Raw genomic sequence first — 56,321 nt, forward strand, 5'->3', positions numbered from 1 at the left:
CGGCCGGGCACCGGCGGGTCGCCGGGCAGGTGTTGAACGCGCTCGGCGTGGGCTGTGACGAGGAGTGGCTGATGGTTCCGCCGCACCCGGCGCCTTCGCCGTGGCTCGCCGCCCGCGCGGCCGACCTGCGCTGGGCCGGGCAGTACCTGGCCCCGTGGATCAAGCGGCGGCTCACCGGCCGGTCGTCCGGTGACACGGTGACCGCGAAGCGTCCGCTGCTCGGGCCGATCGTCGACTGAAACGTGCGCACGGCCTGACCTCGCTCACTGTCTGGAGCATCGACCGGGACGGCGCCCAGTCGGATGCGGCATCCTTCATCTTCTTCGTCGGCAACCTACCGCCGAGCAGTTGAGAGCTTCCCCGGTCCGGGCCACCCGACGGTGGCCCGGACCGGGCGGGCGCTCACCGACCCGGACGGGTGGTAAGCCGGTCCCGTTACGGCGGATGCCGGCGGCGATCCGGCGTACCTTGGGGATCATGTCTGTGCCGAACGATCCTGATCCCCGCCTCCAGTCGTACGCCGACCCGCAGCGGCTGGTAACCACCAACTGGTTGGCCGAGCACCTGGGCGACGAGGGCCTCGTCGTGGTCGAGTCCGACGAGGACGTCCTGCTCTACGAATCCGGTCACATCCCCGGCGCCGTGAAGGTCGACTGGCACCTCGACCTCAACGACCAGGTAACCCGGGACTACCTCGACGCGACGGCCTTCGCCGAGATGTGCGCCGCGAAGGGCATCGGCCGGGGCGACACGGTGGTCTTCTACGGCGACAACTTCAACTGGTGGGCCGCGTACGCCCTCTGGGTCTTCTCGCTCTTCGGTCACGCCGACGTGCGGCTGCTCGATGGCGGCCGGCAGAAGTGGATCGCCGAGGGGCGCGAGCTGACCCGAGACAAGCTGGCCCGACCACGCGCCGACTACCCGGTGCCGCTGCGGGACGACGCGCCGCTGCGCGCGTTCCGCGAGCAGGTGATGGCGCACATCGCCGTGGGCCGACCGCTGGTCGACGTGCGGTCTCCGGGCGAGTACACCGGCGAGATGCTGCACATGCCGGACTACCCGCAGGAGGGCGCGCTGCGCGGCGGGCACATCCCGGGCGCGGTCAGCAAGCCGTGGAAGTCCGCCGCGAACGAGGACGGGACGTTCAAGTCCGCCGACGAGCTGAAGGCGATCTACGCCGACCAGCTCGGGCTCAGCCCGGACGACGACGTGATCGCGTACTGCCGGATCGGTGAGCGGTCCAGCCACACCTGGTTCGTACTGCGGCACCTGCTGGGCTACCCGCAGGTGCGCAACTACGACGGTTCGTGGACGGAGTGGGGCAACCTGGTCCGGGCGCCCGTGGTCAAGGGCGACCAGCCCGGCGGCATCGCCGCCTGAGGGGCGGGCTCGGCCGGCTGAGCACTCGACGAGCCTCAGCCGGCCAGCGTCAGCACGCCCCGCAGGTCGGCGATGATTCCGGTGATCGCGCCGGTCTCCGGGTCCCAGCGGGCCAGGGCGGCCGGTTCCAGGCGGAGCAGCACCGCGCCCCTGTTGTCCCAGCCCAGCACCGGGCAGCAGCCCTTGGCGCGGTCCCGCCCGAGGTCGAGCAGGTGAGTCACCGAGCCGGTGCGGGAGTCCAGCACGGCCACCCCCTCCGCGCCGTGGATCTCGTTGTTGACGATCCACGCGGCGCTGGCCAACCGGCCGCTGTGCAGCCAGCCCCGGCCGTGGAACTCGTTCACCTGGTACGGCTTGGGCAGCTCGTCCACGGTGATCCGCTGCTCGGAGCGGACCGCGCCGTCGACGGCGGCCCGGCTGCGCAGCGTCAGTCCGCCCTGCTCGCCGGCCATCTCGATCAGCGGTGCCCCGCGACCGGCCTCCGGGTCGGGCGTGACCACGGTCCAGGCCGAGCGCCAGCACGAGCAGTGCGGCCACCGCGAAGGTGACGGCGTCGAGGGCGAACGGCAGGGCCGGGGCGGTGGCGAACAGGATGCCGGTTGCCGGAGCGCCGAGGAAGCCACCCGCCACCGCCGAACCCGCCTGGAGGCGGCCGTTCGCCCGGGGCAGCGCGGCCGACGGCACCAGCGCCGGGAGCAGCGCGAACGACGCGGAGTCGAAGAGGGTGCCCAGCGTGGCGAGTAGGAACGCCGCCACCAGCAGCAGCACGATGGCGGCCCGGTCGACGGCCACCGCCACGGCCAGCGCCGCCACCACCGCAGCGCGTAGCCCGTCGACGCGGGCCATCGTCCGACGGCGGTCCCAGCGGTCCGCGTACACGCCGCCGAGCAGGCCGAAGAGCAGCGGCGGCACCTGCGCGACCACGGTGACACCGGCGATGACCCGGGGGTCACGGGTCAGTGTCGCCGCCAGCAGCGCCAGCGCCGGCGTCCGCAGCGCATCCCCGAAGCGGGACGCTACGGCGGCGGACCAGAGCAGCCGGAAGTCCCGGACCAGAGCGGAAGAGGTCATGCCGCCGACCGTGCCGGTTCGACCGGGGCGAGGGTCAAGCCGCCGGGCGAAAGGAGGACGCGGACCATCGTGATCTTGGGTACGGTGAGCGCCGGCATCGGGACCGGGGAGAGCACAGGCGTGGACCACACTTTCCAGGTCGACCTGCGTGGCGTGGTCGACCTGCTCAGCCATCACCTCTACGGCAGCCCTCGGGTCTATGTCCGTGAGCTGCTCCAGAACGCCGTGGACGCGATCACCGCCCGGCGTACGACCGAGCCGGACGCGCCGGCGCTGGTCCGCATCGAGCCGCCGGAGATCACCGGCGACGGCACCCTCCGGGTGCACGACACCGGCGTCGGCCTGACCGAGGCGCAGGTGCACGAGCTGTTGGCCACCATCGGCCGCAGCTCCAAACGCGACGAGCTGGGCTTCTCCCGGCACGAGTTCCTCGGCCAGTTCGGCATCGGCCTGCTCTCCTGCTTCCTGGTCGCCGACGAGATCCAGGTGCTCACCCGCCACGGCGACAACCCCACGGTCCGGTGGACCGGGTACGCCGACGGCCGGTACGCGGTGACCGTGGCGCCACCGGAGGCCGCCCGCGCCGAGGTGGGCACGACGGTGACGTTGGTGCCCCGCCGCGACGCCGACCAGTGGTTCAGCACCCCGACCGTCGTCGACCTGGCGCGGCTCTTCGGCTCGCTGCTGCCGGTCACCGTCCGGGTCGGCGACGTGGTCACCACCGTCGGCGAGCCGCCCTGGCCGACGACGGCGGGAGCGCCGGTCGACCGGGCGGCGTTGATCGCGTACGCCCGCGAGACGCTCGGCGTGGACCCGTTCGACGTGCTGCCGCTGAACGTTCCCGAGGCCGGGCTGACCGGTGTCGCGGTCATCCTGCCCACCCCGGTGAACCCGGCGGCCCGCGCCGGGCACCGCGTGTACCTCAAGCGGATGCTGCTCACCGAGAACGCCGACGGCCTGCTGCCGGACTGGGCGTTCTTCGCGCACTGCGTCGTCGACGCGACCGAGCTGCGCCCGACGGCCAGCCGCGAGGCCCTCTACGAGGACACCCTCCTCAACGCGACCCGGGAGGCGCTCGGCGACCAGGTACGCGGCTGGCTGGTCCGTCTGGCGCGGCACGACCCGCACCGGCTGGCCGAGTTCCTCCAGGTGCACCACCTCGGCGTGAAGGCGCTGGCGCTGCACGACGACGACATGCTCCGGCTGGTTGACAGGTGGTGGCCGATGGACACCAACGTCGGCACGCTCACGCTCACGCTCGCCGAGTTCCGGGAACGCTACGGGGTGCTCCGCTACGCGGCCAGCCTCGACGAGTTCCGTCAGCTCGCCGCAGTGGCCGCCGCGCAGGATCTGGCGGTGGTCAACGCCGGTTACACGTACGACACCGAGCTGATCGAGCGGCTGCCGGCGGTGGAGCGCTCGGTGCTGATCGAACGACTCGAGCCGAGTGACCTCACCACCCGGTTCGAGGCCCTCGACCCCTCCGTGGAACTGGCCCTGCGTCCGTTCCTCACCGCAGCGCAGCGGGCCGTCGAGCGTTCCGGCTGCGAGGTGGTCATCCGGGCGTACGACCCGGTCTCGCTGCCCGCGCTCTACCTGGTCAGCCGGTCGGCGGCGTTCAACGACCAGCTCGCCGCCAGCCGCGACCGGGCCGACGAGCTGTGGGGCGGGGTGCTCGACGCGCTCGCCGCCACCGCCCCACCGGACCGCCCGCAACTGGTGCTCAACCACCGCAACCCGCTGGTACGGCGGGTCACGATGCTGGGCGACCCGGAGCTGGTCGGGCTCGCCGTCGAGGCGCTGTACGGGCAGGCGCTGCTGCTCGGGCACCATCCGATCCGCGCGGCCGACGCCGCGCTGTTGAACGATTCCTTCCTCGGCCTACTCGGCCGGGCCGTGCCGGGACGGGAGCAGCCATGAGCGACGAGGACCTGTGGCGGGTGCTGCGCGGCATCGCCGACATGCCCCACGGGGCGGGGCAGATCGCCGCGCTGGAGCAGCTCCTGCGCCGGGTGGACGCCGCCGACGACCGGCACCTCGCCTTTGTCACCCGCATGCAGGCGACGACCGGGTACGTCTACGGGGGCGAGCCGGCGAAGTCGTTCGTGACGTTCTCCTGGTGCCTGTCCGAGTTCGACCGTGACCCGCAGCCCTACCACCAGCGCCACCTGCACCAGTTGCTGTGGCACTTCAAGTACATGGTCTCGGGTCTGCTGAAGTTCCCCGAGGTGCCACTGGACCGCACCTACGCCGTGCTTGACGACATGGAGCGGCGTTACCGGGCCGGTGGACACAGCCTGCAGACCGTCTACAAGCACCGGTTTCGGGTCGCCGACCACGTGGGTGACGCCGAGGCCGCCGCGCACTGGTACCGGCTGTGGCAGACGACGCCCCGCGACGACCTGTCCGACTGCGCCGGTTGTGACCCGACGAGCCAGGTGGGTTATCTCGCCGACACCGGACGGGACGCCGAGGCGGTGGCCCTCGCCGAGCCGGTGCTCGCCGGCCGGTTGACCTGCACCGAGCAGCCGCAGGCGATCCTCACGGCGCTCCTTCTGCCGTACCTGCGTACCGGCCGGGGTGAGTCGGCGCGTGACGCGCATCGGGAGGCGTACCGCAAGCTGCGCGGCAGCCTCGCCGACCTGTGGGACATCGGCGACCACATCGAGTTCTGCACGCTGACCGGTAACGAGGCGCGGGCGGTGGAGCTGGTCGAGCGGCACCTGGACTGGCTGGACCGGCCGCCGTCGCCGGCCGCGGCCATGCACTTCGCGGCGACCGCGGCCGCCGCGCTGCTCCGGGCCGGCGCGGCGACCGTGTACCGCCGAGCCGCCGAGGGCCGGCCGGCTGCCGAGGTGTCGGTGCCGGCGCTGGCCGAGGAGTTGGCCGGGACGGCGACCGAGCTGGCGGCCCGCTTCGACGCCCGCAACGGGACCACCCACCAGTCGGAGTGGATGGCGCGTCGGCTCGCCGTACGGCCCGGCGGCGAGCACCTGCCGCTCTCCGCGAGCGTCCGTCGTCGTCCGGTCCGACCGGGCGGGAACGCACCGACCGGCGTGGCGGGGCCCGTGTCCGAGCGGCCTGGCCGAGCGCCGGTCGAGGCGTCCACCGTGCCCCTGCCCGCCGATGCCGACGAGCTGCTGGCCCTCGCCGAGGAGAGCTGGGGCCGGCACGACCGGGTGACGTTCCAGGCGGCGCTGGCCGCGTACGACGACGGGTTCGGCACCGCCGACCTGCCGTCGCGTACGGTCGCGCACCGGCTGGCGCTGCGTGCCGCCGAGCGGGGCGACGAGGACGACATCGAGGGTGCGGTCGAGCTGAACCGGGCGGCGTTGGACCTGTACCGCGCGGCGGGTGAGGAGCTGCCCGCCCAGGTGGTCGCGGGGCGACTCGGCGTGCTGCTGACCCGCGTCGATGAGTACGCCGAGGAAGGGCTCGCGCTGGTCCGGGAGGCCGCCGAGGCGCTGGATCGGCTCGGCGACGTCCGGCAGCGTGCCGCCGGGCACGACCGGCTGGCGCTGGCGCTGCTGCACCGGCAACGGTGGGCGGACGCCCTCGCGGCCCTGGACCGGGTGCCTGCCGATGCGGGTGGTGATGAGCACCTGGCGGCCCGGGTCGCGCTGCACCGGGCACATCTGCTGGAGCAGTCCGACCGCGTCGACGAGGCCCGTGCCGCCGCCGAGGAGGCGCGCCGGATCGCCCGTGATCTGGGCGTCGGCGAGCTGGTCGTGGCAGCCTGCCTGACCTGCGCGAGGACTGTCGACGGTCCGGCGGAGGCGGTGGCCGCCTGCGACGAGGCGTTGCAAGTCGTGCCGGCGGACGCGGAGCTGCCCGTACGGGTCGCCCGCGCGCGGGTGCTGCTCTCCGCCGGCCGGGCCGCCGACGCGGTGGACGACTTCGTCGAGGCGGTGACGCTCTGTGTCGAGCGTGGCGCCGAGGGGGACGCGTTCCTGCGCTGGGAGCTGGCGAACGCGTACCGGGTGGTGGGTCGGCTCGCGGAGGCGGCCGAGGTCGCCGAGGAGGCCGTGCTCGGCCTGGACCGGCTGGGCGCCCAGGGGGAGGCCGACCGCTGCCGGCACCTGCTGGCCGGCGTCTACGCCGGGCTTGGCGAGATCGATCCGGCGCTGGCCCTGCTGGAGCAGCTGTCCGTCAACCTGGACGGTCCGGACAACCTGCCGTACCGGGCCCAGGTGCTGGAGGAGGCCGGCGGCATCCTGTATGACGCCGACCGGGACGCCGTGGCCGCCGAGCGGTTCGCCGCCGCTGCCACCGCGTACCGGCTCGCCGATCTGCCGCTGGACGAGCTGCGCGCCCGCCGCCGGGAGGCGTACGCCTGGTTCTGGTCCGACAACCTGACGGAGGCGGTGCACGCCGTCGAACTGGCGGACGGGCTGGCGGCGGTGTTGGCCGGGCAGCCGGAACCGGAGCCGTCGGTGACGTACGAGCTGGCGATGATGGCCGAGACGGGCGCGCGGGTGCTGACCGGGGAGGGGCGGCTCGACGAGGCGCTGGAACGACTCGCCGGGGTGCCCGACCGGTTGCGGTCGATCGAGGCGTTCGGTGAGGCGGCCCAGGTGGAGGTCCTCGTCGGTGAGCTGCTGCTCCGACTGGACCGGCCGGCCGAGGCGGAGCCGCTGCTGCGTCGCGTACTCGGTGGGTTGCCGGCCGGATCACGGCCGGTCCGCCAGACCGCGTGGTTGCTGGCCCGTGCCCTGGATCTGCTCGACCGGCCCGCCGAGGCCGCTGCTCTCCGACAGGAGCACGACCTCGACCCGGACGACTGACCGCTGCGCCGACCGGACCGCCCGGTAACCGTCGCCCCACCGTTCTCAGCTCGCGGTCTACGCTTGCTTGGTGACGGTGGAGCAGCAGGCGCGGGGTGCGGCGGGTACGGGCCGGCGTCGGTCCCGCAAGGACGAGATCCTGGAGATCGCGGTCGGTCTGTTCGCCGCCCGTGGCTATCACGGTGTGTCGATGGACGATATCGGCGCGGCGGCAGGGGTGACCGGTCCGGCGCTCTATCACCACTTCGCCGGCAAGGAGGCGATGCTGGCTGCCGCGCTGATCCCGGTCAGCGAGGGGCTGCTGGCCGGCGGCCGGGAGCGCGCCGCCGGGCATCCGGACGACCCGCGCGCCGTGCTGGAGTCGCTGATCGACTTCCACGTCGAGTTCGCGCTGGCCAACCCAGCGGTGATCGCGCTGCACCTGCACGAGCTGGACCGCCTGCCGGAGGAGCCGCGCCGACGGATCCGCCGCCTGCAGCGGATGTACGTCGAGGAGTGGGTGACGGTGCTGACCGCGCTGCACCCGGGCATGCCCGACGGTGAGGCGCGGGTGTTGGCGCACGCCGCGTTCGGCCTGATGAACTCGACCCCGTTCCTCGGCGGCGAGGTGGATCGGCGCCGACGTGCCGAGCTGCTGCGCGGAGCGACCCTGGCCGCACTGCTCGCCTGATCCGACTCGTCAGAAGTGCGCCGGTCATGATTCCCTGACATCGTCCCAACATCCGGACGCCGGGAGGAAACATGATCGAGTCACTGCTGGTCGCCAATCGGGGCGAGATCGCCCGCCGGGTCATCCGGACCGCCAAGCGGCTCGGCATCCGCGCGATCGCGGTGTACTCGGAGGCGGACGCCGACCTGCCGTTCGTCGTCGAGGCGGACGAGGCCGTTCTCATCGGCCCGCCCAACCCGGCGCAGAGTTACCGCAACGTCGAGGCGATCCTGGCCGCCGCGAAGTCGACCGGCGCGCAGGCCATCCACCCCGGTTACGGCTTCCTGTCGGAGAACGCCGAGTTCGCGCGTACCGTCGCGGCGAGCGGGTTGATCTGGGTCGGACCCGGCGCGGATGCGATCACCGCGATGGGCGACAAGATCAATGCCCGGAACCTGATGGCGGCGGCCGGCGTGCCGGTCGCGCCCGGCACCACCGATCCGGCCGCCGACCTGGACGCGGCCGTGACGGCCGCCGCCGAGATCGGCTACCCGGTGATGGTCAAGGCCGCCGCCGGTGGCGGCGGCATGGGCATGGGCGTGGCCGCCGACGAGGCCGCGCTGCGCACCGAGTACGACAAGGTGCGCGCCTTCGCGGAGCGGATGTTCGGTGACGGCTCGGTGCTGATCGAGCGGTACTTCCCCCGGGTACGCCACGTCGAGGTGCAGATCCTCGGCCTGGCCGACGGCCGGGTGGTGGCGCTCGGCGAGCGGGAGTGCTCGGTGCAGCGACGCAACCAGAAGCTGGTCGAGGAGTCTCCGTCGCCGGCCGTATCGCCGGAGCTGCGGGCGCGCCTCCTGGCGGCGGCGGTCCGGGCCGGCGAGGCAGTGGGCTACCGCAACGCGGGCACTGTCGAGTGCCTGCTCGATCCCTCGACGAGCGAGTTCTTCTTCCTGGAGATGAACACGCGCCTTCAGGTGGAGCATCCGGTGACCGAGTACGTCTACGGGATCGACCTGGTCGAGGAGCAGTTGCGGGTGGCGTCCGGGCTGGCCCCGACGTTCGACCCGGACGCGCTCGCGCCGAGCGGGCACGCCATCGAGCTGCGGATCAACGCCGAGGACCCGAAGCGGTTCCTGCCCGGCCCCGGCGTGATCAGGACGTGGGTGGAGCCGACCGGCGAGGACGTGCGGATTGATTCCGGCTACGCCGCCGGCAACACGGTGACCCCGTTCTATGACAGTCTGCTGGCCAAGCTGATCGTCGGTGGCGCAACCCGCGGCGAGGCGATCGAACGGGCCCGGGCGGCGGTGATCGCTTTCCAGATCGAGGGCCCCAAGAACAACCTTCCTTTCTTCATCGACCTCCTGAAGAATGCGGAGTTCCTTTCGGGCGCCTACGACACCGGCATCGTCTCCCGCATGCGCTGATCGAGTTCACGAACGAGCGGTCCTCGGCTGGCCAGGGGGTTGGCAGTTGAGAATCTCTTGGGCCAGCTCGAGGAATGCGGAGGACCTGTCCTTGTGGTCTTTTGAGAGGTCCCGAATCGCGTCGACCCAATGCTGCTTATCAGCATTGTGCAGTCGGCCGGAGTGATTCCGCACGTAATGCACAGCAGCCGACAGTCCATCGGTGAACATGAGGTCTACCGCACGCAGTGCGGTGGCTGCTCCGGTAGCCTCATCATCACCGAAGGAGTCCTTGATGAGCCCTTCACGCAGATCAGCATCTATCATCCGACCCTGCTCGCCTATTAACAGGCGGGTGCGTCTCGTCGCGTCGGCGTCGTCCAGTTCCTGGAAGTCGAGGACGAATTCGGCCTTCCCCTGCTTGCCGAGCTCGCCCAACAGCGGCGTGAACTTACGGAACCACAGATCGTTGTCCACCTGCTTGGTGATCTCCGCCAGCTCGTTGACGGCCGACTCGCTGGTGAGCTGTTTCCCAAATTCGGCGAGCGCCTCGAGCTTCGCGGCTTTGTTCGACGCGAGGAGTAGTCCACCGACCGCCCAGCTGGGCGTTTTCTCTGCCGGCTTGACAGATTTGGCTGCGCTTGTGAGAAACCATGCAGCGAAGGTGGTCGCCAGGTCCGTGTTGGTGCCGTCGCCCCCAGTCAGTCGCCAGAAGGGGTCGAGGTTCAGACTTGCCAGACCGTCGCTTGTTTTGGCTGGGCTGACAGCGAGGTGCAGGATGCTGAAGCCGTACGCCGCCGAGACTGCTTGCAGCGCCGGAGAAATCTTTGCGTCGGTCACCACAACTGGTTGCTGCTGCTTGAGGGCGAAAAGCTGCGCCAGATGGCGAACGTCACGTACGTGTCTGGCGGCAGCCTCGGCACCGCGCCTGTAGGCACCTACGAAAATGACCGGACCGGCGAATTCTTGGGACGCCTCGCGAATATTCGCTTCGGTTCCCCCCGGCGGTGCGTGGCCGACCCAATAGACACGATCCGACCGGCGGCTACGTGGCGGCAGCAACGCGTCTTCTAGCATCCCGTCGGGCAGTAGCCTCTCTAGCGTGGCCATCTGGGTAGGATGCTCGTACCGGAAATGGGCGACGTTCGGCCAGTACTGCTTCAAGGCGATCGATCCGTCTGACGGAAGAATGAACCTAGATTCCGGCTGGGAGGATGCAATGACTCGACTGAACGAATCCACGACAACCACTGAGTGTCCGGCTGGTATTTCGTTAAAGTCCTCATGTTGACCGCACAGAAGGAAGCGTTCTCCATCAACGAGTCGCTGAGCCGTAGTGGTGGGGAGAATGACGAAGGTGCGGCCCCATACGGGCGAGGTGAGTTCACTCAGTATGGCCGAGGTCACCATGCGTTCGTGGGGTCGACTGTCTGCCAGCTTGCGGTTGGTGTCGGCCGGGTGCTCGGCGAGCAGATGCAGCAGCGACTCCCCTGACCCGTTCGGCTGCGCTGCCGCAGGCAACAGATATCCGGCGAGGATTCTCTGCCGGCTGGATAGGGTGGCTATCGAAGCTGACTGAAGCGCGATTCGGTCAATCCGCTCGAACATTTCGCTCAACCTGTTGTTGCCCGCATGCGTCCGCCCGAGAAGCTCCCGCAGCCGGCCCAGTCTCCCATCAATGACGGCGAGTGATTTCCGCCACCCCTGGTGCTCGAAGCCCAGGGTGAGGGCTCCAAGTCGCCGGGAGATCGCCCTCAGGAGCTCTTGGCCGACCGGCTCGAGATTGTCGCGCCACACGGGTTGGTTCAACGCCTCGACGAGGTGCGCAAGGTCATTCGCAAGATTGATCCAGGGGGCCCGTTCGGCCGGCCCGGTGCCGTGCGGTAAGCCCTCGCCGCGCTCGTACTCCTCTCGAGCTTTCCGAGTGTCGCGCAGCTGATTGATGAGCTCCAGTCGAAGCGCATTCATCTGCTCGTGCGACAGGGCAGAGTCAAGAAGGTTCCGGATCTCGTAGACCGCAGTGTCCTTCAACCGCCCGTCGTTGTTGTAGAGCTCCTTGAAACTTTCGTTACTCCCTCCGCTATTGATGCCGAGGGCTGCGCATTGGTCGATTGGCTTCGCTGGTCGTGCGAGCAGTGCATTGTCGAGATAGTCGCCGATTGAAACGATCGTATCTGTTTCGAGCTGGCAATCGAGGAGGCTTCCGGATCGGAGTTCCGGCGTCCAGCTATCGGGCGGATATTTTTCCCTCAAATTGAAGCCGCGATGCTTGGCCCATTGTTCCTTGATCGTCGTGGCGGCGTATTCAAGGTACCCGCGCACTGGTGCCGGCAGGGCTGCGCGGACGGCGGTCAACGGGTTTCGTAGTGCGATCGCCAACCTGTTCTTCGCTAGACCCTGAACGTCAGGAAAACGCCTGTTGACGTGGAAGGAAACGGCGGAGGCATGTGTGTAGACGTGGGTCATGAAATCCCAGAGCTCTGCGACGCCAGGTTCGTGCCGATAGCGTTCGACGTCTGCGGGCTTCACATCGAGGTAATGGGCAGCGATTAGGCGGCCGAATGCGATGCCCTCGCGAAGTATGCGGTGAGCCGAAGGCAAATAGGTGCGGCCCTCCTTGAGAAGCCATTGCGCCAGATCGACCCCGTCACCAAGCGGTACGTCCACAGTCCACTGAATGTAATCCCCTGTGTTTGGGCGGGCGATGAGGACTCGGGCGCGCTGAAAATCCTCCCCAATTTCCCATCCGGCCTCTGGTGGATAGATCTTCTCGATGGCCGTGCTTTCCTCGATCGACCCTCTCCGCCACAGTGACACCCGACCAAGCCGCTCGGCCACAGCTTTGAGTTCCTGGCTTATTGGGTTCCAGTCGGGGCGGCCCACGTCGCCGTCGGGGTAGACCACCGTCGGAATGGTAACATCCTCGATGATCCAGAAACGGTGCCGCTTTGCGTCCTGGGGAATGTCGCGCTTCGTGTGCAAGTATCCATCGATGCTTTCGAAATAGCTCCGTTTATCAAGCTTCGTGAACATGAGAATTCGTCCGTCGGCTCTCGCGCGCCAAGTCGCGACTAATTTATTACCGTCGGTAGGGCTCGCCGGCACCACGATCGCCTCACGTTCGGCCTCGATGCCGAGGCCTGCCGCCACGCCGTCGAGAACGCCGGGGGCGACCCACTCGGCTTCGGCTGGTGCGGGAATGTGTGCAGTCAGGGGCAGGAGGAATTGTTCCCCGGGGTGGGCTGGGATTCGGGCCAGGCCGCCCTGTTGTCCGTCGAGGAAGACCACTCCGTGCTCGTCGTGCAGCACATTGAAGGCGTGGGACGTAGCCCCGAGGGATTCGAGCGCCGGGTCACGGACAAGCAGTATTGCTCGTGATCCGAGTGGCGCGGCCTGCATTGCCGCACGGGCAGCCTGCACGTCGGTCCGGTACACCGGTGGTATTGCGTCGTCCGGTAGCCCCAACTGTTGCCGCTGGTAGTTGACTAGGTGCGCCTCGTACTCCACGTCTGCGGCCCCTGCCGCCCAATCGATGTCCGAGTTCCCGGCGTTCATGTCGGACACGATCGCGGTGAGCACGCAGTTGGTGCTCGAGTGATCCGGATTGACATGCGCCAGCCACGAGTAGGCCCTGCGTGCTTCCTCGTCGTTGTCGAATCGGGACGGAATCACGGCAGAAGAGTTGGCCTCGGATCGGGGGAACTGTGTGATCCGTCGGTCTGGTCCGGCCACCGACGACGCCTCAGCCGGGACATGTCGAGGGAAGAGCGTGTCCACCAGGTGCGTGGTCGGCCACACGAGCACGGCCTCAGTCTCGCCGTAGGCCTCAAATGGCCGAACTCGCGACGCGTCCAGGTCGAGCGACTCCGGAGGCGTAACGAGGACGGGCAGGCGGAGCTGGTCAGCGCGTTCCGCCATGGCGGCTAGATCGGGCTCGAGCCCCAACGGCACATACACCATCGCTGCGATCACAGATGGCGGCTGGCTACGTAGCAAGTCGGCAACCAGACTGGAACCTATCGCTGCCGGATCGATATAGACCAAATGGCTTCCCGGAATAGACGGCGCATCAAGCACCGCGTCCGGCACAGGAACTCCGGCGACGGTGATCCACCACCCCGACTTCACCCATGTCGTCGCCTGTTCGGCGCAGCCCGTGACAGCAGTATCTATCAACCTGTGCCTCCTCATCGAGCCGTCGGTCGTTCAGATGGCCTTTGGTGGGCGTAGCATCGAAACGGCCGCAACCACCCGAGCGGTAACGGTTAATGAAGCAAATTTCAGGTCGAGCGGTGGACTATTCTACGGAAGTTCCCGGGGGCACTGTTTGTCTGGCTGGCGCAGGTTCTGGGGCAGCGCCCAGCCGACGTCACGAACCCCGACGCCGCGTCTTCCCTGGTGGACACAAGTCTTTTGATCAACTTCTCTGTTCGCCGAGGGTGGCATCCTGGGAGGACCCCCAGTACTGCTCTCGTCACAGTGAGGTGACCATTTGGCCGGCTTGCCGGATTCCGTCTTGATTCGCGAGGTTGGGCCGCGCGACGGGTTGCAGAACGAGGAGCCGATTCCCGCCGACGCCAAGGTGCGGCTGCTCGACGCGCTCTCGGCCACCGGCGTCCGCCGGATCGAGGCGGTGTCGTTCGTGCACCCGAAGGCGATTCCGCAGATGGCCGACGCCGACGAGGTGTGGCGGCGGGCCACGAAGGCCGACGGGGTGCGGTACTCGGCGCTGGTGCCGAACACCCGGGGCGCGCAGCGGGCCCTGGCCGCCGGGTTCACCGAGATCGAGGTGGTGGTGTCGGCCAGCGACACGCACAACCGCCGGAACGTCAACCGCCCGACCGACGAGTCGTTGGACGACATCGCCGAGCTGATCGACCTCCTGCACGGGGCCTCCGCGCGGGTCGAGGTGATCGTGGCGACCAGCTTCGGGTGCCCGTACGAGGGGGACGTCGACCCGGTGCGGGTCGCCGGCATCGTCGACCGCGTGGTCAGCGACGGCGCGGACCGGGTGGCGTTCGGCGACACGACCGGCATGGCCACTCCGCGCCGGGTCCGTGAGCTGCTGACCGCGGTACGCGACCGCAACGCGCACGTGCCGGTGCTGCTGCACTTCCACAACACCCGGGGTACGGCGCTGGCCAACCTGCTGACCGCGCTGGAGCTGGGGGTGACCGAGTTCGACGCCAGCGTCGGTGGTCTGGGCGGCTGCCCGTACGCGCCGGGAGCCAGCGGCAACCTGGCCACCGAGGAGGCGGTGCACATGCTGCACGACATGGGTATCGACACCGGTATCGACCTGGCCGCCCTGATCGAGGCGGCCGAACTGGCCGAGGAGTTGCTCGGCAAGACGCTGCCCTCCGGCGTGCTGCGGGCGGGCCCGCGCACGCGGCTGACGCCGATGCCGAGCTGAGGACGCGACGAAGGGGCCGGCGAACTCGCCGGCCCCTTCCACGTGCCAGGTCGGTCAGCTCACCGGGGTGAGCACGCTCGGCCAGCTGTCACGGAAGATGTCCGCGCTGCGGCTGGCGCTGCGCTCGGTGGCGCTGAGGGTGCCGGCGAAGAGGCTGCTCACCCGGCTCGCCTCGGCGCTGCTCGGGTACGGGTTCAATGTTTCGTTTGAAGGAGCGTCGGTCGGTCGTGGGTCGTCGGAGGGTGCGCGAATGCGATAGCCTAACGATCGTTCAGGTCAGCACGGGCGAGGGAGTCGGCGTGACGCTCGACGGTGAGGCGCTGGAGCAACTGCGCAAGCGGGCCCGGTCCGGCGGCGCGGACAAATACCACACGGCCAACGAGGCCAAGGGCAAGCTCTTCGCCCGCGAACGTGTCGCGCTGCTGGTCGACGAGGGTTCCTTCGTCGAGGACGGCCTCTACGCCAACGCGCTCGCCGAAGGTCTGCCCGCCGACGGCGTGGTCACCGGCACCGCCACCATCGACGGCAGGCAGGTCTGCCTGATGGCCAACGACTCCACCGTGAAGGCCGGCAGTTGGGGCGCCCGTACCGTCGAGAAGATCATCCGGATCATCGAGCGGGCCTACGGCGCCGGCGTGCCGATGGTCTACCTGGTCGACTCGGCCGGCGCCCGGATCACCGACCAGGTCGACCTCTTCCCCGGCCGCCGTGGCGCCGGCAAGATCTTCTGGAACCAGGTCCGCGCCTCCGGCTCGATCCCGCAGGTCTGCGCGCTGTTCGGCCCGAGCGCCGCCGGTGGGGCGTACATCCCGGCGTTCTGCGACGTGGTCGCCCTGGTCGACGGCAACGCCAGCATGTATCTCGGCTCCGACCGGATGGTCGAGATGGTCACCGGCGAGAAGACCACCCTGGAGGCGATGGGCGGGGCCAAGGTGCACACCGCCGAGTCCGGTGTCGGGCACTTCCTCTGCAAGACCGAGGCCGACGCGCTCGACGTGGTGACGACCTACCTGTCGTACCTGCCGGCGAACTGGACCCAGACGCCGCCGGCCGCGCCGGCGGTCGCCGCGCCCGCCAAGGCCGACCTGGCCGCGCTCGTGCCGGCCAGCGAGCGGCAGGCGTTCGACATGCGACGGTACGTCAAGGGCCTACTCGACGAGGATTCCTTCTTCGAGATCCAGGCGCTGTGGGCCAAGGAGCTGACGATCGGCTTCGGTCGCCTCGACGGCCAGGTCGTCGGCGTGGTCGGCAACAACTCGATGTTCAAGGGCGGCGTGCTCTTCGTCGACTCGGCCGACAAGGCCACCCGGTTCGTGCAGCTCTGCGACGCGTTCAACGTGCCGCTGCTCTTCCTCAGCGACGTCCCCGGCTTCATGGTGGGCAGCGCGGTCGAGAAGCAGGGCATCATCCGGCACGGCGCCAAGATGATCACCGCGATCTCCGAGGCGACCGTGCCGAAGATCTGCGTGGTCGTCCGCAAGGCGTACGGCGCGGGCCTGTACGCGATGGCCGGCCCCGGTTTCGAGCCCGACGCGACGATCGCGCTGCCCACCGCGAAGATCGCCGTAATGGGCGCCGAGGCCGCGGTGAACGCCGTCTACGCCAACAAGATCGCGGCGATCGAGGACGCGGACGAGCGGGCCGCCTTCGTGGCCGCCAAGCGGGCCGAGTACGAGCAGGACATCGACGTCGTCCGGCTCGCCAGCGAGCTGGTGGTGGACGCCATCGTCGAGCCCCACGACCTGCGTACAGAGCTGGTCCGCCGGTTCGCGGCGGCGCGTACGAAGGATCGGCACTTCTCCCGACGCCGGCACGGCATCAACCCGGTCTGACCCGCACAGCCACCCGTCTCGGCGTCACGAGCGCCCGGCGGACCGTCCCCACCAGGAGGATGAGATGGACTTCCGGCTCACCGACGAACAAGCGGCGCTGCGGGAGAGCGTGCGGGACTTCGCCCGCGAGGTGGTCGCCCCGGTCATCGCCGAGCACTACGAGCAGCACACCTTCCCGTACGAGGTGATCCGGCAGATGGGCAAGATGGGCCTGTTCGGCCTGCCCTTCGCCGAGGAGCACGGCGGGATGGGCGGCGACTACTTCGCGCTGTGCCTGGCGCTGGAGGAGTTGGCACGGGTCGACTCCAGCGTCGCGATCACGCTGGAGGCGGCCGTCTCCTTGGGCGCGATGCCGATCTACCGCTTCGGCACCGACGAGCAGAAAGCGACCTGGCTGCCCCGGCTGCTCAGTGGCGAGGCGCTTGCCGGCTTCGGTCTCACCGAGCCGGGCGCCGGCTCGGACGCCGGCGGCACGCAGACGCGCGCCGTGCTGGACTGCGACGAGTGGGTGATCAACGGTTCGAAGGCGTTCATCACCAACTCGGGGACCGACATCACGGCCATGGTGACCGTCACCGCGGTGACCGGCACCAACCCGGACGGCTCGAAGGAGCTGTCGACGATCATCGTGCCGACCGGCACGCCCGGATTCACGGTGGCCCCCGGTTACTCCAAGGTCGGGTGGACCGCCTCGGATACCCACGAGCTGACCTTCGACGACTGTCGGGTGCCAGCGGCCAACCTGCTCGGTACGCGCGGTCGAGGGTTCGCCCAGTTCCTACGGATCCTCGACGAGGGCCGGATCGCCATCGCCGCGCTGGCCGTCGGCCTCGCCCAGGGTTGCGTCGACGAGTCCATCAAGTACGCGAAGGAGCGGCACGCCTTCGGTCGACCGGTCGGCGACAACCAGGCCATCCAGTTCAAGATCGCGGACATGGAGCTGAAGGCGCACACCGCCCGGCTGGCCTACTACGACGCGGCCGCCCGGATGCTGGCCGGCGAGCCGTTCAAGCGGCAGGCCGCCATCGCGAAGCTGCACGCCAGCACCATCGCGGTGGACAACGCCCGCGAGGCCACCCAGATCCACGGCGGCTACGGCTTCATGAACGAGTACCCGGTCGCCCGGTTCTGGCGGGACTCCAAGATTCTGGAGATCGGTGAGGGCACCAGCGAGGTGCAGCGCATGATCATTGCCCGCGATCTGGGTCTCTGACCCCACCGGAGCACACGAGTCCCCGGCAATCCTGGAGCGGTCACTGTCGACCATCCGGGCGGCCTTCCTGGCCACGGCCCGCGGCGCCATCGGCGGTGAGGTGTCCGGTCCGCAAGGTCAGTTCTGCCGGTCTTTCTGCCAGTGTGGCCCGAACGCTTCCCTTGGGGGCCGACGGTCAGGTCGGGTCGCAGTCGTCGGTCATCTCCTGCTCGGTGCTGCCGGCGGTGGCACCAGGATGGACTGCGTCCCGCACTCGTCGCAGGCCGTCGAGCAGCGCCGCCAGCGCCTCGGGTTCGAGTTGGCCGGTGAACCACTGCTCGATGATCCGTAGATGTCCGGGCAGCGTCTCGTCGAGCCGCTGCATTCCGGACGCGGTGACCACCGCGTACGAGCTGCGACGGTCGTTGGGGCATGCTCGGCGGGTGAGCAGCCCGTCGCGTTCCATCCGGTCCACCACGCGGGTCACCCCGCTCGTGGACAGGGAGGTCTGTGCGGCGAGGTCGGTCATCCGCAGTTGGTTGCCCGGCGAGCGGGTCAGTCGGGTAATCACCTCGAACTCGACCTGAGAGAGGCCGTGCTCCTCGAGTTGGGCGGCGAACCGGGCCGAGAGCCCGGCGTGGGCCTCGTACAGAAGGCCAACCGCGGTGATCCGGGGGTCATCGAACACGTTGGTCACTCGTCAATGCTACCAGTGCTTGACACGGGGAATGTTGTTGCGCTTATATTTGCTTAAGCAGCCGTTGGGCTACTAAACAATCTTCTGGAGGACCAGTCATGACCAGCAGCATCGACGCGGTTACCCGCGACTGGGACGGTCTCACCATCCCGGCAGCCGGCACCTACGTGCTGGACGCGGCGCACAAGCGGGTCGGCTTCGTCGCCCGGCACATGATGGTTAGCAAGGTCCGCGGTGAGTTCAACGAGGCGACCGCCACCATCACGATCGCCGAGGACCCGCTTCACTCCTCGGTCGTCGCGACCATCCAGGCTGCCAGCATCGACACCACCCAGGGCGACCGGGACGCGCACCTGCGCAGCCCCGAGTTCCTGGACGCGGAGAAGCACCCGACCCTGGAGTTCCGCAGCACTGGCGTCAAGTCCCGCAGCGGCAACGAGTTCGTGCTCAACGGTGAGCTGACCATCAAGGACGTCACCCGTCCGGTCGAGCTGAAGGTCGAGTTCGAGGGCGTGGGTCGCAGCCCGTTCGGCCAGGACATCTTCGGCTTCGCCGCGAGCACCGAGATCGACCGCGAGGAGTTCGGCCTGACCTGGAACGTCGCCCTGGAGACGGGTGGCGTGCTCGTCGGCAAGAAGATCAAGATCGAGATCGAGGGCGAGGGCGTCCGCCAGGCCTGATCCCACGGATCGCCGGTACGCCGGGCCCGCGCCGTACGTCGGCGCGGGCCCGGCGTCGTCCGTGTCGAGCACGTGTGAATTGTCACGACTTGTTCTTGCCGACGTGGGATCCCGCACGGTGACGACGGGGTAGAGATGGCGCCACGAGCGCATCCGCTCCCGCCGGCGCCGGATCACCATCGCCGGCCTCTGGCTCTGGCCAGGTGAGCGCTCGTACCGTTGATGGTTCACAATGCGCTTTCCGGGACGGCAGGATCCCGACCGCGCCGGTTGTCGGGAGGACATACATGGGCAGGGACGTCTCGCAGGGCGCCTTCACCCGGGAGGACCGCGTCCGCTACCGGCAGAAGGTCCGGCGGTGCCTCGACGTCTTCGCCCTGATGCTCGACGACTTCGGTTTCGACGCCGACCGGCCAATGACCGGCCTCGAGATCGAGCTGAACCTGGTCGACTCGGCGGCCGAGCCGGCGATGCGCAACGAGGAGATTCTCGCCGAGATCGCCGATCCGCTGTTCCAGACCGAGTTGGGGCAGTTCAACCTGGAGCTGAACGCGGAGCCCCGGCTGATCGAGGGCGCCGGGTTCGCCGACTACGAACACGACCTGCGCAGCAGCCTCTCCCGGGCCGACGAGCGCGCCGCCAAGTCCGACGCGAAGATCGTCCTGGTCGGCATCCTGCCCACTCTCACCGAGGGGCACCTGGTCGAGGACAACCTCTCCACCAACGAGCGCTACCGGGTGCTCAACGACCAGATCGTCGGCGCCCGTGGCGAGGCTATCGAGCTCGACATCCGTGGAGTCGAGCAGTTGCGGACGCACACCGACTCGATCGCCCCCGAGGCGGCCTGTACGAGTCTCCAGCTCCACCTCCAGGTCGCGCCGGACAGCTTCGCCGGCTACTGGAACGCGTCGCAGGCCATCGCCGGAGTGCAGGTGGCGGTCGGGGCGAACTCGCCCTTCCTCTACGGTCGCCAACTCTGGGCCGAGACCCGGATCGCCCTGTTCAAGCAGGCCACCGACACTCGCCCGGAAGAGCTCAAGGCCCAGGGCGTACGTCCCCGGGTCTGGTTCGGCGAGCGCTGGATCACCTCGATCTTCGATCTCTTCGAGGAGAACGTCCGGTACTTCCCGCCGCTGCTGCCGATCTGCGAGGACGAGGACCCGGTGGAGGTGTTGCACGCCGGCGGAGTGCCCCAGCTGAGCGAGCTGCGGCTGCACAACGGCACGGTCTACCGCTGGAACCGCCCGGTCTACGACATCATGAACGGCCGTCCGCACCTTCGGGTGGAGAATCGCGTGCTGCCCGCTGGCCCGACCGTCGTGGACATGCTGGCCAACGCGGCCTTCTACTTCGGACTGGTCCGTGGTCTGGTCGAGGCCGACCGACCGATCTGGAGCCAGCTCACCTTCTCCTCGGCCGAGGAGAACTTCCACTCGGCGGCCCGGCGGGGTCTGGACGCCGTGCTGCACTGGCCCCGGATCGGTGACGTGTCGGTCCCCAAGCTCGTGCTGGACCAGTTACTGCCCGTCGCAGCGACCGGACTGGACGGCTTCGGTGTCGCAGCGGCGCAGCGGGACCGGCTCCTCGGCATCATCGAGCAGCGCTGCCGTACCGGCCGCAACGGTTCCGTCTGGCAGACCGAGGCGGTCTGGTCGGCCGAGCGACACCGGGGCATGGACCGCCCGGCAGCCCTGCACCACATGGTCAAGCGCTACGCGGAACTCCAACGCACCAACGAACCAGTCCACACCTGGCCCGTCGACTAACCCAACCCCACCCCCGGGCCTCTCACCCTGTCGATCATGAAGTTGTTGCCACCCGCTTCGGCGTGTCGTGAATAACTTCATGATCATCGGATTGGGGTGGGTGTGGGGCTAGGTGCTGGGGCGGCGGGGTGGGCGTGCTCGGTGGGGGGTTGCTGTGTCGGTTGGGGCTGCTGCGTCCGGGGCGGGGCGTGGGGCGGGGACGCGGGGTTCGGTGGTGGTCGCGTGGTCCGGCTGACTGTCCGGCGTGGTCGGTGCCGCGGCGGTCCTGCTGCGGCGGGCTGCCGTACCGGTCGCGGCGTCGCTCACCGAGCGGGCTCGGCGTCCCGGCCGGGTACCGTCCGCCTCACCCTCCCGCGTGGGCGTCGGGCGCGAGGTCGGGTCGAGCCCCGCGGCCGGGGCGGAATCCGCCGAAGAGGTCGACGCCGGTTCAGGTGAGCCGGCCGCAGGAGCCGACGCCGGTCTGCGGTGTCCGGTCGACATGGTCGACGTCGGTTCCGGTTGGTCGACCGTCGTGGCCGACGCCAGTTCGGGCTCGCCGGCCGGGGCGGTCGGTCCTCGGTCGGCGGCACGTCGGCGGCCGGCCCGTTCGGCGAGCCGGGCGACCAGTATCGAGCCGCCGACGCCGGCGATCACCGCGTACGGGGCGATGAGCTGGGTCGAGAACTGTGCGGGCCCCGGGGTCGCCCAACGCGGCACGGTGGTCAGGTAGGCGAGTGCGACGAGCAGCGGGCCGGCCGCGCCGGAGGCCGCAGCGCCGACCCGATGCCCGCCAGACCGCGCGGCGCCCCGGGCGGTGAGGGCACCGATCAGGAGCGCGGGTACGAGCGCCAGCAGCGCGCCGGGCCAGTAGATCTGGCCCCCGATCCAGTACCGCGCGTGGTCCGGGTCGAGCTGCCACGTGCCGAGTTGGGCGCCGGTCAGCCCGCGCCCGACGCGTACCCCGTCGACGACCGAGACCACCGCGAGCAGCCACAGCCAGGCGGCCGTCGCGGTGATGTTCAACGCGACGGTACGGGAGCGCAGCGCCCAGAGCGCGACGAGAACGCCGATCAGGATTCCCAGCGCCGCGTGCAGGGCCGCGACGCCCTGCGGCGCCCCGGTGTCGGCACCCACGGCGACCCGAGCCGGTACGGCGACCAGCAGTACGGTGACCAGGCCGCCGAGCCCGGCGCCGAGCGCCAGGGACAGCCTGCGGAACAGGCCGCCGCGCTCGTCAGGCAGCGGTGCCGGCCGATCGACGGCCACGACCTGCCGTTCATGCGCCGCGTCGGCGCCCTCGGTCCGCGTCGGCCGCTCGGGCGCCGTCGGCGGCGGCAGGTCAGCCTCGGCCGCGGTGACGGTGGTCGGTGCGGCGTCGGTCGTCGGCGGGTCGGTCGGTACGGCACGCTGGTGCAGTTTCTGCGCACAGACCGCACCCAGCACTGTCGAGCTGGCGGCGAGCCAGGCGGCCCAGGCGAGGCCGTCGGCCCAGGCCGTGCCGTTGGCCCCGGCCCCGGTGGGCGTCCAGGTGATGACGCCGAGCCCGTAGCCGAAGCCCAGTTGCGCGGCGCCCGCGCCGGCAGCGACCCCGACCGCCGTCACGATCGATACTCCCCAGCCCCGTCTGGCCATGCCGGGCAGCGTAACGTCCCGTCGTCGGTGCGGCGAGTCGTAGTGACCCGCCGGTATGGACCGTCGGCACAACGTGATGGGCGGCGAACGGTACGGTCGCCGGTGATGAGGCGGTGGACGGTATGACGGACGCGAACACGGGTCGGCAGGAATCCGGCGGCGGTGGGAACCGAGCCGGTGTGCTGCTCGGTGGCGGACTGGTCGCGGTGCTCCTGGCCGTGGTCGGCGCCACCGGTGGGTGGCTGCTGGCCGGCGAGGACGACGAATCTCCGGCGAACCCACAGGCGGTCGCCACGGCGACCGGTACGCCGACCGACGAGGCCACCTCGTCTCGGCCGAGCACCGGTCGGACCACACCGTCCGCTCCCCGGACGACCGCCTCCACGACGAAGGGCGCCGGGCTGACCGTACCTCCGGTGATCGGGACCGACTTCGTGCAGGCGCGCGAAATGCTGCGCAAGCAGCGGTTGGGTTGGCGTCTGGTTTTCGGTGCCGGCATCGGGCGCACGGTGGAGAGCACCTCGCCGCCGGTGGGCGCCACGGTGACCCGGGGCGCCACGGTTCAGCTACAGATCGCCGGTCCGGCGCCCGCCGCCGAGGTGCCGGACGTGGTCGGCGACGCCTGCGCCAAGGCAGCCGACGAGCTGGTAGAGGAGGGGCTCTACCCGCGTTACCGCAGTGGGCGCAGCGGCAAGGTCAGTCAGCAGGAACCGGCCGAGGACGGCCCGGCCCGCTGGAACGACGAGGTCAGCATCTGGTGCGGGGCGGCGGCCCCGCCGAGCCAGCCGGGGGCCAAGCCCACCCCCTGACCGACCCGACCTACCCCCGACCCGCCGGCAGCAGGCGGTTCGCGCCACCGATACCGGCCGATGTCGACGTGGGCGGTTAGGTTGACGGTCGAGGGCCAGGGCGTCCGCCCGGTTCGGGAAAGGACGTGCCATGAGCGACGACCGCCAGGAGCCGCCCGCCGGAACACCCGACGACGACCGGACCCGCCCTCTGCCGCCAGCCAGCGGCGGCCGCCCGCAGCAGCCGGAACCCACCGCGTCGCCGGACGAGACGATGCCGATCGACCGGGCGGCGTCGGGTGGTGGCGTGTCGCCGGGTGACCGGACGGCCCGGATGCCGGTGGAGCGATCGATGCCGCCGTCGTGGTCCGGGCGGGCCGAGGTACGGGCACCTCGCCCGGCCGAACCGTCAACGGACTGGTACGTGGAGGAGCAGGGCGGCCGGCGGTGGTGGTTGCCGATTCTCTGGGGCGTACTCGCGTTGTTGCTCGCCGCCCTGCTCGGCGCGGCCCTGTGGGTGGTGCTGAGCGCGCGGGAGGACGACCCCGACGGCCCGGCCACGCCGTCCGCCCCGACGGCCAGCGCCACCGCGCCGCCGAGCAGCAGCGCCCCGACGTCGGCGGCACCCAGCAGCGCGACGCCGAGCAGCCCGGCGGCCACCACCGAGGAGGCGCAGATACCGGTGCCGCCGCTGATCGGGCTCCCGCAGTCGACCGCCGAGCGGCTGCTGGAACGGCTGGGCCTGAGCTACCGCGTGGTGTACCGCCCGTCCGAACTGCCGCCGGGGACAGTGGTGAGGACCGATCCGGCTGCCGGCACCCTCGTGCGGACCGACGAGGAGGTGCAGGTGGTGATCTCGCAGGCCCGGCCCTCGCCGGAGGCCAGCCAGACCGGCCAGACCAGCCTGAGCCCGACGGCGACGACCACCCCGTGACCGACGCTCACCACATGCGGCGGCGGGTGCCGACAAGGCCGAGGCCGGCGAGCGAGATGGTGAGGCCGAAGATCCCGGACCAGAAGAGCGAGCGGCGTACGTCGGTGGCGGCGTGCCCGGTCGGCGTCGCGTCGGCGAGGTCCTGGCGGCCGTCGGCCTGACCGCCAGCACCGGTACCGGCGGCCGGGGCGGTCGCCTCGACGTACCCCTCGGGGGCGTCGGCGCCGATCCAGCCGTACTCGTCGGTTGGCGGGGAGGAGCCGACCACGGTGATCTCCGGCGCCGGCACCGGGACGGCCAGCCGGGTGGAGGACGACGCCGGATCGCGGACCAGGACCACGATGGTGGTCACGGCTCCGAGGAGGGCGAGCAGTCCGAGGGTGTAGGTGATACTCCAGCGGTGGTGCCGCCGCACGGCGGGCTGATTGACCATGACCATCCCAGGCTCAGGGTCCTGGACGTGCGGGTGGAACGGTGCCGGGGTGGGCGTACCGATTCTATGGCGACGGCACGCCTACCCGCGGCGGATCGCGCTGGTCAGCCGACTCTGACCGGCGTACGGGCAACGGGTCGCCGGGTCCGTACGGTGTGCGGGCGGGGCACGGGTGCGGCCTGCACCTGTTGCAGCCCTTCCCGCTGTACGAAGATCGACCGTCGGTTGACGGCGTCGCCGGCGGCGTTGAGCTCGTAGCCGTCGAGCCAGAGCCAACCGTCGTACGTCGGCCAGTCCAGCACCCGGATCACCCGGAACATGATCGGTCTGAGGAACTGGACACTCGCCGCGCGAGTCACGTGCAGAACGTCACCGGAGCGGGGAAGCACATGGGCTCCTGGGGAGGGTAAGCCGGCGGCGTGCCGGCGGGTGACTGGTCTGGGATGTCACGGCCCGGTGACGGGATTGTGCCTCGTGGGCCGGTTGGTGCTGGTGGTGGTCGGGCCGTACACGCTGGTGGCGTGCCGCCACCCGACCATCACCTGTTGACTGCTGCCGGGAACCGCGCCCACCGCCGCAGTCAGCTGGCTTGCAGCGGTGGGGTCATTTACCCGGGGGCAGGTCCGGGTGTCGCTGGCCGGGCCCGCGTGCCGTCCGACTGTCCAGGGTCGGTGGGGTCACCACGCCCGGAGAGCGGACCGAAACGCTGAGTGATCCGTGCCATACGGACAGAGTGCATCAGTGACGTGCTTCATGCAAGTTGCACGTCGACTTTTGCCGATACGTGAGTTCGCCACGCAAAGCGGCGCTTGAAGCCATCCGCGTACGGACGGCACACTGAGGGCCGGTTTCGCCCGTCGCGGCCGGCCGATGACCGGCACCACCCCTCGTCGCGAACGCTCGCCGGTCGACGGTCGCGCCCCCGGCAGGCGGCAACCAGTGGCGCGGCGACCGGAGGTAGCCCGAGAGTGGGGTCGAGCAACCAGCGGCGAGGACCAGAAGTGCCGAGGCCGCGCGATGAGTGAACGGCGCAGCCCGACGATCCGACGGCGACGGCTCGGCGCGGAGTTGCGCCGGCAGCGGGAGTCGGCCGGGATCACCATAGAGGTGGTGGCCGAGCAGTTGGAGTGCTCGGCGTCCAAGGTCTCCCGGATCGAGACGGGACACACCACGGCCACCCCGCGCGACGTGCGGGACATGCTGCGGATCTACGGCGTGGTAGGCGCCGAGAGCGACGAGCTCGTACAGATCGCCCGGGAGGCGCGGCAGAAGGGTTGGTGGCACCCGTACAGCACCGTGCTGGTCGGGGCGTACGTCGGGCTGGAGGCGGCGGCCAGCTCCATCCGGGCGTACGAACAGCAGGTCGTCCCCGGTCTGTTGGAGACCGAGGAGTACGCCGGGGCGATGATCCGGGCCGCCCGTCCGGACTTCACCGCCGATCAGGTACATCGAAGGGTGCGTGTCCGTCTGGGCCGTCAGTCGTTGTTGACCCAGGACGATCCGGTCGATCTGTGGGTGGTGCTCGATGAGGCGGTGGTAAGTCGGCCGGTGGGCGGGGACGAGGTGATGCGCGGCCAACTCAGGCGGTTGGTCGAGGTGGCCGAGTTGCCGAACGTGACGCTCCAGATCCTCCCCTTCGAGGTGGGTGCGCACGCCGGCATGGACGGCACCTTCACGATCCTCAGCTTCCCTGAGCCCGGTGATCCGGATGTTGTGTATGCGGAGAACGCCACGGGTGGGCTCTTCCTCGAGAAGAGCGACGAACTGCAGAAGTACAGCTTCATCTTCGATCACATCCGCGCTGCGGCCATTCGTCCGGAGGAGTCCGTCGCACACATCGCAAAACTGGCAGAGGAGCCGAGATGGCGACCAAGAGGTTCCCCGTGGACCTGACGCGGGCGACGTGGTTCAAGAGCTCGAAGAGCGGGCCGAACTGCGACAACTGCGTGGAGGTGGCGTACGTGACCGGGGCAGTCGGCGTACGGGATTCGAAGGACAAGGCCGGCCCGGCCCTGGTCTTCGCTCCCCGTGACTGGCGTGCCTTCGTCGCCGGAGCCAGGGGTGGTGTGTTGGGCTCGGCCTGACCGAGTGGTCGATGAAGGTCCCCGTCCGGTCCGCGACCGGGCGGGGACCTTCCGTGTCCGCGCTCCGGCGACCAGGGACAGCCGGGCGCGGCGACCAGGGACGGCCGGGCGCGGCGAGGTTCCGCCGGGATTCCCGTCGCCACAGCGGGCCCGCCTCGTTGAACCCGTCGGTACGGCGTTGGTCGATGACCCCGCCGCACCGACCCGCAACCGAGCGAGGTAGGCGAGACGGATGACGACGATCGGATCAGAGAACCTCACCAACGGTCCGGGTAAGCCGGAGCGGTTCGGTGGCAAGTACCGCGGGGCGCGTCGGGACACCGTACTGACCGAGGTGGTCTCGACCGATCAGGAGTTGAACGGGCGGGAGGTGTCGGCCCCGGACGCCGGGGACGCGCCGCTCTCACTGCCGTCGCTGGACCCGAACCCGCTGGTCGAGCCCTCGTTTCCGCCGACCGGCTGGCCGATGGAGCCCACCGGTTCGCTGGCCGACCACCCGCTGATGCGTGGCCTGCTGATGGAGCTGCCGCCGAAGGGCAGCGTGCCGCCGCCCGGCTGGCTGGACCGCTGGTTCGAGGCGACCCGGGCGATCCTGGAACTCCTATACGTGCAGGGGGCCGGCCGCTCGCGCTGACCGTGCGGCGGTGGGCTGTGCCCGCTCGATGAGCCGGCTGTGTCGCAGCGCGTGCCGGACGCCGATGACGGCCACCGCGAGTGCTCCGACGGTGGTCGCCGGGCCGGTTACCCCGGGTTCGGCGCCGAGGTCCGTGCCGGCTGTCGCGATCACCGCCGGCAGTGTCGCCAGGGCGGTGACCTGCAACGGCAGCCCGACGAGCGGGTGTGCGGCGGCGGCACGCAGCCCGTGCGGGGCGGGCGTACCGGGCGCGGCGTCGAACGCGCCGGCCCTGGCCCGCAGCCGGCGGATCCGCCGTACGGAGCAGACGGCCACCACGAGCGCCGGGCCGGTGGCGAGGGTGAGCCCGGCGGCGGCCCGGTCGATCGGCCCGGCGTCGGCGCTCGACAAGCCGCCGATGGACACCGCCGCGAGCAGCGCCACGCCGGCCAGCGCGAGCGCCAGCAACCATCCGGTACGCCGACGAAGCGTACGCTCCGGGTGGGGCCTCGTGTCGTAAGGAATCGGGGGTCAGACCGCGAAGGTGGCCGGCCGCTCGGTGGCCGGGGCCGGGGGGCGGGCCTTCCACAGACCGGTCTTCTGAACGGCGAGCCGGGTCAGGTAGGCGGGGTTGAGGATCACGTAGCGACGCCACAGCCGCTTCGGCTCCAGACCGAGCCGCCAGAACCACTCCAGACCGGCGCGCTGCATCCACGGCGGAGGCTGGCGCAGCAGCCCGGCGTGGTAGTCGAACGCGGCGCCGACCGCCATCATCGGCATGTCCAGCAGCGGGCGCATGGCGTACGTGAAGACCTCCTGGCGGGGGCAGCCGAGCCCGACCAGGACGAGCCGGGCGCCGCTGGACCGGATCCGGTCGGCAATCTCGGCGTCCTCGCCCGGCTGGACCGCGCGGAACTTCGACGGCTCCACCCCGGCGATCTTCAGGGCCGGGAACATCCGCTCCAACGCCGGTATCAGCTTGGCCAACGTCTCCTCGGTCGAGCCGTACAGGTAGACGGGCAGCCCCTCGGCGGCGAAGCGGGCGAGCACGTGCAGGGTCAGCGTCGGCCCGTAGACCCGGTCGGTGAGCCCGGCGTGGTGCAGCAGGTTGAGCGCCCAGCGCACCGGCTGTCCGTCCGGGGTGACCACGTCGAAGGAGTTCAGCCGGGCGTTGTGCGCCGGATCGAGCACCCCGGTCATCACACCGTGCACGGCCAGCGCGGTCAACGCGAGAGGCCGTCGCTCGTGGGCCGCGGCCACCACGGCGTCGGTCGCCGAGGCGTAGTCGGTGGCGTCGACGAGGACGCCGAGCACGTTGCGCTTGGTCTGGGGAGTCATGCCTGCGGCACCCACTTGTCCACGTTGGCCTCGTAGATCTCCCGCAGGATCATCGGCACGTCGTACGTGATGTTCCAGTCCGGGTACTGCGCCTCGAACCGGGCCATGCTGCTCACGTACCACTGGTGGTCCCCGGTGCGGTTCTGCTCGACGTAGTTGATCTGCGCCTCGCGGCCGGTGATCTCCTCGGCGATCCGGAAGGCCTCGATGTGGGAGGTGTTGGAGTGCCGGCCGCCACCGAGGTTGTAGACCTCGGCCGAACGGGGCGCCCGGAAGAACGCCTCGAACGCGGTCAGCACGTCGTGCGAGTGGATCGCGTCGCGGACCATCTTGCCCTTGTAGCCGAACAGGTTGTACGTCCGACCCTCCATCACGCAGCGCATCAGGTACGCCAGGAACCCGTGCAGCTCCGCGGCCGAGTGGGCCGGGCCGGTCAGGGTGCCGCCCCGGAAACAGGCGGTCTTCATGTCGAAGTAGCGGCCGTACTCCTGCACCATCACGTCCGCGGCCACCTTCGAGGCGCCGAAGACCGAGTGCAGCGAGTGGTCGATCGGCATCTCCTCGGTGATGCCCGCGTACCAGCGGTGGTCCTCGGGCAGCTCGTACCGGGTCTCCAGCTCGATCAGCGGCAGGCTGTTGGGCCGGTCGCCGTAGACCTTGTTGGTCGAGCAGTGGATGAACGGCGCGTCGATCGCGTGCCGACGGGTGTTCTCCAGGATGTTGAGAGTGCCACCGGCGTTCACGTCGAAGTCCGTGTACGGCTCCTTGGCCGCCCAGTCGTGGCTCGGCTGGGCGGCGCTGTGGATCACCACGGCGATGTCCGAGCCGTACTTCTTGAACACCTGCTCCAGGCCGTCCCGGTCCCGGATGTCCACGGCGAAGTGGGTGTACGAGTTACCGAGGTCACGGCCGAGGCGCTCCAGGCTCCACGAGGTGGAGCCGTCCTCGCCGAAGAAGTACCGGCGCATGTCGTTGTCGATGCCGACGACGTCCAGACCGAGGCCGGCGAAGTGCCGGACCGCCTCGGAGCCGATCAGACCACCCGAACCGGTCACCAACGCGACACTCACACGCCACTCCTGGTCCATCGGAGGCAGAGAACCATCGGAGCATAGCGTGACGCCCGGCACGCCCCGATATGACGGAAGGGCCCCGCATCAAGCGGAGCCCTCGTCTTTTGGTGGGGATGGGGGGAGTTGAACCCCCACGCCCTTTCGGGCACACGGACCTGAACCGTGCGCGTCTGCCATTCCGCCACATCCCCGTGGCACGACCCGGAACACTGTAGCCGCCCCGGACCCGCTGTCTCCAACAGGCCCCGGGAATACTACGCTGTCCCAGACACTCGCCACGAGCGGTTACCGTTCGTGGCGGACGAAAGATTAGCACGGTGGTCCCGGTCCTTCCGAACGGGCCGGGAGCAGGCGGCCGAGCGGCGTGTGAGCTGCGCGCGCGCCGGCCGGATACCATCATGTCCTCGGGACCCGAGGAGGAGCCGGTGAGCGTGCTGCAACGCTTCGAGAAGCGTCTGGAAGGCCTGGTCGAAGGGGCTTTCGCCAAGGTCTTCAAAGGGGTGGTCCACCCCGTGGAGATCCTCAACGCCATGCAGCGGGAGGCCGAGGCGCACAAGGCGATCCTGGCCGGTGGGCGCACGTTGGTGCCCAACCGCTACGTGATCGATCTCTCGCCGTTCGACCACAGTCGTCTGGCGCCGTACGCCGCCGCGCTGGCCCAGGAGCTGGCCCAGTCGCAGGCGGAGTTCATCGGCGAGCAGGCCTGGACGGTCTACGGCGACGTGATCGTGGAGATCGAGCGGGGCGAGGGCCTCGACACGGGAATGTTCCGGGTCACGGCCGAGGTCTACACCGGTGGCGAGGTCGCCCCGGTGTCGGGCCCCGGCTACGACGCCGGTCCGCCCGCGTACCCCGCGTACGACCAGGGTGGCGGCTACGGCCCGCCGCCCGGGCACGGTGGCGGCCGCAACGTGCGGCTGGTCTCCGGTGACGGACGCACCTACCCCCTCCAGATGGGGTCGACGGTGATCGGTCGCGGTGACCAGGCGAACCTGCGCCTGCCCGACGTCGGGATCTCCCGGCGACACGCCCGACTGGATTTCGACGGCGGCCAGGTTGTGCTGACCGATCTGGGCTCCACCAACGGCACCATGGTCAACGGGCAGCGGGTCTCCGCGGTCGCCCTGAACCCCGGTGACATGGTCCAGCTCGGCACCACGACGCTGACCTTCCGCGTGGACGGCTGAGCCGCCTTGCCGGCACTGGTCATCACCGTTGCCCGGTTCGGGTTCCTGATCCTGCTGTGGATCTTCGTATTCACGGTGGTCGGCGTGATCCGTAGAGATCTCTTCGCGGGAGCCCGGTCCGGTCGCCTGGTGGCGGCACCACGCGCAGTTGGCGCCTCGACGGGGCAGGCGGCCAAACCGGCGAAGGTGAAGCGGGGCAGGGCGGCCCACCAGCTGGTGGTCACCGCCGGTCAGCTGGCCGGCACCCGCATCACCCTTGGCGAAGCGCAGATCACCATCGGTCGGGCCGAGGACTCCACTCTGGTCATCACCGACGACTACGCCTCCGCACGGCACGCGCGACTCGTGCCGCGCGAGGGCCAGTGGTTCGTCGAGGATCTCGGCTCGACTAACGGGACGTACCTCGATCGCGCTAAGGTCACCGGACCAACCCCCGTACCCCTCGGCGTGCCGATCCGGATCGGCCGCACTTCCCTCGAATTACGGCCATGACTCTGACCCTGCGCTATGCGGCCCACAGCGACCGCGGTCTGATCCGTGACGGCAATCAAGACTCCGTCTACGCCGGGCCGCGGCTACTCGCCGTTGCCGACGGCATGGGCGGCATGGCCGCCGGTGACGTCGCCAGCAACATCGTCATCGGTGCCATGGCGCCGCTCGACGAGGACGTCCCAGGGGACGCCCTCGTCGACGCGTTGCGTTCGGCCGTGGGCACCGCCAACCAACAGCTCCGCGACACGGTGGACGCCAACCCGCAGTTGGAGGGGATGGGCACCACGCTGACGGCGACCCTCTTCTCCGGCAGCAAGCTGGGGATGGTCCACATCGGCGACTCGCGGGCCTACCTCCTGCGCAACGGTGAATTCTCCCAGATCACCAAGGACGACACGTACGTCCAGATGCTCGTCGACGAGGGCCGGATCAGCGCCGAGGAGGCCAGCAGCCACCCGCAGCGGTCGCTGCTGACCCGCGCCCTGGACGGCCGGGACATCGACCCGGAGTACTCGGTGCGCCAGGTGCTCCCCGGTGACCGGTACCTGATCTGTAGCGACGGCCTCTCGGGCGTGGTGAGCGCCGAAACCATCGGCGAGGCCCTGCGGGAGTACACCGATCCGCAGCAGTGCGTCGAGCGGCTGGTGCAGCTCGCGCTGCGCGGTGGCGGCCCGGACAACATCACGGTGATCATCGCCGACGCCACCGACCACGACATCGTCGAGGCCACCCCGATCGTCGGCGGCGCCGCCGCCCGGGACCGCGGCATGGCCACCTCCGCCGACGACTCGACCCCGGCCGCCCGAGCCTCGGCGCTGTCCGCGCCGCGCCCCGCCGCGCCCGAGGAGCCGGCGGCCGCCGACGACGAGCCGGAGCGGCGCAAGCGTCGTCCGGTACGCACCACCGCCATGGCCCTGGCTCTCCTGGTGATTCTCGGCGGTGGGCTCTTCGCCGGCTGGACGTACACCCAGCGCCAGTACTACGTGGGCGCCACAGAGGAGGGCCAGGTCGCCGTCTTCCGGGGCATCCAGGGGCAGATCGCCGGGATGGACCTGTCCACCGTGCACCGCACCAGCGGCACCCGGCTGGACGACCTCACCGTCGCCGCCCAGGACACGGTCAAGGTGGGCATCCGGGCCAAGAACGAACCGGACGCCGAGCGTCAGCTCGCGGAGTTGACCAGCGACACCCCGAGCAACCCCAACCTGAAGCCGCTCTGCCCGCCCGACACGGCAGCGCCGACCGGCACGCCCACGCCCACTGCCCCCGCGAGCCCGCCCGTGACGTCCCCGACGCCGGCCACCAGCCCGAGCGCGTCGGTCAACGGGGTCGTCAGCGCGAGCCCCACCACGGCGGCCACCGCAGGCGGGACCGATCCGACCACCGCACCCGACGCCACGCCCTCCGACTCGGCACCGCCGGCGCTCGACCCGGCCGGCTGCCGGTCTCCCGAGTGAGCGTCGACTGAGATCCCAAGGACTCCACCCGTGACCGTAGCGGCCACACCGGCATCCTCGCCCGCCACCACGGGCGGGGAGTCCGGCGTACGCCTGGCCCGGTCCCGACGCAACGCCGAGCTGTCCCTGCTGCTGCTGGCCATGGTGCTGGTGGCCGCGTACATGGCGACCGTCGAGGCGAACCTTCTGGACACGGTCACGCCGGATTTCTGGATGCCCGCCGCCGCGCTCGGCGCGGTCTTTCTCGGCCTGCACCTGGTCATCCGGTTCCTCGCCCCGTTCGCCGATCCGGCTCTGCTGCCGGCGGTGGCCCTGCTGAACGGCCTCGGCGTGGGCTTCCTGCGCCGGATCGACCTGGGCGAGGCCGCCCCGGTCGACCGGGAGGATCTGGCCACCTTCGCCGGCATCGGCGGTCGACAGCTCGCGTGGACGCTCGCCTCGGTGATCCTCGCCGCCGGCCTGCTCGCCATCATGCGCGACCACCGTTCGGTCTCCCGGTACGCGTACACCCTGGGGCTCGCCGGCATCGTGCTGGTGATGCTCCCGGCGGTGCTGCCGCGCAGCATGTCCGAGATCAACGGCGCCAAGCTGTGGATCCGGGTCGGTGGGTTCACGCTTCAGCCGGGTGAGTTCGCCAAGCTGGCGCTGCTGGTCTTCTTCGCGTACTACCTCGTGCGCAAGCGTGAGGTGCTCTCGCTGGCCAGCCGGCGGTTCCTCGGTGTCGACTTCCCGCGCGGTCGGGACCTCGGCCCGGTGGTCGTGGTCTGGCTGGTCAGCCTCCTGGTGTTGGTCTTCGAGAAGGACCTCGGCACCTCGCTGCTGTACTTCGGCATGTTCGTGGTGACCCTCTACATCGCCACCGAACGGGTCAGCTGGCTGCTGATCGGTCTGCTCCTCTTCTTCGGTGGTGCCTACCTCGCGTACGTCCTCGGTTCGACGGTCGGCGGCCCGTTCGCCAACTTCTACCTGCGTGCCGAGATCTGGCTGGACCCGTTCGCGGACCCGACCGACAAGGGCTACCAGCTCGTCCAGGGTCTGCTCGCCCTCGGTACGGGCGGGCTCTTCGGCGCCGGGCCGGGCGGTGGGCAGCCGGACATCCTGCCCGAGGTGCAGAACGACTTCATCTTCGCCGGCATCGGTGAGGAGATCGGCCTCTTCGGTCTCTCCGCGCTGCTGGTGGTCTACCTGCTGATCGTGGAGCGGGGTCTGCGCGCCGCGCTCGCGGTCCGTGACTCGTTCGGCAAGTTGCTCGCCGGCGGTCTCGCCTTCACCCTGGGCCTCCAGGTCTTCGTGATCGTCGGTGGCATCAGCAAGCTGATTCCGCTGACCGGCCAGACCACCCCGTTCCTGTCCGCCGGTGGTTCGTCGCTGATGGCGAACTGGCTGCTCATCGCGGTCCTGCTGCGGGTCTCCGACGGGGCTCGGCGGCCGGTGACCGGCGGCGCCGGCAAGGCGGCCCGGCCCTCGGGCGGTCCGCCCGAGCAGTTGCACGGTGCTCCCACGGAGGTGATCAAGCCGTGAACGCACCCCTGCGCCGTGTCGGCGTCGTCGTCATGGTCCTGTTCGGTCTGCTCTTCGCGAACCTGAACTGGATCCAGTCCTACAAGGCCGACGAATACCGCACCAGTGACTACAACGGGCGGGTCCAGGTCGCCGACTACAAGCGCAAGCGCGGCAACATCGAGGCCGGCGGCACCGCGTTGGCCACCAGCAAGGAGACCACCGGCAAGCTGAAGTTCCAGCGCACCTACCCGGGCGGCGCAAAGTACGCCCACGTGCTCGGCTACAAGCCGGTCAACCTGGCCGACACCGGCATCGAGCAGTTGGAGAACGACTTCCTGGCCGGTACCAGCGACCAGTTGATCGGCGACCGGTTCAAGGACATGTTCACCGGTGACGAGACCGCCGGTGGCAACGTGCTGCTCACGCTCTCGAAGCGGGCGCAGGACGTGGCGTACGACCAGATGCGCAACAACCAGGTGGATGCGAAGAGGGGCGCCGCGATCGCCATCGACCCGCGTACCGGTGCGGTGCAGGCCCTGGTGTCGATGCCCAGCTTCGACCCGAACCCGCTCGTCAGCCACGACACGACCGCGGCGGCTGCGGAGATCAACAAGCTGGAGCAGAACCCGGACGGTCCGCTGAAGAACCGGGCCCTCTCCGAGACGCTGCCCCCGGGCTCCACCTTCAAGATCGTGGTTGCCGCGGCGGCGTTGGAGAACGGCGTCACCAAGTCGACCCAGATCCCGGCTGGTTCCAGCTACACGCCGCCTACCTCGGGCAGCCCGATCCATAACGCCGTCCCGTCGATCTGCCCCGAGCCGCAGGTCACCCTCCAGGAGGCGGTCACCGAGTCCTGCAACACGGGCTTCGCTCAGCTCGGCGTGCGGCTCGGCGCGGACAAGGTCAAGGAGAAGGCCCGCCAGTTCGGCTTCGAGCAGGAGGACCTCACCGTCGGCCAACTCGGCGAGGGCGGCCTGCGGACGGCGGCCAGCCGGACCGGCGACATGCAGAACCCGGACGGCAGCACCGACCCGGCCGCGCTGGCCCAGTCCTCGATCGGTCAGAACAACGTCCGGATGACCCCGTTGCAGGGCGCGATGATCGCCGGGGCGGTCGCCAACGGCGGCAGCCAGATGCGGCCGTACCTGGTCCGGCAGCTACTCGCCCCGGACCGGACCACCAGCTACTACAGCGCGAAGGCACGGGAGCTGCGCCAGCCCGTCCAGCCGCAGGTCGCCTCCGACCTGCGCGACATGATGGTCAGCGTCGTCCAGAAGGGCACCGGCAAGAAGGCGGCGATCAGCGGTTACACGGTCGGCGGCAAGACGGGCACGGCGCAGTCCGCCCCGGACCGCCCCGACCACGGCTGGTTCATCGGTTTCGCGCTGGACAAGAACGGCAACCCCGTCTCGGCCGTGTGTGTCGTACTGGAACAGGCCGGCAGCGGTGGCAGCGGCGAGGCGGCCCGGATCGGTGGCCAGATCATGCGGGCGGCCATCGCCGACCCCGGGGGCCGCTGACATGCTCAGCCCCGGCGTCCAGCTCGGCAACCGCTACCGTCTCGACGAGCGGATCGCCAGCGGCGGCATGGGCGACGTCTGGCGCGGCACCGACCAGGTGCTCGGCCGGACCGTCGCGGTGAAGAGCCTGCTCCCCGCGCTGCTCGACGACCCGGACTTCGCCGAGCGGTTCCGCGGCGAGGCCCGGACGATGGCCACCATCAACCACCCGGGCGTCGTCGACGTCTACGACTTCGGCAACGACCAGCAGATCGCGTTCCTGGTCATGGAGTACGTCGAGGGCGACGCCCTGTCGTCCACGCTGAGCCGGGTCGGCCGGCTCACTCCGGCGCGGACGATGGCCCTCGTCGCGCAGGCCGCAGACGCGCTGCACGCTGCGCACGAGAAGGGCATCGTGCACCGCGACGTGAAGCCGGGCAACCTGCTGGTCCGGCCGAACGGCACGCTCGTGCTGACCGACTTCGGCATCGCCCGCTCCGACATCGTCGGGCAGCTCACCGCCGCCGGCTCGGTGCTCGGCACCGCCTCGTACATCTCGCCGGAGCAGGCCACCGGGCAGGTGGCAACCCCGGCGTCCGACGTGTACGCGCTCGGCGTGGTCGCCTACCAGTGCCTCGCCGGACGGCGACCGTTCGAGGGCGACAACCCGCTCGACATCGCCATGCGGCACGTCCGGGAGACGCCCCGGCCGCTGCCCAACGACATCCCGCCGCAGGTCCGGGCGGTCGTCGAGCGGGCGCTGGCCAAGGATCCGGCCGCCCGGTGGCCGAGCGCGGCCGCCCTGGCCGCAGTCGCCCGGCAGCTCAAGGCCGCGTTGTCCCAGCAGGCCCGGACCGGCGGTCACTCCGCGCCGATCTCCGGGGTACCGTCCTCTCCCGCCGCTCCCGGCCGGGCCCAGGTTCCGCAGGCGCAGCAGTTCCGCCCGCCGGGCGCGCCGCACCGGCAGCCGCCCGTCGGGCAGCGACCCACCACGATCGCGCCGGCCGCGCAACCTCGCCCCACGGCGGTCGCGCCGGCCGTACCGCACGCCCGGCTGCCGGTCGCCCAGAATGGCTATCCGCGCGGCGCCGCGGCTGTGCCGCCGGCACAGACCCGGCAGGAACAACCACCGGCGTACGCCCGGCAGGCCGGCCCGGCACCCGAGCCCAGCCGGTCCCGACCCGGGATGGTGCTCCTCGCCATCCTGCTGGCCTTACTGGTCCTGCTCTGCTCCGGCGTGATTTCCTACAACCTGCGGAAGCAGTCGCAGACCGGTGCGTCCGAGGCGCCGGCTTCACAGACCGTGACGTCCGGCGCGCTGCGGCTCGACGGACACGACGATGCGACCCGGACGTCGTACCGTCGTGAGGGACGACTCCGGCCGGGTGACGGCGGGATGACGACGAGCGAAGGACGACAGACGCGATGACAGCGCAGGCCCGCCTGCTCGGTGGCAGGTACCAGGTCGGCGAGCTGCTCGGCTACGGCGGCATGGCCGAGGTGCACCGCGGTCGCGACCTCCGGCTCGGTCGGGACGTCGCGATCAAGATGCTCCGCACCGACCTCGCCCGGGACGCGACGTTCCAGATGCGCTTCCGCCGGGAGGCGCAGAACGCCGCCTCGCTCAACCACCCGGCGATCGTGGCGGTCTACGACACCGGCGAGGAGACCGCCCCGACCGGCGAGACGCTGCCCTTCATCGTCATGGAGTTCGTCAACGGACGGACGTTGAAGGAGGTCCTCGGCGCCGAGGGCCGGTTGCAGCCCCGTCGTGCGTTGGAGATCTGCGCCGACATGTGCGCGGCGTTGGAGTTCAGCCACCGGCACGGCATCATCCACCGGGACATCAAGCCGGGCAACGTCATGCTCACCCAGACCGGCCAGGTCAAGGTGATGGACTTCGGCATCGCCCGGGCGCTGGCCAGTGGCGCGACCACCATGACGCAGACCAGCGCGGTCATCGGCACGGCCCAGTACCTGTCGCCCGAGCAGGCGCGCGGTGAGGCCGTGGACGCCCGCTCCGATGTGTACGCGGCCGGCTGTGTCCTCTTCGAGCTGGTTTGTGGACACCCGCCGTTCGTCGGCGACAGCCCGGTCAGCGTCGCCTACCAGCATGTACGGGAGACTCCGCCGACCCCGAGCGACATCAACCCGGACGTCACCCCGGCGGTCGACGCGATCGTGCTCAAGGCGCTCTCCAAGAACCCGCTCAACCGCTACCAGAGCGCCGGCGAGATGCGGGCCGACCTGCTCCGCGCCGCCGCTGGCCGACCGGTACTGGCCACTCCGGTGATGCGCGAGGCGGAGACGGTGGCGATGGCCCCGGCCGGCGGCGCTGGCAGCTACCCGCCTGCCTCCGCCGGGCCGCAGACCCGGCAGATCCCGGCGCGGGTCGGCGACCCGCGCCAGCGCAAGGCGTCCTCCTGGTTGATCGCTCTGTTCAGCGCGGTCGGCGTGCTGGCGGTGATCGCTCTGGTGGCCGTGCTGCTGTGGAGTCAGCAGGACAAGGACCTGAAGTCCGTGCCCACCCTCGCCGGCAAGACACGCGACGCGGCGGTCATCGAGATCCGTAACGCGGGTTTCAACCCGGTGGTGGGCGACCCTGTCCTGGCCAACGACTGCACGAAGGGCACCGTCGCCAAGCAGGATCCCGCGGCGGGCGTCCGGCTGAAGCAGGCGAGCACGGTGACCGTCCAGATCTGCGACGGTAAGCCCGACGTCAAGATCCCCTCCGGTCTGGTGAACTCCCAGTTCGAGAACGTCAAGGACCAGCTCGAGGGTCTGGGTCTGGTCGTGGAGCAGAAGTCGGTCGACAACCCGGCCCAGAAGGGCATCGTCGTCAAGCTCACGCCGCCCTCGGGGTCCACCGTCCCCCAGGACAGCAAGGTGACCGTCGAGGTATCCCGCGGCAACGTCAGCAAGGTGCCAAACGTCGTCAACTCCACCAAGGACGAGGCCGCCGCCGAACTCCGCGCGGCGGGGTACGAGGTCAACTTCAAAGACGGCGACGAGGTACCGGCCGCCGAGGCCGGCCGGGTGCAGAAGCAGAACCCACGGGGCGGCACCGAGCTGGCGCAGGGCAAGACCGTGACCATCGAGATCGGCATCCCCGAACCCGTGGTGGAGACGCCCAGCCCGCCGGTGACCCCAAGCCCGACGCCGAGCAGCACGGCCACGCCCGGCAGTGGTGGCGGCTCCGGCCAGCCGATCTTCCCGCCGCCGGTCCGACTTTCCGAGGAGTAGCCGTCCGCATCGGGGTGCGGTGCCTCCGGGCGTCCGCCGACGACCGCCCAGCGGTGGCGGGCCGGCGGCGACGATGGCTGCGACGCGTGGCGCTCCTGGGCGTGGTCGTGGTGGTGCTGAGCAGTGTCCCGTGGCTGTGGACGACGATCGGCGCACGCGGGCACACCCACCACGAGTCGGAGGCGACCGCCGCCGACGTCGTGATCGTCCTGGGCACCGCTGCGGCGGCGGACGGGCAGCAACCGAGCGACCGGCTCGTCGGCCGTCTGGAGACCGCCGCCGAGCTGGTACGCACCGGACGGGCTCGGGTGGTGCTCGTCTCCGGCGATGGCGCTGGCACCTCCGGCGACGAGCCGACGGTGATGACCGCGTACCTGACCGAGCGACTCGGTGTCGACCCGCGACGGGTGGTGGCGGACCCGTTCGGCCTGGACACGTACGACAGCTGCGTCCGCGCCCGGGACGTGTACGGCGTCGAGCGTGCGCTGATCGTGACGCAGTCCTACCACCTGTCCCGGGCTGTGACGCTCTGCCGGCACCTCGGCCTCGACGTCGACGGGGTCTCCGCTCGATGCGACGGATGCGGGTCCGTCATGCTCGCCGGCAAGGCGGTCCGGGACTACCTCGCCAGCGGCAAGGCAGCCTGGGACGCGTTCCGCGACCGGCCACCTGCGGTCCGGTCGTCGGTGAGCCCCGCCGTGCGGGACGCCCTGACAAGCTGACCGGCCGGTGCCGGTCTACGCGGTGGCGAAGGCGGCGAGTCGCCGGGCGTCCACCTCGGCGGCCAGCGCGGGGGCGCGCTCCAGGGCCTCGGTGTGACCGCAACTCGCCAGCCAGTTGGCGAGCATCAGGTGGCCGCCCTCGGTGAGCACCGACTCCGGGTGGAACTGCACACCCTCGATGGGCAGCGTCCGATGCCGCATCGCCATCACCACCCCGGAGCCGGTCCAGCCGGTGACCTCCAGCTCGTCAGGCAGCGTCTCGGGGAGTACGGCCAGCGAGTGGTAGCGGGTGGCGGTGAACGGGTCGGGCAGGCCGGCGAGCACACCGACGGAGTGGTGCCGTACCTCGGAGGTCTTACCGTGCAGCAGCTCGGCGGCCCGGGTGACGGTCGCCCCGAACGCCTCCCCGATCGCCTGGTGGCCGAGGCAGACGCCGAAGATCGGCAGCTTGCCCGCGTACTCCCGGATGACGTCCAGGCAGATGCCGGCCCGATCCGGGCTGCCCGGCCCGGGTGAGAGCAGAACGCCCGCCGCGCCCAGCCGGCCGACGTCGGCGACGTCGATCTCGTCGTTGCGGCGGACATCGCAGTCCACACCGAGCTGGCCCAGGTACTGCACCAGGTTGAAGACGAACGAGTCGTAGTTGTCGATCACCAGGACGCGCATCGTCACCTGCTCGAAGAGGACGGCTCGGGATTGTTCCGTTTCGTGTCGTACGGCAGGTCGTGCTCGTCGCCGGCCGGAGTCTCCCCGGTCACCGCGTCGCCACCGCCCGGCTCGCCCGGCTCCCCGGGAACGCCGGAGTCCTGGGTGACCTGCACGTCGTCGAAGGGCAGCAGGGGCTCGGCCCACGGGAAGGCCACGTACCAGAGCAGGGCCACCGTGGCGACCGCGAGCAGCACCGAACCGGTGAGCTTGCCGGCCAGCCCGAACGGGAGCTTGCGCCAGATGAACGCGTACATCGCGTCAGCCCCCCAGCTCCGTCGGGCGGCCCGCCGACTTGGGCTGGGTCCGATCCAGCTCGGCGTGGACGATCAGGCGCTGGTAGTTGTCCCACTTCGGGTTGCACGTGGTCAGCGTCAGCATCCGCTTGGTCGGCTTCTTGTCCGGCTCGCCGGGCACCGGCGCCACCACCTCGACCTGCGTGGGTTTGACGATCCGGGTCTGCGCCACCCGGTAGACGAACCAGTCGGTCTTGCTCTCGACCACGATCGCGTCGCCGTCGTGCAGCTCGTCCAGCCGCCAGAAGGTGGCCCGGTTGCGGTGGCCGGCGACGGAGAAGTTGCCGATTTGGCCGGGCTGCGCACTGGTCGGGTAGTGGCCCGGGGCGTACCGGATGTCGTCCTGGGTGACGCCCTCGACCACCACCCAGTTCTTGTCGAGCTTGGGAATGTAGAGGCCGGCGATCGGCTTGCCGCGCACCGGCGGGGAGGGCTTGGCGCTCGGTGCCGTGGACGGGACGACCGTCGGGTCGTCGGTCGGCCCCCACTCCTGGGCGAGTTGGCTGCTGAGGTCGTTCTGGTGGGCACCGACGACGGCGGACTTGCCCCACACCTCGTAACCGGCGAAGAGTAGCACCACCAGGCCGAAGGTGATCAGGACCTCGCCGGTGGCCCGGATGCCGGTCCGAATTCGGGAGGCGAGGGACGGGCGGGTGAGCTCGGAGTAGACGCTCTTGTAGCCCTCGCCGGTCTGGTGCGGCCGGAGTTGGACGACCCGCTCCCCCCGACGCGGCTGGGGCGGCTCGGCGGTGCCGTCGTCCGCGCCGGCTGGGCCTCCCGGGGGTGGCGTACGGGGAACCGCGCCCATCAGGGCCGTCGAGTCCATGGCCGGGGGCCGGGGCGTCGGCCCGCTGGTCACGGCGGGGATGACCGCGGTGGCGTTCGGGTCGGCGGTGCGGCCGGGGCCGGCCGGGGAGACGGGAGTGCTCGACGTGTTGGTCGGACGCGCGGGCCCGGCGGCGACCGTGGGGAGGAACGCGGTCGGCGCGTCGCCGCCCAGAGGCGTGGAGGCGCTCAGGGGCGTGGACGTGCTCAGAGGCGTGGAGGCGCTCAGGGGCGTGGAGGCGCCCGGAGGCGTGGAGGCGCTCAGGGGCGTGGAGGCGCCCGGGGGTGTCGAGGCCCATGTCGGCGTAAAGGCCCCACCGGGTGTCGACATGCCGGGCCGACCGAAGTCGCCGGAAGTCGCCGGGACGCCAGGAGCCTGGGCCGGCGCGGCCGGTGCGCCGGCGGTCGACGGACGGCTCGTTGCGGCACCTTCCGCCGCCGGCGAGCGTGTGGGGTCGGTGCCCGGGGCGGCCGGTCGGACCGGTGCCTGCGGGGAAGGCGCAGTCGGCCGGCCGGGATGGGCGGACTCGCGGCGCGGTGCCACGTCGGCCGCCGGGTTGCCCGGCCAGCGCGGTGGCGCCGGGGGGGTCGGGTGGTCGGGGGTGCGCTGCTGGTCGGGCTGTCCGGCGCTCGGCGGGGCAACGTGATCGGCGCGCGGGGCAGGGTCGCGGTGGCCCGCCTGCGGCGGGGCGGGCCGGTCGACCGGGGACGGGCCGGTGGGGTTCGGCGGCTCGAAGGCGGCCGGCGGGCGGGTCGTCCGTGAACGACTGGGCAGCACAGGCTCGGGCCAGTTGCCGGTCGGCGCCCGGCCCGGAGCCGGCTCGACGCGGCCCGGCGACGACTCCGCGCGACCCGGGGACGACTCCGCGCGACCCGGCTCGGGTCGGTTGACCTTGGGCAGGAAGTCGGTCGGTTCGTCGGCCTGGTCCCGGTGTCGTCCGTCGCGGCGGTCCTCGGGGTCGCTCACTTCGGCACCGTCGCCGAGCGCAGGGCGGTCGAGTCCTCGAAGGCCGGGACGGTCACGGTGGAGACGGACTCCTTGTAGCCGAGTTGGTAGTCGTCGACAGCGTCCTTGAACAACCGGACTCCCTCAGAGCTGGCGAGGGCCTGCTGAAGCGCAGCGGGATCGCCGATTGCTACGATCTTGAACGGTGGGGAGTACACCCGGCCGTGCAGCAGCAGGGTGTTACCGACGCAGCGTACCGCGCTGGTTGCGAGCACGCGGACGTTCATGATTGACATGGCCTCCGCACCACCTGCCCAGAGCGCGTTGACCACCGCCTGTACGTCGCCCTGGTGCACGACCAGGTCGTCGTTGGTGGCGTCGGAGTGAGCCTCGTCGTTGTGCTGGGGCGCGTCGTTCAGCTCGACAGTCACGGCCGTGCCGGTTACGGGGGTGAACCCGGCGGCCTGGAGGCTGCGCTGGGCGCGGTTCTGCTGGGCCTTGATCGGGGCGTCCGAGTCGGCGAGCGTGTTGGTGCGTTGCTCGACCTCGTTCCGCAGGGTGGCGGCGCGGCGCTCGCTCGCCGTGACCTGCTGCTGCCGCTCCTCGATGAGCTGGTTGAGCTGGGGCCGCCGGTCCTCCCGTAGGGCGGTGCCGCCCGCCGTGGTCGCGGTGGTGGTGAAGAGCAGTCCCGCTGCGGCGGCGATCAGGGGGACCCCGATCGACCAGCCTGGCCGCCGTTGGCGTGGCCGCCGGGGCAGCAGCCCGGCGACGGCCCGTCGGAGGACCTTCTGCCAGGAGGCGGCGCCGGATGTGTACTCCACCGAGCGTTCCTTCCGCGTGTCGGGGATCGGTTCGTGACGGCGGGGCCGCGATGCGAACAGTCCCGCCCTTTTCGGTCACTCCATGTACCTGCCTGACCCCATTCGTGGTCCAGGCGGCCGTTCGGGACTACGCTAGCTGTCGAACATTATTGGCCATGAACCGTCGCCTCCGCGTCCGGTTGTCAGGCCGGACGAGGTTGTCACCCCCTCTGGAGAGCGCCGTGCCCAAGTCTCAGGTCCGCAAGAAGAAGGTGTACACCCCGCCGACGGACGTCCGTCCGACGACGACGGCGGCGTCGCGCAAGCCTAGCCCGGTGTGGCTCCCGATCACCGCGGTCGCTCTGATCGTCGCGGGCATCGGCTGGCTCGTCGTCTACTACCTCTCCGAGCAGGAGTACCCGGTTGCCTCGTGGCAGTACTGGAACCTGGCGGTCGGCTTCGGCGCGATGGTCGCGTCGCTGGTGCTGCTCTCCCGCTGGCGCTGACCCCGGCCGGCGCGCCGCCGCACAGCAGGATCTCCATCACCCGCCGAGCCCCTGCCCGGCAGGACCGGGCCGGGCACCCTATGGTGTCCGCAGGCGGCGCGGCCTATTGCGAGATGACTCACGTTACTGACGGGTAACCTTGCGCGTAGGCTGCACTGCATGACCGAGCGGAGCGAGGTCATCGACCGGTCCGGTCGCAGGTGTGGCAGCGGCGCGACGCTGGCCTCGTCCTGCCCCGGCCCCGGTTGCTGAACCGCTCGACGAGCAGCAGACCGGGGAGGCCAACTCGATGGGCAGCGTCCAGATCGTCACCACGATCCTCGCGGCTGGCATCACCGCCGTGGCGGTGTGGCTGGCGGTGCGCGCGGTCATGAAGATGACGGCCGTCATCCGGCTGGGGCAACCCGCTCCGGAGCGGTTCGCCGACAAGGGCGCCCGTGCCAGGAAGATGCTGGTGGAGACCGCCGGCCACACCCGGATGCTGAAGTGGGGTGTGGTGGGTGCCGCCCACTGGTTCGTGATGGTCGGCTTCATCGTGCTGTCCCTGCTGGTGCTCGAGGCGTACTTCGAGGTGGTCACGCCGACCGGCGGCCTGCCGATCATCGGGCACTGGACCGTCTTCGGGCTGGCCACCGAGATCATCACCGTGCTGGGGCTGGTCGGCATCCTGGTGTTGATGGCGATCCGGCTGCGCAACCGGCCGAACCGGCCCGGCGGCCGCTCCCGCTTCACCGGCTCGACCATGTGGCAGGGCTACTTCGTCGAGTGGATCGTGCTGCTGGTCCTGATCTTCGGCCTGGTGATCCGGGGCTTCAAGGTCGCCACCGACCACTTCGAGTACCCGCTCTGGGCGACCCCGGTCAGCCACGCGGTCGGCGCGGTCCTTCCCGACTGGTCGGACGGTGCGAGCGTCGCCGCGCTCATCAAGATCGTCATTTCGATGACCTGGCTGATCGTCATTTCGCTGAACGTCACCATGGGCGTTGCCTGGCACCGCTTCCTGGCGTTCCCCAACATCTTCTTCAAGCGTGACCCGGGGAAGCCGGCCGGTTCCGGGCTGGGCCCCCTGCGACCGATGACCAGCCAGGGCAAGCCGCTCGACTTCGAGGAGGCCGACCCGGAGAAGGACCAGTTCGGCGTGGCCCAGGTCGAGCAGTTCACCTGGAAGGGCCTGCTGGACTTCAGCACCTGCACCGAGTGCGGGCGCTGCCAGTCGCAGTGCCCCGCCTGGAACACCGGCAAGCCGCTGTCGCCGAAGCTGCTCGTGCTCAGCCTGCGCGACCACGCGTACGCGAAGGCCCCCTACCTGCTGGCCGGCGGCGGCAAGGACCTCACCGGCGAGGAGAAGGCCACCCAGGCGCAGCTCGCGCACCTGGACGTGCTGTCGCTCGCCGAGGGTGACAAGCCGCTGATCGGGACGGCCGAGGAGAGCGGCGTCATCGACCCGGACGTGCTCTGGTCCTGCACCACGTGCGGCGCCTGCGTCGAGCAGTGCCCGGTGGACATCGAGCACGTCGACCACATCGTCGACATGCGGCGCTACCAGGTGCTGATCGAGTCGAGCTTCCCCTCCGAGGCCGGCGTGATGCTGCGCAACCTGGAGAACAAGGGCAACCCGTGGGGCGCACCGCAGAACACCCGCGAGGACTGGACCAAGGGCCTCGACTTCGAGGTGCCGCGGGTCGGCGAGGTGGACGACTTCGAGTACCTGTTCTGGGTCGGCTGCGCCGGCGCGTTCGAGGATCGGGCCAAGAAGACCACCCGCGCGGTCGCCACACTGCTCAACGAGGCGGGCGTGAGCTTCGCGATCCTCGGCGAGGGCGAGACCTGTTCCGGTGACCCGGCCCGCCGGATCGGCAACGAGTTCGTCTTCCAGATGCTCGCCCAGCAGAACGTCGAGACGCTGAACGAGGCGTTCGACGGCCGCGAGAAGGCCAAGCGAAAGATCGTCGCTACCTGCCCGCACTGCTTCAACACCCTGGGCAACGAGTACGGCCAGCTCGGCGGCGAGTTCGAGGTGGTGCACCACACCCAGTTGCTGGCCCACCTGGTGTCCACCGGCAAGCTCACGCCGGTGCAGCCGGTCGACGGCGGTGTCACCTACCACGACCCTTGCTACCTGGGCCGGCACAACCGGGTCTTCGCCGCTCCCCGCGAGGTGCTTGGCGACGCGATCGAGGGTGAGATCACCGAGATGCCGCGCAACAGCGAGCGCTCCTTCTGCTGCGGCGCCGGCGGCGCCCGGATGTGGATGGAGGAGAAGATCGGCAAGCGGATCAACGTGGACCGGGTCGAGGAGGCCATGGCCACCGGGGCGAAGACGGTCGCCGTGGGCTGCCCGTTCTGCTCGACCATGCTCAACGACGGCGTCAACGGCAAGGGCGCCGGCGAGCAGGTCGAGGTCATCGACGTGGCGAGCGTCCTGCTGCGCTCGGTCAAGCCCGAACAGCCGCGGGGCGACAAGCTGTCGACGCCGGTCGCCGGCTGAGGCGTACACCTGGGTTCTGCACATCGGTGGCGGCGGCCCTCAGCGGCCGTCGCCGCCGTGCAAGAATCTCGCCGAGGTGAGGAGACATCGACGGCCTGCTATTGATGACGCTGCTGCCGCTGGTCGGCTTCGTTGCGCTGACCGCCGGCAACGCGTTCTTCGTCGCGGCCGAGTTCGCTCTGGTCACGGTCGACCGCGCGGAGATCGACCGGCGGGCCGCCGCTGGCGACGAGGCCGCCCGGACGGTACGCGCCGCGCTGCGTGAGCTGTCCTTCCAGCTCTCCGGGGCGCAGCTCGGGATCACCATCACCGCCCTGCTCACCGGTTACCTGGCCGAACCGGCGCTGGCCCGGATCTTCACCCCGCTGCTGCGTCCCGTGGCCGGGGAGAGCACCGAGCGCTTCACCCCGTTCCTGGCGCTGGCCCTGGCGACGCTCCTCTCCATGCTCTTCGGCGAGCTGGTGCCCAAGAACGCGGCGCTGGCCCGGCCGATGCCCGCCGCGCTGGCCACCGCCGGGCCGATGCACACCTTTTCCCGGACCTTCGGCTGGTTGATCCGGGGCCTGAACGGATCGGCGAACCGGTTGGTCCGGGCGCTCGGCGTGGAGCCCCAGGAGGAGCTGGCCAGCGCCCGCTCGCCGGAGGAGCTGGGTCTGCTGGCCGCCATCTCGGCCCGCGCGGGCGCGCTGCCGCCGGACACGGCGATGCTGCTGCGTCGCACCATCCGGTTCGGCGACAAGCGGGCGGCTGAGGCGATGACGCCGCGGGTCGACGTGGTCGCGCTGCGGGCCACCGCGACCGTAGCCGAGCTGCTCGAACAGTCCCGGCGGACGGGACGGACCCGCTTTCCGGTGTACGAGGAGACTCTGGACCTCGTCACCGGGGTGGCGGGCGTGCCGGACGCGCTGGGCGTGCCGCTGGCCGCGCGGGCGTCGACCATGGTCGCCGCGGTGGCCCGTGAGCCGGTGTACGTGCCGGAGAGCCTGGACCTGGACGGCGTGCTGGCGGCGTTGAAGGCGGCCGGCGCCGACCTGGCCATCGTCGTCGACGAGTACGGCGGCACGGATGGCGTGGTGACGATCGAGGACCTGGTCGAGGAGTTGGTGGGCGAGATCGCCGACGAGTTCGACCCGGCCACCGTGGACGACGTCGGGCCCTTTGAGCTGACCGTCCCGGGCGGGGAGCGCACGGTGCTGGTCGACGGGGTGCTGCGCTCCGACGAACTGGTCGAGCAGACGGGCTTCCGGCTGCCCGAGGGGCCGTACGAGACGCTGGCCGGTTTCCTGCTGGCGCGGCTCGGGCACATCCCGCTGCCCGGCGAGACGGTCGACGCCGACGGCTGGGAGTTCACCGTGGTGGAGGTGGAGCGGCACCGGATCGAGCAGGTCCGGGTGCTGCGTCCGGCGGATCCGGACGCCGATGACTGAGCTGCTGGTGGCCGTGCTGCTGCTGCTCGGCAACGGGTTCTTCGTGGGCAGTGAGTTCGCGCTGATCGCGTCCCGTCGGACGGTGATCGAGCCGTTGGCGGCCGGCTCGAAGCGGGCGCGCTGGGCGTTGTCGGCGATGAACCAGATCCCGCTGATGATCGCCGGCGCGCAACTCGGCATCACGGTCTGCTCGCTGGGCCTCGGCGCGATCGCGGAGCCGGCGCTGGCCCATCTGCTCGAGTTGCCGTTCCACGCTGTCGGCCTGCCCGAGCGTGCGGTGCACCCGGTGGCGTTCGTGCTCGCGCTCGGCGTCGTCGTCTTCCTGCACACGGTCGTGGGCGAGATGGTGCCGAAGAACATCACGCTGGCCGGGCCGGAGGTCTCCGCGCTCTGGCTGGGCCCGGCCCTGCTGGCGTTCTGCGTCGCCACCAAGCCGTTGCTGCTGGCGATGAAGTGGGCGGCCCGGCGGGTGCTGGCCCTCTGGCGGATCGAGGCGACGGAGGCCGTGAAGACGGTGTTCACCGCCGAGGAGTTGGCCGGGCTGGTGTCGCAGGCGCGTACGGAGGGGCTGCTCGACGCCGAGGAGCACGCCCGGATCACCGGTGCGTTGGCCCTGCACACCCGGACCGCGGCGGACGCCCTACAGCCGTGGTCGACGGTGGTGACGGTGGCCGAGGACGTCTCCCCGGCGTCGCTGGAGGTGCTGGCGACCCGTACCGGCCGGTCCCGATTTCCGGTCGTGCAGCGGTCCACCCGGCGTGTCCTGGGCTTCGTGCACGTCAAGGACGTGCTCGGGTACGCCGGGCAGGGCCGCCGTGAGCCGGTGCCGGCCCAGGTGTACCGGCCGTTGGCGGTGGTGCCGCCGGACCGTACGCTGGCCGATCTGCTGCTGGCCATGCGCAGGGAACGGCGGCACATGGTGCTGGTCAGTGACGGTCGTCGTCCGCTCGGTGTGGTGACGCTCGATGATGTATTGACTGCAATCGTTGGTTAATTGACCAACACACTTGGTGTGCAAGTGGTTGCCTGACAGTGACGGTGACTCGGCTCGCCTTGATTCCGGTCCGGCGCTTCCCTAATGTGGTGCTCCGACCGCTGTGGGTCGTCTGCCTCGGCCCTTCCCTCACGCGAGGCGCCCGGCGGTCGGTTGCAAAGGAGTCGGTGCCGGTGGCAACCATGCCCCCTCATCGTCACGCCCCGGGACTGTCCGCTCGGTCGGGCGGTCTGCACCGGGTTGTCCACCGTCTGCTCGTGCTGGTCGCCGCCGCTGCGGTCGGTGCCGGAATGCTCGCCGTGCCGGCCCAGGCCGAGCCGACGGTCGACGAGATCGAGGCGCAGATCGACAAGAAGTGGGAGCAGTTGGAGCCCGCGATCGAGCAGTACAACAAGGTGCGGGCGCAGCTCAAGGTCAACCGGAAGAAGTCGACCGACCTGCAGAAGAAGATCGAGCCGCTGGCCCTACAGAGCGATTTGGCGCTCAACCGGGTCGGTGACCTCGCTTCCCGCTACTACATGTCGGGCCCCTCGCAGGAGATCGGCGCTCTGCTGGTCAGCGCCAAGCCGGACACGCTCACCGAGCAGCTCACCCTCCTCGACCGGCTAGCCGCGCAGGAGCGCAAGGAGGTCGAGGGCGTGCTGGCCGTCCGGGCCAAGTACGACGGCGAGAAGCAGAAGCTCGACGCGCTGATCGCCACCCAGACCAAGCAGCAGAACGAGCTGGCGGCCAAGAAGAAGCAGATCGACGCGGAGATCAAGAAGCTCGAGGCGTCGATGCCGAAGACCACCGTCAAGACCGCCGGCTGCCCGACCATCAACGGTGTGCTCGCCGTGGCCGCCCAGAAGGCGATCAAGACCGCCTGCCAACAGGTCGGCGATCCGTACGTCTGGGGTGCCACCGGCCCGAACTCGTTCGACTGCTCGGGGCTGACCCAGTACGCCTACAAGTCGGCCGGGATCTACCTCACCCACTTCACCGGTGACCAGTGGAACGAGGGCAAGGCCGTTTCGCGGGCTGACGCCCGTCCCGGTGACCTTGTCTTCTTCTTCTCCGGTCTGAGCCATGTCGGGCTGTATCTGGGTAACAACCAGATGGTGCACGCCCCACGTGCGGGCCAACCGGTGCAGGTGTCCAGCATCAACACCATGCCGGTCGCGGGATTCCGCAGACCCAGCTGATCCCCCACCACGCGACGACGGCCCCCGGTCACACCGACCGGGGGCCGTCGTGGTTCCTCAGCGGGGTGCGCCCACCGGGGACGGCAGGAGCTGTACGTCGGCGAGGTCGACGTACATGACGCGGTGGCCGAACTGGATCTGCGCGTACCGGTTCTCGCCCCGGATCACCGTCCAGTCGCCGGGCGAGGAGCCGTCGAACGTGCTGGCCCGGTAGTACTCGCCTTGCAGCACCGCGCCGACGGCGTACCGCTGACCGGCGGCGAGGGTGTACTGCAGCGGTGAGATCGCCTGGTAGGGCACGCCGGCCGGGTAGGCGGCCTGCTCCGGGTACGCCCGCCCGTACACGGGGATCGTGGCGCGGCCGGGCTTCGGGGTGACCACCATTCCGACGGTCCAGGTGGCGGTCGGCGCGGACGCCGGGTTGTGGAACCAGGCTCGCTGCCCGAGGTACCAGATGGCGGTCCAGTCGCCCTGCCGACCGGCCAGCGCGTACGTCTGGCCGGCGGAGGCCCGGGCACCGTGGTCCGACACGTCCATCGTGTTCGGGGTGCCGTCGGGGCGCAGCGCGATGTCGTTGACCAGCGGCGCGTCCGCGGACGGCGCGGTGCGCATGAGCACCGACGACGAGCCGCGCGGCGCGCACGGCGTCCCCGGGGTGACGCAGCCGGTGAACGCCGGCTGGTTGGTCGCGTAGTCGGGGTCGATCCGGACCAGCCCGGTGGCCGGGGTACCGGTGTCCAGCCGTGGCGCGTCCAGCAGGTCGAAGTAGTGCGTCCAATCCCAGTAGGGTCCCGGGTCCCAGTGCATCCCACGCACCGTCGACGCGGTGGTGCCGGGCACGTTGTCATGGCCGATGATGTGCTGGAGGTCCAGCGGGATCCCCAGCCGCAGCGCGAGGTGCCGGACGAGCTTCGCCGAGGTCCGGTACATCGCCTCGGTGTACCAGGTGCCCTGCGCGGCGAAGCCCTCGTGTTCCAGTCCGATCGACTTGGCGTTGACGTACCAGTTGCCGGCGTGCCAGGCGACGTCCTTGGTCCGGACGTGCTGGGCGATGTGCCCGTCCACCGAGCGCAGCGAGTAGTGCCAGCTCACGTAGGTCGGGTCCTGGACCAGTTGGAGGGTGGTCGCCCAACTCGCCTCGGTATCGTGGATGACGATGTACTCGATCTTCTGCCGGGCGGGCCGGTCGGAGAGATCGTGGTTGCCGTAGTCGCCGTCGCCGAACGCCGCGTAGGGGGCCGGGATCCACTCACAGGACACCGTGCGCGGGCATTCCAGCCCGTCCGGGCGGGCGAGCCGCCGCAGGCCGAGTCGGTCCAGCCAGGATCGCTCAGGTCGTACCGCTCGGGCCGGTAGCGTGACCCGCTGCCCGTCGTCGGTCACCCGGGTCTCTCCGGCGCCGATCGTGGTGAAGACCTCGTCGGCGAAGGCCGCCGCGGCATCGGCGCTGTCCGCGCCGGCGTAGCGGGCCACCGCGCCGTACCAGGTGGCCGGGTCGGTGCCGGCGCCGACGGGGGCGCCGACCTCCCGTTGGTACGCGGCCAGCAGCGCCGCCCCGCCCCGGATGTTCGTCGTCGCGTCGGTGCGCAACGCCTCGGTCGTGGCCCTGCTGGCCGCCTGGGCGAAGGCCGGTGTGTCGCTGCCGCACAATGCCGCCGCGCAGAGCCGGGTGACCAAGAGCGTCAGCAAGGGTGATCTACGCCCCGGCGACCTGGTTTTCTACTACAGCGACATCCACCACGTCGGCATGTACGTCGGCAACGGCTGGGTGGTGCACGCCTCCCAGGCCGGTGTGCCCGTCAAGATGAAGAGGGCCGACGACGGGACCATCCACAGCTACGGCAGCCCCGGCTGACCGACGCGGGACGCGGCAGGGCCCGTCGCGATCCGCTCGCGACGGGCCCGCGTCGTCTCCTAGCGCGTCGGCCAGGCGCGCCAGTTCTGCCAGGAGCGGCTGGGCGTCGGCCCCCGCTGACCCTGGTAACGCGACCCGTAGACCACCGAGCCGTACGGGTGCTCGGCCGGCGAGGAGAGCCGGAAGATGCAGAGCTGGCCGATCTTCATGCCCGGCCAGAGGGTGATCGGCAGGTTCGCCACGTTGGACAGCTCCAGCGTCACGTGCCCGGAGAAGCCCGGGTCGATGAACCCGGCGGTGGAGTGGGTGAGCAGGCCGAGGCGGCCCAGCGAGCTCTTACCCTCCAGCCGGCCGGCGAGCTGGTCGCCGAGCGAGATCACCTCCAGCGTCGAGGCGAGCACGAACTCCCCCGGGTGCAGCACGAACGGCTCGCCGTCGGGCACCTCGACCACCGAGGTCAGGTCGTCCTGCTGCATGGCCGGGTCGATGTGGGTGTAGAGGTGGTTGTTGAAGACCCGGAACAGCCGGTCGAGTCGTACGTCGATGCTGGAGGGTTGGACCAGAGTGGGCTCGAACGGCTCCAGGCCCAGTGTGCCGGCCTTGATCTCGGAGACCAGGTCACGGTCGGAGAGCAGCATCGGACCACCATAGCGAGGTGGGTGGTGACCAGCGTGTCGAGGTCGCTCCTCGTACATTTGTTCGATAGAATGCCCGCATGGCTTCCTGGTCCGATTTCGCCGCCGACGAGCCCCGCCTCGCCGACGGGATACGCGTTCTCCTGCAGCAGTACGGGCCGGGCTTCGGCTACCTGGCCACGGTCCGTGCCGACGGTGGGCCCCGGGTCCACCCGGTCTCCCCGGTCATCACCGACGAGGGTCTCTTCTGCTTCATCATCGACTCGCCGAAGCGCCGCGACCTCGAACGGGACGGCCGTTACGCACTGCACTCGTTCCCGCCGGAGGAGAGCGACGACGAGGCGTACGTGGCGGGCCACGCCTGGCCGGTCACCGATCCGGTCCGGGTGGCCCGGCTGGCGCAGAGCGCCCGGGCGGAGCCGCGGGTCGACTGGCGGCTGTTCGAGTTCACCGTCGACGTGGCGATGCTGACCCGCCGGGAGCAGCACGGCCTGGGCATCGCGGTCGGTCATCCGGCCGTCCAGGTCTGGCTCGATCCGCACAGCCCGCCCGCGGCGGCCGCAGCTCCGGCCGTACCGCAGACGCGCCCGACCCGCCGCAGCCGTGACGTGCAGTGCACGGCCGCCTGACCACGGTCCGGTCGGTAAAGACGCCGGTGCCGGCTCCGTCACGACGGAGCCGGCACCGGATGTACGCGAGGAGAGCTACGCCGCGCGGTACGCGTTCCACGCGGTGAGCATGCGGCTCGCCTGGCCCGTGGTGAACTGGTACATGCACGAGTCGTGGGTGTAGTCCATGAAGTTGGTGATCGGGTCCAGGCCGGTCGCCGAGCAGGTGTTCCGCCCGGTCGGGCACTGGTACGCCGGCGACGCCTCCGCCGGGGTGTCGCTGACACCGTCGCCCGAGCCGCCGCAGCCACCCTGGAAGGTGTGGTAGAGGTTCAGCCAGTGACCCACCTCGTGGGTGCCGGTGTCGCCCTGGTTGTAGTTGGTGGCGGTGCCGCCCGGCAGCGACTCGCTCAGCACGACCACGCCGTCCATGCTGCTCAGGTTGCGCTGCGGGAAGGTCGCCCAGCCCAGCAGGTCGTCGCTCAACTCGCCAAGATAGATGTTGAGCGTGTTCTTGCCGCCCACCCGCAGCGACGACTTCATCGACCGCTCGGCCGACGAGCCCTCGACGATCGGGTACCAGGACGTGTTCGTCACACGGTTGATCTTGTCGAGCCGGATCGCGAACGCGGTGGCCGCGCCGCCGGTCCCGCCCGCGTAGGCCTGGTTCAGCACGTTGATCTGCGAGGTGATCATCGAGTCCGGGATATTGCCGCCGGCCCGGGTGCTGGTTTCCTGGATCACGTGCACCACCACCGGGATGGTGACGGTCGCCAGCGCCGTGGCACCCGCGCCGGCCCGGTAGTTGGCGCGTTCGCGCAACGCCGCCGCAAGGTCGGCGTCACGATCGCGGACCTGCTTGGCGGTTAGCTCGTTCGGCTCGTGCATGGCGCCGGCACCCGGCTTCGCCCGGGCGTTGGCCTGGCTGCCGGCCGGCTCCGAGCAGGCGCCGCCCGGCGCCGCAGAGAAGGCCGAAGCAGCCGGAACGACGCCCACCGCAGCGGTGCTGAGCAGCAGTGCGAGGGTCGTCGACGCGACACCGGCGACACGTCGGGTCAGCAGGTTGGGACGGAGTCCCATGGGCCCACCTCTTTCTGGCGGCGCGGCAGGGGGTGTGTCACGCCGTGGCTGGCAACGTGTGGCAGACGTTACAACTCATCGACGCATTTGAGAACGGCAACATGTTGCCGTCTGGAAACTTTTTCGCGGTGAGCGTGGCCGGCTGGCGCGCGGGGGTGGCTGGGTGCACGGGTGCGGCGATTCGGGTACAGTGGTGCCGCCCGCGGGTGTAGTTCAATGGCAGAACATCAGCTTCCCAAGCTGACAGTGCGGGTTCGATTCCCGTCACCCGCTCCAGCGTGAAGGCCCTGACCAGGACGTGAGTCCGAGTCAGGGCCTTCGATGTTCCAAGGTCAACGATCATGCGCCGTGCCATTGGCGTGCCATTAGTCAGGTCGGGAGGGCGGCTTGCCTGGGAAGCTGACCCGAGACGAAGCGATCCGGCTCGTCACGCTGATCATGAAGCTTGACTACGCCGACCATGCCGAGCTGAACGACTGGCTCGACTGGCTCGAACGTGACCTCGACTACCCGGACATCTCCGAGCTGATCTTCGCCGTCAATCCGGAGCTGACAGCCGCCGAGGTGGTCGACCGAGCTGCCGCCTACCGGCCGACCGAGCTGCCAGAGGGCGGCCCGGGTAACTAGCCTCACCTGTCGCCGTCCTTCTTGCCTTTCTTGCCTGTCTTGTCCTTGTGCTTGCCTTTGGCGTCGGACTTCTTGCCCCTCTTCCGGTCCGCGCGCACCGCCTCGTGCAACGCTTGGGCGATGGCGCGGTCGGCTTCCGCTGTCGCGTGTTGATAGATCAGCGCCGCCTGCGGCGAGTCGTGGCCCATCCGGGCCATCAGGTCCCGGGTGCTGGCCCCGGTCTGGGCGGCGAGGGTGTTCCCGGTATGCCGTAGATCGTGGAAGTGCAGGTTCGGCTGACCGATCCCGGAGACGTTCGCCTTCCAGTCGATGAGCTTGTTCAGGTTGCCCCGCCAAATCGGGCGCCCACTCTCGGTGGTGAAGACGAACGCTTCCGGGTTGTCGTCGACCTCGGCGGCCAGGTGGTCACGGACGACCGCAACGACCGCCGGGGGCAGGGTGATCGTGCGCCGGCCGGCCCGGGACTTCGGCGGACCGAGCACCAGGCCGACCCCGCGCTGTTCGGTGTACGCCTGCCGTACCCGGATGGTGCCGGTCACCGTGTCGACGTCCTGCCGTTGCAGCGCGGCGACCTCACCCCAGCGCAGGCAGCCGAAGGTGGTGACGAGGACCAGGGCGCGGTACCGGGGCGGCACGATGTCGGCCAGCTTGAAGACCTGGGCGAGGGTGAGCACCGGCCGTTCCGCCGGCTTCTCCTGGTCGGCACCCGGAATGCGGCACGGGTTGCGGGGCAGGATCATGTCTTCCTTCACCGCCGTCATCAGCACCGCCCGCAGCAGCCGGTACGCCTTGGCCGCCATGCTCACCGAGACGCCGTTGCCGAGTAGATTCGCCCGCCAGTCGCGGACCATTGGGGTGTCCAGCCGACCCAACTCCGCCGCACCGAGGTACGGCACGATGTGCTTGTCGAGCAGCCACCCGTACAGGTGCACGGTTCGGGGTCGCAGGTTCGGCCGCTGGTCGATCCAGCGTCGTGCGTAGTCGGCAAGCTTGATCTTGGCCCGGGTCGGGTCGGTCCACTCGTGCCGGGCAATCTGTGCCTCGACCAGCGTGAGGTACCGGTCCGCGTCGGACTTCCGGGCGTACGTCTCCGGTGCGTTGCGCATCTGCCCGTCCGGGCCGGGGTACCGGGCCTGATAGCGCCCCGAGGGCAGCTTGCGGACGCTGCCGAACCGGCGGTGGCCTTCCTTGTTCGCCATCACGCCACCCGCTGAAGGTCGCGCCACACATCCGAGGCGGTCAGTGGCTCCACCCGCCCGGAGTCGACGTGCGCGGCCAGGTCGACGGCCTTGATCCGGACGCTGCGGCCGAGCTTGTGGAACGGGATGCGCCGTTCGGCGACCAGCCGGCGGACGTACCGCTCACTCATGTTGATCCGGGCCGCGGCCTGCTCGATGGTCAAAACCTCGTCCACTGTCGTCTTCCTCCCCGTCGTGCCGTGCGTTGTGCTGAGTTGCCGAAAGGTCTGCCGACCCCTGGGCGGCCCGGTCCTTTGCGG

At 70.2% G+C, this 56,321-nt stretch carries 52 protein-coding genes, 2 tRNA genes and 1 pseudogene (2 of these 55 cut by a window edge); 33 read left to right on the plus strand and 22 right to left on the minus strand.

Translation table 11 applies throughout. From position 1 onward, the window contains the following. Together ACLQ24_RS02160 and ACLQ24_RS02165 are read left to right on the plus strand one after the other, a co-directional pair. On the plus strand, positions 1-239 hold the 3' end of the coding sequence (locus ACLQ24_RS02160; protein ID WP_425888787.1) for an SGNH/GDSL hydrolase family protein. 529 nt of this gene lie to the left of the window's left edge; the window shows 239 of its 768 coding nt (coding positions 530-768); its start codon lies beyond the left edge, outside the window; it ends in the stop codon at positions 237-239. Between the two features lie 238 nt (positions 240-477). Continuing rightward, positions 478-1,380, plus strand: a complete 903-nt coding sequence (locus tag ACLQ24_RS02165; protein ID WP_425888710.1) for a sulfurtransferase — start codon at positions 478-480, stop codon at positions 1,378-1,380. Positions 1,381-1,415: 35 nt separating this feature from the next. Here the strand turns inward: ACLQ24_RS02165 and ACLQ24_RS02170 are convergent, their stop codons facing one another. After that, a complete protein-coding gene (locus ACLQ24_RS02170) occupies positions 1,416-1,880 on the minus strand; it encodes a hypothetical protein (protein ID WP_425888711.1) in 465 nt (154 codons plus the stop codon). 25 nt (positions 1,881-1,905) lie between these two features. After that, a pseudogene (locus ACLQ24_RS02175) lies at positions 1,906-2,625 on the minus strand (MFS transporter); the annotation flags it as partial. Here ACLQ24_RS02175 and ACLQ24_RS02180 point away from each other — a divergent pair. The 4 genes from ACLQ24_RS02180 to ACLQ24_RS02195 all read left to right on the plus strand — a co-directional run bounded on the left by ACLQ24_RS02180 (position 2,572) and on the right by ACLQ24_RS02195 (position 9,314). Then, entirely contained in the window at positions 2,572-4,371 is a 1,800-nt protein-coding gene (locus tag ACLQ24_RS02180; RefSeq protein ID WP_425888712.1) for an HSP90 family protein, read from the plus strand. The pseudogene ACLQ24_RS02175 and the gene ACLQ24_RS02180 overlap by 54 nt on opposite strands. Further along, complete coding sequence (locus tag ACLQ24_RS02185) at positions 4,368-7,235, plus strand: hypothetical protein (protein ID WP_425888713.1); 2,868 nt, start codon at positions 4,368-4,370, stop codon at positions 7,233-7,235. Before ACLQ24_RS02180 ends, ACLQ24_RS02185 begins: the two co-directional genes overlap by 4 nt. A 70-nt stretch (positions 7,236-7,305) precedes the next feature. Continuing rightward, the gene (locus ACLQ24_RS02190) at positions 7,306-7,905 is read left to right on the plus strand and encodes a TetR/AcrR family transcriptional regulator (protein WP_425888714.1); all 600 of its coding nucleotides are present in this window, start codon (positions 7,306-7,308) and stop codon (positions 7,903-7,905) included. Positions 7,906-7,976: 71 nt separating this feature from the next. Further along, a complete protein-coding gene (locus ACLQ24_RS02195) occupies positions 7,977-9,314 on the plus strand; it encodes an acetyl-CoA carboxylase biotin carboxylase subunit (protein ID WP_425888715.1) in 1,338 nt (445 codons plus the stop codon). Between the two features lie 6 nt (positions 9,315-9,320). Here ACLQ24_RS02195 and ACLQ24_RS02200 read toward each other — a convergent pair whose 3' ends face one another. After that, positions 9,321-13,469, minus strand: a complete 4,149-nt coding sequence (locus ACLQ24_RS02200) for a toxin glutamine deamidase domain-containing protein (RefSeq protein ID WP_425888716.1) — start codon at positions 13,467-13,469, stop codon at positions 9,321-9,323. A 325-nt stretch (positions 13,470-13,794) separates the two neighbouring features. Between ACLQ24_RS02200 and ACLQ24_RS02205 the strand changes: the two genes are divergently transcribed. The 3 genes from ACLQ24_RS02205 to ACLQ24_RS02215 all read left to right on the plus strand — a co-directional run bounded on the left by ACLQ24_RS02205 (position 13,795) and on the right by ACLQ24_RS02215 (position 17,751). Beyond that, on the plus strand, positions 13,795-14,706 hold the full coding sequence (locus tag ACLQ24_RS02205) for a hydroxymethylglutaryl-CoA lyase (RefSeq protein ID WP_425888717.1): 912 nt from the start codon (positions 13,795-13,797) through the stop codon (positions 14,704-14,706). Between the two features lie 299 nt (positions 14,707-15,005). Then, positions 15,006-16,538 (plus strand): acyl-CoA carboxylase subunit beta, encoded by a 1,533-nt coding sequence (locus ACLQ24_RS02210; RefSeq protein ID WP_425888718.1) that lies wholly within the window; start codon positions 15,006-15,008, stop codon positions 16,536-16,538. Positions 16,539-16,602: 64 nt separating this feature from the next. Further along, entirely contained in the window at positions 16,603-17,751 is a 1,149-nt protein-coding gene (locus ACLQ24_RS02215; protein ID WP_425888719.1) for an acyl-CoA dehydrogenase family protein, read from the plus strand. Positions 17,752-17,926: 175 nt separating this feature from the next. On the opposite strand, the gene ACLQ24_RS02220 is transcribed toward ACLQ24_RS02215, so the two are convergent. Further along, entirely contained in the window at positions 17,927-18,427 is a 501-nt protein-coding gene (locus ACLQ24_RS02220) for a MarR family winged helix-turn-helix transcriptional regulator (RefSeq protein WP_425888720.1), read from the minus strand. A gap of 98 nt (positions 18,428-18,525) precedes the next feature. Between ACLQ24_RS02220 and ACLQ24_RS02225 the strand changes: the two genes are divergently transcribed. After that, complete coding sequence (locus tag ACLQ24_RS02225) at positions 18,526-19,107, plus strand: YceI family protein (protein ID WP_425888721.1); 582 nt, start codon at positions 18,526-18,528, stop codon at positions 19,105-19,107. 287 nt (positions 19,108-19,394) lie between these two features. Next, on the plus strand, positions 19,395-20,873 hold the full coding sequence (locus tag ACLQ24_RS02230) for a glutamate--cysteine ligase (protein WP_425888722.1): 1,479 nt from the start codon (positions 19,395-19,397) through the stop codon (positions 20,871-20,873). A 108-nt stretch (positions 20,874-20,981) separates the two neighbouring features. On the opposite strand, the gene ACLQ24_RS02235 is transcribed toward ACLQ24_RS02230, so the two are convergent. Beyond that, entirely contained in the window at positions 20,982-22,484 is a 1,503-nt protein-coding gene (locus ACLQ24_RS02235; protein WP_425888723.1) for a hypothetical protein, read from the minus strand. A gap of 122 nt (positions 22,485-22,606) precedes the next feature. Between ACLQ24_RS02235 and ACLQ24_RS02240 the strand changes: the two genes are divergently transcribed. Both ACLQ24_RS02240 and ACLQ24_RS02245 read left to right on the plus strand, forming a co-directional pair. Then, entirely contained in the window at positions 22,607-23,293 is a 687-nt protein-coding gene (locus tag ACLQ24_RS02240) for a PASTA domain-containing protein (RefSeq protein ID WP_425888724.1), read from the plus strand. 130 nt (positions 23,294-23,423) lie between these two features. Next, positions 23,424-24,206, plus strand: coding sequence for a PASTA domain-containing protein (locus ACLQ24_RS02245; RefSeq protein WP_425888725.1), 783 nt, complete (start codon positions 23,424-23,426; stop codon positions 24,204-24,206). 7 nt (positions 24,207-24,213) lie between these two features. On the opposite strand, the gene ACLQ24_RS02250 is transcribed toward ACLQ24_RS02245, so the two are convergent. The 3 genes from ACLQ24_RS02250 to ACLQ24_RS02260 all read right to left on the minus strand — a co-directional run bounded on the left by ACLQ24_RS02250 (position 24,214) and on the right by ACLQ24_RS02260 (position 25,211). After that, positions 24,214-24,639 carry a hypothetical protein gene (locus ACLQ24_RS02250; protein ID WP_425888726.1) on the minus strand — a complete coding sequence of 142 codons (426 nt, stop codon included), beginning with the start codon at positions 24,637-24,639 and terminating at the stop codon, positions 24,214-24,216. A gap of 104 nt (positions 24,640-24,743) precedes the next feature. Beyond that, entirely contained in the window at positions 24,744-25,028 is a 285-nt protein-coding gene (locus tag ACLQ24_RS02255) for a hypothetical protein (RefSeq protein WP_355242798.1), read from the minus strand. Between the two features lie 57 nt (positions 25,029-25,085). After that, entirely contained in the window at positions 25,086-25,211 is a 126-nt protein-coding gene (locus ACLQ24_RS02260) for a hypothetical protein (protein WP_425888727.1), read from the minus strand. Positions 25,212-25,656: 445 nt separating this feature from the next. Here ACLQ24_RS02260 and ACLQ24_RS02265 point away from each other — a divergent pair, with 445 nt between their 5' ends. The 3 genes from ACLQ24_RS02265 (at position 25,657) to ACLQ24_RS02275 (ending at position 27,357) form a co-directional block, all read left to right on the plus strand. After that, on the plus strand, positions 25,657-26,532 hold the full coding sequence (locus tag ACLQ24_RS02265) for a helix-turn-helix domain-containing protein (protein WP_425888728.1): 876 nt from the start codon (positions 25,657-25,659) through the stop codon (positions 26,530-26,532). Further along, complete coding sequence (locus ACLQ24_RS02270; RefSeq protein ID WP_425888730.1) at positions 26,502-26,723, plus strand: DUF397 domain-containing protein; 222 nt, start codon at positions 26,502-26,504, stop codon at positions 26,721-26,723. The genes ACLQ24_RS02265 and ACLQ24_RS02270 overlap by 31 nt, the downstream gene beginning before the upstream one ends. Before the next feature lie 232 nt (positions 26,724-26,955). Further along, positions 26,956-27,357, plus strand: coding sequence for a hypothetical protein (locus ACLQ24_RS02275; protein WP_425888731.1), 402 nt, complete (start codon positions 26,956-26,958; stop codon positions 27,355-27,357). Here ACLQ24_RS02275 and ACLQ24_RS02280 read toward each other — a convergent pair. The 4 genes from ACLQ24_RS02280 to ACLQ24_RS02295 form a co-directional block, all read right to left on the minus strand. Further along, a complete protein-coding gene (locus ACLQ24_RS02280; RefSeq protein ID WP_425888732.1) occupies positions 27,325-27,804 on the minus strand; it encodes a hypothetical protein in 480 nt (159 codons plus the stop codon). The genes ACLQ24_RS02275 and ACLQ24_RS02280 overlap by 33 nt on opposite strands. Positions 27,805-27,867: 63 nt before the next feature. Further along, complete coding sequence (locus ACLQ24_RS02285) at positions 27,868-28,674, minus strand: WecB/TagA/CpsF family glycosyltransferase (RefSeq protein ID WP_425888733.1); 807 nt, start codon at positions 28,672-28,674, stop codon at positions 27,868-27,870. After that, positions 28,671-29,762, minus strand: coding sequence for an NAD-dependent epimerase/dehydratase family protein (locus ACLQ24_RS02290; RefSeq protein ID WP_425888734.1), 1,092 nt, complete (start codon positions 29,760-29,762; stop codon positions 28,671-28,673). Before ACLQ24_RS02290 ends, ACLQ24_RS02285 begins: the two co-directional genes overlap by 4 nt. A 90-nt stretch (positions 29,763-29,852) precedes the next feature. After that, positions 29,853-29,938: transfer RNA gene (locus ACLQ24_RS02295), tRNA-Leu, on the minus strand. A 207-nt stretch (positions 29,939-30,145) separates the two neighbouring features. Here ACLQ24_RS02295 and ACLQ24_RS02300 point away from each other — a divergent pair. The 8 genes from ACLQ24_RS02300 (at position 30,146) to ACLQ24_RS02335 (ending at position 39,850) form a co-directional block, all read left to right on the plus strand. Further along, positions 30,146-30,934 carry an FhaA domain-containing protein gene (locus ACLQ24_RS02300; protein ID WP_425888735.1) on the plus strand — a complete coding sequence of 263 codons (789 nt, stop codon included), beginning with the start codon at positions 30,146-30,148 and terminating at the stop codon, positions 30,932-30,934. A gap of 6 nt (positions 30,935-30,940) precedes the next feature. Then, complete coding sequence (locus tag ACLQ24_RS02305) at positions 30,941-31,426, plus strand: FHA domain-containing protein FhaB/FipA (RefSeq protein ID WP_007454124.1); 486 nt, start codon at positions 30,941-30,943, stop codon at positions 31,424-31,426. After that, on the plus strand, positions 31,423-32,883 hold the full coding sequence (locus ACLQ24_RS02310; RefSeq protein ID WP_425888736.1) for a PP2C family protein-serine/threonine phosphatase: 1,461 nt from the start codon (positions 31,423-31,425) through the stop codon (positions 32,881-32,883). Before ACLQ24_RS02305 ends, ACLQ24_RS02310 begins: the two co-directional genes overlap by 4 nt. Before the next feature lie 30 nt (positions 32,884-32,913). Further along, positions 32,914-34,404, plus strand: coding sequence for an FtsW/RodA/SpoVE family cell cycle protein (locus tag ACLQ24_RS02315; protein WP_425888737.1), 1,491 nt, complete (start codon positions 32,914-32,916; stop codon positions 34,402-34,404). Beyond that, a complete protein-coding gene (locus ACLQ24_RS02320) occupies positions 34,401-35,906 on the plus strand; it encodes a peptidoglycan D,D-transpeptidase FtsI family protein (protein ID WP_425888738.1) in 1,506 nt (501 codons plus the stop codon). The genes ACLQ24_RS02315 and ACLQ24_RS02320 overlap by 4 nt, the downstream gene beginning before the upstream one ends. 1 nt (position 35,907) lies before the next feature. Next, complete coding sequence (locus ACLQ24_RS02325; RefSeq protein WP_425888739.1) at positions 35,908-37,314, plus strand: protein kinase domain-containing protein; 1,407 nt, start codon at positions 35,908-35,910, stop codon at positions 37,312-37,314. Next, positions 37,311-39,128: a Stk1 family PASTA domain-containing Ser/Thr kinase gene (pknB, locus tag ACLQ24_RS02330; RefSeq protein WP_425888740.1), complete on the plus strand. Its 1,818-nt coding sequence runs from the start codon at positions 37,311-37,313 to the stop codon at positions 39,126-39,128. The genes ACLQ24_RS02325 and pknB overlap by 4 nt, the downstream gene beginning before the upstream one ends. Positions 39,129-39,214: 86 nt before the next feature. Next, positions 39,215-39,850: a SanA/YdcF family protein gene (locus ACLQ24_RS02335; protein ID WP_425888741.1), complete on the plus strand. Its 636-nt coding sequence runs from the start codon at positions 39,215-39,217 to the stop codon at positions 39,848-39,850. Positions 39,851-39,865: 15 nt separating this feature from the next. On the opposite strand, the gene ACLQ24_RS02340 is transcribed toward ACLQ24_RS02335, so the two are convergent. Genes ACLQ24_RS02340 through ACLQ24_RS02355 form a run of 4 tightly spaced genes read right to left on the minus strand, consistent with a single transcriptional unit; the run spans position 39,866 to position 43,443 of the window. Further along, positions 39,866-40,516, minus strand: a complete 651-nt coding sequence (locus ACLQ24_RS02340) for an aminodeoxychorismate/anthranilate synthase component II (RefSeq protein ID WP_425888742.1) — start codon at positions 40,514-40,516, stop codon at positions 39,866-39,868. Between the two features lie 2 nt (positions 40,517-40,518). Continuing rightward, the gene (locus ACLQ24_RS02345; RefSeq protein WP_425888743.1) at positions 40,519-40,812 is read right to left on the minus strand and encodes a hypothetical protein; all 294 of its coding nucleotides are present in this window, start codon (positions 40,810-40,812) and stop codon (positions 40,519-40,521) included. Positions 40,813-40,816: 4 nt separating this feature from the next. After that, positions 40,817-42,643 carry a class E sortase gene (locus ACLQ24_RS02350; protein ID WP_425888744.1) on the minus strand — a complete coding sequence of 609 codons (1,827 nt, stop codon included), beginning with the start codon at positions 42,641-42,643 and terminating at the stop codon, positions 40,817-40,819. Then, a complete protein-coding gene (locus tag ACLQ24_RS02355) occupies positions 42,640-43,443 on the minus strand; it encodes a DUF881 domain-containing protein (RefSeq protein WP_425888745.1) in 804 nt (267 codons plus the stop codon). The genes ACLQ24_RS02350 and ACLQ24_RS02355 overlap by 4 nt, the downstream gene beginning before the upstream one ends. Positions 43,444-43,664: 221 nt before the next feature. Here ACLQ24_RS02355 and ACLQ24_RS02360 point away from each other — a divergent pair, with 221 nt between their 5' ends. From ACLQ24_RS02360 to ACLQ24_RS02380, 5 genes are all read left to right on the plus strand, one after another. Further along, positions 43,665-43,928, plus strand: coding sequence for a cell division protein CrgA (locus ACLQ24_RS02360; protein WP_007454145.1), 264 nt, complete (start codon positions 43,665-43,667; stop codon positions 43,926-43,928). 289 nt (positions 43,929-44,217) lie between these two features. Next, the gene (locus ACLQ24_RS02365; protein WP_425888746.1) at positions 44,218-46,416 is read left to right on the plus strand and encodes a (Fe-S)-binding protein; all 2,199 of its coding nucleotides are present in this window, start codon (positions 44,218-44,220) and stop codon (positions 46,414-46,416) included. Positions 46,417-46,520: 104 nt separating this feature from the next. Then, positions 46,521-47,843 (plus strand): hemolysin family protein, encoded by a 1,323-nt coding sequence (locus ACLQ24_RS02370; protein ID WP_425888747.1) that lies wholly within the window; start codon positions 46,521-46,523, stop codon positions 47,841-47,843. Beyond that, on the plus strand, positions 47,836-48,837 hold the full coding sequence (locus ACLQ24_RS02375) for a hemolysin family protein (protein WP_425888748.1): 1,002 nt from the start codon (positions 47,836-47,838) through the stop codon (positions 48,835-48,837). The genes ACLQ24_RS02370 and ACLQ24_RS02375 overlap by 8 nt, the downstream gene beginning before the upstream one ends. A gap of 167 nt (positions 48,838-49,004) precedes the next feature. Next, entirely contained in the window at positions 49,005-50,018 is a 1,014-nt protein-coding gene (locus ACLQ24_RS02380) for an NlpC/P60 family protein (protein ID WP_425888749.1), read from the plus strand. Positions 50,019-50,075: 57 nt separating this feature from the next. On the opposite strand, the gene ACLQ24_RS02385 is transcribed toward ACLQ24_RS02380, so the two are convergent. Continuing rightward, on the minus strand, positions 50,076-51,608 hold the full coding sequence (locus ACLQ24_RS02385) for an N-acetylmuramoyl-L-alanine amidase (protein WP_425888750.1): 1,533 nt from the start codon (positions 51,606-51,608) through the stop codon (positions 50,076-50,078). Here ACLQ24_RS02385 and ACLQ24_RS02390 point away from each other — a divergent pair. Further along, positions 51,601-51,873: a C40 family peptidase gene (locus ACLQ24_RS02390; protein ID WP_425888751.1), complete on the plus strand. Its 273-nt coding sequence runs from the start codon at positions 51,601-51,603 to the stop codon at positions 51,871-51,873. The two genes, ACLQ24_RS02385 and ACLQ24_RS02390, sit on opposite strands and share 8 nt — an antisense overlap. A gap of 59 nt (positions 51,874-51,932) precedes the next feature. On the opposite strand, the gene dcd is transcribed toward ACLQ24_RS02390, so the two are convergent. Continuing rightward, positions 51,933-52,511, minus strand: coding sequence for a dCTP deaminase (dcd, locus tag ACLQ24_RS02395; RefSeq protein WP_266247661.1), 579 nt, complete (start codon positions 52,509-52,511; stop codon positions 51,933-51,935). Between the two features lie 77 nt (positions 52,512-52,588). Here dcd and ACLQ24_RS02400 point away from each other — a divergent pair, with 77 nt between their 5' ends. Further along, on the plus strand, positions 52,589-53,137 hold the full coding sequence (locus ACLQ24_RS02400; protein WP_425888752.1) for a pyridoxamine 5'-phosphate oxidase family protein: 549 nt from the start codon (positions 52,589-52,591) through the stop codon (positions 53,135-53,137). A gap of 75 nt (positions 53,138-53,212) precedes the next feature. On the opposite strand, the gene ACLQ24_RS02405 is transcribed toward ACLQ24_RS02400, so the two are convergent. Further along, positions 53,213-54,196, minus strand: coding sequence for a zinc metalloprotease (locus tag ACLQ24_RS02405; RefSeq protein ID WP_425888753.1), 984 nt, complete (start codon positions 54,194-54,196; stop codon positions 53,213-53,215). Positions 54,197-54,398: 202 nt separating this feature from the next. Between ACLQ24_RS02405 and ACLQ24_RS02410 the strand changes: the two genes are divergently transcribed. Then, positions 54,399-54,472, plus strand: a tRNA-Gly gene (locus ACLQ24_RS02410). Positions 54,473-54,583: 111 nt separating this feature from the next. Then, on the plus strand, positions 54,584-54,823 hold the full coding sequence (locus ACLQ24_RS02415) for an e9imm peptide (RefSeq protein WP_425888754.1): 240 nt from the start codon (positions 54,584-54,586) through the stop codon (positions 54,821-54,823). A gap of 2 nt (positions 54,824-54,825) precedes the next feature. On the opposite strand, the gene ACLQ24_RS02420 is transcribed toward ACLQ24_RS02415, so the two are convergent. The 3 genes in view from ACLQ24_RS02420 to ACLQ24_RS02430 are tightly spaced (each overlapping or abutting the next) and all read right to left on the minus strand, a layout consistent with a single transcriptional unit that may run on beyond the window. After that, entirely contained in the window at positions 54,826-56,022 is a 1,197-nt protein-coding gene (locus ACLQ24_RS02420; RefSeq protein ID WP_425888755.1) for a tyrosine-type recombinase/integrase, read from the minus strand. Then, positions 56,022-56,192 carry an excisionase family DNA-binding protein gene (locus ACLQ24_RS02425; protein WP_425888788.1) on the minus strand — a complete coding sequence of 57 codons (171 nt, stop codon included), beginning with the start codon at positions 56,190-56,192 and terminating at the stop codon, positions 56,022-56,024. The genes ACLQ24_RS02420 and ACLQ24_RS02425 overlap by 1 nt, the downstream gene beginning before the upstream one ends. Continuing rightward, positions 56,185-56,321 carry the end of a replication initiator gene (locus ACLQ24_RS02430; RefSeq protein WP_425888756.1) on the minus strand. Its footprint extends 1,708 nt past the window's final position, so 137 of the gene's 1,845 nt are visible here — the last part of the coding sequence; its start codon lies off the right edge, out of view; the stop codon is at positions 56,185-56,187. Before ACLQ24_RS02430 ends, ACLQ24_RS02425 begins: the two co-directional genes overlap by 8 nt.

The organism is Micromonospora sp. DT4 (assembly GCF_049841675.1).
In the GTDB taxonomy this organism is placed as follows: Bacteria; Actinomycetota; Actinomycetes; order Mycobacteriales; family Micromonosporaceae; genus Micromonospora.

What these genes read in the sequence shown, in the direction of transcription:
- ACLQ24_RS02165 (WP_425888710.1), top strand. Translation starts at nt 478, where the DNA reads ATGTCTGTGCCGAACGATCCTGATCCCCGCCTCCAGTCGTACGCCGAC.
- ACLQ24_RS02185 (WP_425888713.1), top strand. Translation starts at nt 4,368, where the DNA reads ATGAGCGACGAGGACCTGTGGCGGGTGCTGCGCGGCATCGCCGACATG.
- ACLQ24_RS02195 (WP_425888715.1), top strand. Translation starts at nt 7,977, where the DNA reads ATGATCGAGTCACTGCTGGTCGCCAATCGGGGCGAGATCGCCCGCCGG.
- ACLQ24_RS02215 (WP_425888719.1), top strand. Translation starts at nt 16,603, where the DNA reads ATGGACTTCCGGCTCACCGACGAACAAGCGGCGCTGCGGGAGAGCGTG.
- ACLQ24_RS02225 (WP_425888721.1), top strand. Translation starts at nt 18,526, where the DNA reads ATGACCAGCAGCATCGACGCGGTTACCCGCGACTGGGACGGTCTCACC.
- ACLQ24_RS02230 (WP_425888722.1), top strand. Translation starts at nt 19,395, where the DNA reads ATGGGCAGGGACGTCTCGCAGGGCGCCTTCACCCGGGAGGACCGCGTC.
- ACLQ24_RS02235 (WP_425888723.1), bottom strand. Translation starts at nt 22,484, where the DNA reads ATGGCCAGACGGGGCTGGGGAGTATCGATCGTGACGGCGGTCGGGGTC.
- ACLQ24_RS02240 (WP_425888724.1), top strand. Translation starts at nt 22,607, where the DNA reads ATGACGGACGCGAACACGGGTCGGCAGGAATCCGGCGGCGGTGGGAAC.
- ACLQ24_RS02245 (WP_425888725.1), top strand. Translation starts at nt 23,424, where the DNA reads ATGAGCGACGACCGCCAGGAGCCGCCCGCCGGAACACCCGACGACGAC.
- ACLQ24_RS02250 (WP_425888726.1), bottom strand. Translation starts at nt 24,639, where the DNA reads ATGGTCAATCAGCCCGCCGTGCGGCGGCACCACCGCTGGAGTATCACC.
- ACLQ24_RS02265 (WP_425888728.1), top strand. Translation starts at nt 25,657, where the DNA reads ATGAGTGAACGGCGCAGCCCGACGATCCGACGGCGACGGCTCGGCGCG.
- ACLQ24_RS02270 (WP_425888730.1), top strand. Translation starts at nt 26,502, where the DNA reads ATGGCGACCAAGAGGTTCCCCGTGGACCTGACGCGGGCGACGTGGTTC.
- ACLQ24_RS02275 (WP_425888731.1), top strand. Translation starts at nt 26,956, where the DNA reads ATGACGACGATCGGATCAGAGAACCTCACCAACGGTCCGGGTAAGCCG.
- ACLQ24_RS02285 (WP_425888733.1), bottom strand. Translation starts at nt 28,674, where the DNA reads ATGACTCCCCAGACCAAGCGCAACGTGCTCGGCGTCCTCGTCGACGCC.
- ACLQ24_RS02290 (WP_425888734.1), bottom strand. Translation starts at nt 29,762, where the DNA reads ATGGACCAGGAGTGGCGTGTGAGTGTCGCGTTGGTGACCGGTTCGGGT.
- ACLQ24_RS02300 (WP_425888735.1), top strand. Translation starts at nt 30,146, where the DNA reads ATGTCCTCGGGACCCGAGGAGGAGCCGGTGAGCGTGCTGCAACGCTTC.
- ACLQ24_RS02310 (WP_425888736.1), top strand. Translation starts at nt 31,423, where the DNA reads ATGACTCTGACCCTGCGCTATGCGGCCCACAGCGACCGCGGTCTGATC.
- ACLQ24_RS02325 (WP_425888739.1), top strand. Translation starts at nt 35,908, where the DNA reads ATGCTCAGCCCCGGCGTCCAGCTCGGCAACCGCTACCGTCTCGACGAG.
- pknB (WP_425888740.1), top strand. Translation starts at nt 37,311, where the DNA reads ATGACAGCGCAGGCCCGCCTGCTCGGTGGCAGGTACCAGGTCGGCGAG.
- ACLQ24_RS02340 (WP_425888742.1), bottom strand. Translation starts at nt 40,516, where the DNA reads ATGCGCGTCCTGGTGATCGACAACTACGACTCGTTCGTCTTCAACCTG.
- ACLQ24_RS02345 (WP_425888743.1), bottom strand. Translation starts at nt 40,812, where the DNA reads ATGTACGCGTTCATCTGGCGCAAGCTCCCGTTCGGGCTGGCCGGCAAG.
- ACLQ24_RS02365 (WP_425888746.1), top strand. Translation starts at nt 44,218, where the DNA reads ATGGGCAGCGTCCAGATCGTCACCACGATCCTCGCGGCTGGCATCACC.
- ACLQ24_RS02370 (WP_425888747.1), top strand. Translation starts at nt 46,521, where the DNA reads ATGACGCTGCTGCCGCTGGTCGGCTTCGTTGCGCTGACCGCCGGCAAC.
- ACLQ24_RS02375 (WP_425888748.1), top strand. Translation starts at nt 47,836, where the DNA reads ATGACTGAGCTGCTGGTGGCCGTGCTGCTGCTGCTCGGCAACGGGTTC.
- dcd (WP_266247661.1), bottom strand. Translation starts at nt 52,511, where the DNA reads ATGCTGCTCTCCGACCGTGACCTGGTCTCCGAGATCAAGGCCGGCACA.
- ACLQ24_RS02400 (WP_425888752.1), top strand. Translation starts at nt 52,589, where the DNA reads ATGGCTTCCTGGTCCGATTTCGCCGCCGACGAGCCCCGCCTCGCCGAC.
- ACLQ24_RS02405 (WP_425888753.1), bottom strand. Translation starts at nt 54,196, where the DNA reads ATGGGACTCCGTCCCAACCTGCTGACCCGACGTGTCGCCGGTGTCGCG.
- ACLQ24_RS02420 (WP_425888755.1), bottom strand. Translation starts at nt 56,022, where the DNA reads ATGGCGAACAAGGAAGGCCACCGCCGGTTCGGCAGCGTCCGCAAGCTG.
- ACLQ24_RS02425 (WP_425888788.1), bottom strand. Translation starts at nt 56,192, where the DNA reads ATGAGTGAGCGGTACGTCCGCCGGCTGGTCGCCGAACGGCGCATCCCG.